Annotated in this window: 57 protein-coding genes, 2 rRNA genes, 2 pseudogenes and 1 riboswitch (1 of these 62 running past the window's edge); of the genes and pseudogenes, 50 read left to right on the plus strand and 11 right to left on the minus strand. The window is 54.3% G+C overall.

Annotation, left to right across the window (positions count from 1 at the left end; genetic code table 11):
- Nucleotides 1-112: 112 nt before the first annotated feature.
- From OCY70_RS26830 to wrbA, 6 genes are all read left to right on the plus strand, one after another.
- Nucleotides 113-3,166, plus strand: a 23S ribosomal RNA gene (locus OCY70_RS26830).
- A gap of 61 nt (nt 3,167-3,227) precedes the next feature.
- Nucleotides 3,228-3,344, plus strand: a 5S ribosomal RNA gene (gene rrf, locus OCY70_RS26835).
- A gap of 986 nt (nt 3,345-4,330) precedes the next feature.
- Nucleotides 4,331-4,855, plus strand: a complete 525-nt coding sequence (locus OCY70_RS35875) for a hypothetical protein (RefSeq protein WP_315973941.1) — start codon at nt 4,331-4,333, stop codon at nt 4,853-4,855.
- Nucleotides 4,856-4,897: 42 nt separating this feature from the next.
- Nucleotides 4,898-5,293 carry a hypothetical protein gene (locus tag OCY70_RS35880; RefSeq protein WP_306433947.1) on the plus strand — a complete coding sequence of 132 codons (396 nt, stop codon included), beginning with the start codon at nt 4,898-4,900 and terminating at the stop codon, nt 5,291-5,293.
- Between the two features lie 328 nt (nt 5,294-5,621).
- On the plus strand, nt 5,622-6,395 hold the full coding sequence (locus tag OCY70_RS26845; protein WP_213428931.1) for a pirin family protein: 774 nt from the start codon (nt 5,622-5,624) through the stop codon (nt 6,393-6,395).
- Nucleotides 6,396-6,460: 65 nt separating this feature from the next.
- Nucleotides 6,461-7,078, plus strand: a complete 618-nt coding sequence (gene wrbA, locus OCY70_RS26850; protein ID WP_213428932.1) for an NAD(P)H:quinone oxidoreductase — start codon at nt 6,461-6,463, stop codon at nt 7,076-7,078.
- Between the two features lie 81 nt (nt 7,079-7,159).
- Here the strand turns inward: wrbA and OCY70_RS26855 are convergent, their stop codons facing one another.
- From OCY70_RS26855 to OCY70_RS26865, 3 genes are all read right to left on the minus strand, one after another.
- Nucleotides 7,160-7,753 (minus strand): hypothetical protein, encoded by a 594-nt coding sequence (locus OCY70_RS26855; protein ID WP_213428933.1) that lies wholly within the window; start codon nt 7,751-7,753, stop codon nt 7,160-7,162.
- A gap of 138 nt (nt 7,754-7,891) precedes the next feature.
- Nucleotides 7,892-8,485, minus strand: coding sequence for an extracellular solute-binding protein (locus OCY70_RS26860; RefSeq protein ID WP_249725240.1), 594 nt, complete (start codon nt 8,483-8,485; stop codon nt 7,892-7,894).
- Between the two features lies 1 nt (nt 8,486).
- Nucleotides 8,487-8,912 carry an extracellular solute-binding protein gene (locus OCY70_RS26865; protein WP_373871470.1) on the minus strand — a complete coding sequence of 142 codons (426 nt, stop codon included), beginning with the start codon at nt 8,910-8,912 and terminating at the stop codon, nt 8,487-8,489.
- A 445-nt stretch (nt 8,913-9,357) separates the two neighbouring features.
- On the opposite strand from OCY70_RS26865, the gene OCY70_RS26870 reads away from it, so the two are divergent.
- From OCY70_RS26870 to purD, 16 genes are all read left to right on the plus strand, one after another.
- Nucleotides 9,358-10,302, plus strand: coding sequence for a transglycosylase domain-containing protein (locus OCY70_RS26870; protein ID WP_213428934.1), 945 nt, complete (start codon nt 9,358-9,360; stop codon nt 10,300-10,302).
- 520 nt (nt 10,303-10,822) lie between these two features.
- Nucleotides 10,823-11,101, plus strand: a complete 279-nt coding sequence (locus OCY70_RS26875) for a DUF1294 domain-containing protein (protein WP_213428935.1) — start codon at nt 10,823-10,825, stop codon at nt 11,099-11,101.
- 112 nt (nt 11,102-11,213) lie between these two features.
- A complete protein-coding gene (locus tag OCY70_RS26880; RefSeq protein ID WP_213428936.1) occupies nt 11,214-11,648 on the plus strand; it encodes a universal stress protein in 435 nt (144 codons plus the stop codon).
- Nucleotides 11,649-11,845: 197 nt separating this feature from the next.
- Nucleotides 11,846-11,946: riboswitch (purine riboswitch) on the plus strand.
- Nucleotides 11,919-12,062 (plus strand): hypothetical protein, encoded by a 144-nt coding sequence (locus tag OCY70_RS26885; protein WP_261945216.1) that lies wholly within the window; start codon nt 11,919-11,921, stop codon nt 12,060-12,062. It overlaps the preceding riboswitch by 28 nt.
- Before the next feature lie 81 nt (nt 12,063-12,143).
- Nucleotides 12,144-12,638, plus strand: a complete 495-nt coding sequence (gene purE, locus OCY70_RS26890; RefSeq protein WP_213428937.1) for a 5-(carboxyamino)imidazole ribonucleotide mutase — start codon at nt 12,144-12,146, stop codon at nt 12,636-12,638.
- The gene (purK, locus tag OCY70_RS26895) at nt 12,635-13,834 is read left to right on the plus strand and encodes a 5-(carboxyamino)imidazole ribonucleotide synthase (protein ID WP_213428938.1); all 1,200 of its coding nucleotides are present in this window, start codon (nt 12,635-12,637) and stop codon (nt 13,832-13,834) included. Before purE ends, purK begins: the two co-directional genes overlap by 4 nt.
- Nucleotides 13,831-15,132: an adenylosuccinate lyase gene (purB, locus tag OCY70_RS26900; protein WP_213428939.1), complete on the plus strand. Its 1,302-nt coding sequence runs from the start codon at nt 13,831-13,833 to the stop codon at nt 15,130-15,132. The genes purK and purB overlap by 4 nt, the downstream gene beginning before the upstream one ends.
- A 235-nt stretch (nt 15,133-15,367) precedes the next feature.
- On the plus strand, nt 15,368-16,312 hold the full coding sequence (locus OCY70_RS26905) for a phosphoribosylaminoimidazolesuccinocarboxamide synthase (RefSeq protein ID WP_213428940.1): 945 nt from the start codon (nt 15,368-15,370) through the stop codon (nt 16,310-16,312).
- Between the two features lie 15 nt (nt 16,313-16,327).
- Nucleotides 16,328-16,570, plus strand: coding sequence for a phosphoribosylformylglycinamidine synthase subunit PurS (gene purS, locus OCY70_RS26910; protein WP_087443057.1), 243 nt, complete (start codon nt 16,328-16,330; stop codon nt 16,568-16,570).
- A gap of 4 nt (nt 16,571-16,574) precedes the next feature.
- Entirely contained in the window at nt 16,575-17,258 is a 684-nt protein-coding gene (gene purQ, locus OCY70_RS26915) for a phosphoribosylformylglycinamidine synthase subunit PurQ (protein WP_213428941.1), read from the plus strand.
- Nucleotides 17,259-17,325: 67 nt separating this feature from the next.
- A complete protein-coding gene (gene purL / locus OCY70_RS26920) occupies nt 17,326-19,572 on the plus strand; it encodes a phosphoribosylformylglycinamidine synthase subunit PurL (RefSeq protein WP_261945253.1) in 2,247 nt (748 codons plus the stop codon).
- Nucleotides 19,557-21,035 carry an amidophosphoribosyltransferase gene (gene purF / locus OCY70_RS26925; protein ID WP_213428942.1) on the plus strand — a complete coding sequence of 493 codons (1,479 nt, stop codon included), beginning with the start codon at nt 19,557-19,559 and terminating at the stop codon, nt 21,033-21,035. Before purL ends, purF begins: the two co-directional genes overlap by 16 nt.
- 187 nt (nt 21,036-21,222) lie before the next feature.
- Nucleotides 21,223-22,263, plus strand: coding sequence for a phosphoribosylformylglycinamidine cyclo-ligase (gene purM / locus OCY70_RS26930; protein WP_213428943.1), 1,041 nt, complete (start codon nt 21,223-21,225; stop codon nt 22,261-22,263).
- Nucleotides 22,263-22,907 (plus strand): phosphoribosylglycinamide formyltransferase, encoded by a 645-nt coding sequence (purN, locus tag OCY70_RS26935; RefSeq protein ID WP_213428944.1) that lies wholly within the window; start codon nt 22,263-22,265, stop codon nt 22,905-22,907. The genes purM and purN overlap by 1 nt, the downstream gene beginning before the upstream one ends.
- A gap of 327 nt (nt 22,908-23,234) precedes the next feature.
- Nucleotides 23,235-24,782: a bifunctional phosphoribosylaminoimidazolecarboxamide formyltransferase/IMP cyclohydrolase gene (gene purH, locus OCY70_RS26940; RefSeq protein WP_213428945.1), complete on the plus strand. Its 1,548-nt coding sequence runs from the start codon at nt 23,235-23,237 to the stop codon at nt 24,780-24,782.
- A 69-nt stretch (nt 24,783-24,851) separates the two neighbouring features.
- A complete protein-coding gene (gene purD, locus OCY70_RS26945) occupies nt 24,852-26,150 on the plus strand; it encodes a phosphoribosylamine--glycine ligase (RefSeq protein ID WP_213428946.1) in 1,299 nt (432 codons plus the stop codon).
- A 977-nt stretch (nt 26,151-27,127) separates the two neighbouring features.
- Here purD and OCY70_RS36320 read toward each other — a convergent pair.
- Entirely contained in the window at nt 27,128-27,511 is a 384-nt protein-coding gene (locus tag OCY70_RS36320) for a helix-turn-helix domain-containing protein (RefSeq protein ID WP_373871471.1), read from the minus strand.
- Nucleotides 27,512-27,871: 360 nt separating this feature from the next.
- Nucleotides 27,872-28,159: a hypothetical protein gene (locus tag OCY70_RS26950; protein ID WP_213428948.1), complete on the minus strand. Its 288-nt coding sequence runs from the start codon at nt 28,157-28,159 to the stop codon at nt 27,872-27,874.
- 438 nt (nt 28,160-28,597) lie between these two features.
- Between OCY70_RS26950 and OCY70_RS26955 the strand changes: the two genes are divergently transcribed.
- From OCY70_RS26955 to OCY70_RS27000, 11 genes and pseudogenes are all read left to right on the plus strand, one after another.
- Nucleotides 28,598-29,794, plus strand: coding sequence for a hypothetical protein (locus tag OCY70_RS26955; protein WP_213428949.1), 1,197 nt, complete (start codon nt 28,598-28,600; stop codon nt 29,792-29,794).
- A pseudogene (locus OCY70_RS36325) lies at nt 29,695-30,665 on the plus strand (polysaccharide lyase family 8 super-sandwich domain-containing protein); the annotation flags it as partial. The gene OCY70_RS26955 and the pseudogene OCY70_RS36325, both read left to right, overlap by 100 nt.
- Before the next feature lie 12 nt (nt 30,666-30,677).
- Nucleotides 30,678-31,574 carry a CBM96 family carbohydrate-binding protein gene (locus tag OCY70_RS36330; protein WP_390905310.1) on the plus strand — a complete coding sequence of 299 codons (897 nt, stop codon included), beginning with the start codon at nt 30,678-30,680 and terminating at the stop codon, nt 31,572-31,574.
- Between the two features lie 21 nt (nt 31,575-31,595).
- A complete protein-coding gene (locus OCY70_RS26965; protein WP_213428951.1) occupies nt 31,596-32,531 on the plus strand; it encodes an ABC transporter ATP-binding protein in 936 nt (311 codons plus the stop codon).
- 2 nt (nt 32,532-32,533) lie between these two features.
- Complete coding sequence (locus OCY70_RS26970; protein ID WP_213428952.1) at nt 32,534-33,325, plus strand: ABC transporter permease; 792 nt, start codon at nt 32,534-32,536, stop codon at nt 33,323-33,325.
- 58 nt (nt 33,326-33,383) lie between these two features.
- Entirely contained in the window at nt 33,384-33,968 is a 585-nt protein-coding gene (locus OCY70_RS26975; RefSeq protein ID WP_261945218.1) for a TetR/AcrR family transcriptional regulator, read from the plus strand.
- A gap of 58 nt (nt 33,969-34,026) precedes the next feature.
- Nucleotides 34,027-34,260 carry a hypothetical protein gene (locus tag OCY70_RS26980; protein ID WP_213428954.1) on the plus strand — a complete coding sequence of 78 codons (234 nt, stop codon included), beginning with the start codon at nt 34,027-34,029 and terminating at the stop codon, nt 34,258-34,260.
- Between the two features lie 299 nt (nt 34,261-34,559).
- Entirely contained in the window at nt 34,560-35,390 is an 831-nt protein-coding gene (locus OCY70_RS26985) for an alpha/beta hydrolase (protein ID WP_213428955.1), read from the plus strand.
- A 39-nt stretch (nt 35,391-35,429) separates the two neighbouring features.
- On the plus strand, nt 35,430-35,783 hold the full coding sequence (locus OCY70_RS26990; protein ID WP_213428956.1) for a hypothetical protein: 354 nt from the start codon (nt 35,430-35,432) through the stop codon (nt 35,781-35,783).
- A gap of 253 nt (nt 35,784-36,036) precedes the next feature.
- Nucleotides 36,037-36,648 (plus strand): DUF47 domain-containing protein, encoded by a 612-nt coding sequence (locus OCY70_RS26995; RefSeq protein ID WP_261945219.1) that lies wholly within the window; start codon nt 36,037-36,039, stop codon nt 36,646-36,648.
- A gap of 97 nt (nt 36,649-36,745) precedes the next feature.
- The gene (locus OCY70_RS27000; protein ID WP_213428957.1) at nt 36,746-37,747 is read left to right on the plus strand and encodes an inorganic phosphate transporter; all 1,002 of its coding nucleotides are present in this window, start codon (nt 36,746-36,748) and stop codon (nt 37,745-37,747) included.
- A gap of 96 nt (nt 37,748-37,843) precedes the next feature.
- On the opposite strand, the gene OCY70_RS27005 is transcribed toward OCY70_RS27000, so the two are convergent.
- Nucleotides 37,844-38,488, minus strand: a complete 645-nt coding sequence (locus OCY70_RS27005; protein ID WP_213428958.1) for an oligopeptidase — start codon at nt 38,486-38,488, stop codon at nt 37,844-37,846.
- Between the two features lie 298 nt (nt 38,489-38,786).
- Between OCY70_RS27005 and OCY70_RS27010 the strand changes: the two genes are divergently transcribed.
- The 14 genes and pseudogenes from OCY70_RS27010 to OCY70_RS27070 all read left to right on the plus strand — a co-directional run bounded on the left by OCY70_RS27010 (nt 38,787) and on the right by OCY70_RS27070 (nt 52,950).
- Nucleotides 38,787-39,077: a YerC/YecD family TrpR-related protein gene (locus OCY70_RS27010; protein WP_006678246.1), complete on the plus strand. Its 291-nt coding sequence runs from the start codon at nt 38,787-38,789 to the stop codon at nt 39,075-39,077.
- Between the two features lie 3 nt (nt 39,078-39,080).
- Entirely contained in the window at nt 39,081-40,034 is a 954-nt protein-coding gene (locus OCY70_RS27015) for a sirohydrochlorin chelatase (RefSeq protein ID WP_213428959.1), read from the plus strand.
- A gap of 217 nt (nt 40,035-40,251) precedes the next feature.
- Entirely contained in the window at nt 40,252-41,166 is a 915-nt protein-coding gene (locus OCY70_RS27020) for a diacylglycerol kinase (RefSeq protein ID WP_213428960.1), read from the plus strand.
- Nucleotides 41,167-42,090: 924 nt separating this feature from the next.
- Nucleotides 42,091-43,653 carry a 23S rRNA (uracil(1939)-C(5))-methyltransferase RlmD gene (gene rlmD, locus OCY70_RS27025; RefSeq protein WP_213428962.1) on the plus strand — a complete coding sequence of 521 codons (1,563 nt, stop codon included), beginning with the start codon at nt 42,091-42,093 and terminating at the stop codon, nt 43,651-43,653.
- 303 nt (nt 43,654-43,956) lie between these two features.
- Nucleotides 43,957-44,721, plus strand: coding sequence for a hypothetical protein (locus tag OCY70_RS27030; RefSeq protein WP_213428963.1), 765 nt, complete (start codon nt 43,957-43,959; stop codon nt 44,719-44,721).
- 500 nt (nt 44,722-45,221) lie between these two features.
- A complete protein-coding gene (locus OCY70_RS27035) occupies nt 45,222-46,739 on the plus strand; it encodes an IS5 family transposase (RefSeq protein WP_261945221.1) in 1,518 nt (505 codons plus the stop codon).
- Between the two features lie 73 nt (nt 46,740-46,812).
- A complete protein-coding gene (gene mutT / locus OCY70_RS27040) occupies nt 46,813-47,205 on the plus strand; it encodes an 8-oxo-dGTP diphosphatase MutT (protein WP_261945222.1) in 393 nt (130 codons plus the stop codon).
- On the plus strand, nt 47,202-48,020 hold the full coding sequence (locus OCY70_RS27045; RefSeq protein WP_249725697.1) for an HNH endonuclease: 819 nt from the start codon (nt 47,202-47,204) through the stop codon (nt 48,018-48,020). Before mutT ends, OCY70_RS27045 begins: the two co-directional genes overlap by 4 nt.
- A 178-nt stretch (nt 48,021-48,198) precedes the next feature.
- Nucleotides 48,199-49,389 carry an IS4 family transposase gene (locus OCY70_RS27050; protein ID WP_261944552.1) on the plus strand — a complete coding sequence of 397 codons (1,191 nt, stop codon included), beginning with the start codon at nt 48,199-48,201 and terminating at the stop codon, nt 49,387-49,389.
- A 218-nt stretch (nt 49,390-49,607) separates the two neighbouring features.
- Nucleotides 49,608-50,123: a hypothetical protein gene (locus OCY70_RS27055; RefSeq protein WP_213430940.1), complete on the plus strand. Its 516-nt coding sequence runs from the start codon at nt 49,608-49,610 to the stop codon at nt 50,121-50,123.
- An 85-nt stretch (nt 50,124-50,208) separates the two neighbouring features.
- Nucleotides 50,209-50,469, plus strand: a complete 261-nt coding sequence (locus OCY70_RS36335) for a DNA/RNA helicase domain-containing protein (protein WP_373871533.1) — start codon at nt 50,209-50,211, stop codon at nt 50,467-50,469.
- Entirely contained in the window at nt 50,420-51,373 is a 954-nt protein-coding gene (locus OCY70_RS27060; protein ID WP_373871534.1) for a DNA/RNA helicase domain-containing protein, read from the plus strand. The genes OCY70_RS36335 and OCY70_RS27060 overlap by 50 nt, the downstream gene beginning before the upstream one ends.
- Nucleotides 51,370-52,240: pseudogene (locus OCY70_RS27065) on the plus strand (phosphorothioated DNA-binding restriction endonuclease). Before OCY70_RS27060 ends, OCY70_RS27065 begins: the two are co-directional and overlap by 4 nt.
- A gap of 35 nt (nt 52,241-52,275) precedes the next feature.
- Complete coding sequence (locus OCY70_RS27070; protein ID WP_213430943.1) at nt 52,276-52,950, plus strand: nuclease-related domain-containing protein; 675 nt, start codon at nt 52,276-52,278, stop codon at nt 52,948-52,950.
- Between the two features lie 480 nt (nt 52,951-53,430).
- On the opposite strand, the gene OCY70_RS27075 is transcribed toward OCY70_RS27070, so the two are convergent.
- The 4 genes from OCY70_RS27075 to OCY70_RS27090 form a co-directional block, all read right to left on the minus strand.
- On the minus strand, nt 53,431-54,120 hold the full coding sequence (locus OCY70_RS27075) for a site-specific integrase (RefSeq protein ID WP_249725604.1): 690 nt from the start codon (nt 54,118-54,120) through the stop codon (nt 53,431-53,433).
- Nucleotides 54,121-54,170: 50 nt separating this feature from the next.
- Nucleotides 54,171-54,605, minus strand: coding sequence for an N-terminal phage integrase SAM-like domain-containing protein (locus OCY70_RS27080; protein ID WP_249725605.1), 435 nt, complete (start codon nt 54,603-54,605; stop codon nt 54,171-54,173).
- A 15-nt stretch (nt 54,606-54,620) separates the two neighbouring features.
- On the minus strand, nt 54,621-54,872 hold the full coding sequence (locus OCY70_RS27085) for a helix-turn-helix domain-containing protein (protein ID WP_213430944.1): 252 nt from the start codon (nt 54,870-54,872) through the stop codon (nt 54,621-54,623).
- 413 nt (nt 54,873-55,285) lie between these two features.
- Nucleotides 55,286-55,654, minus strand: coding sequence for a helix-turn-helix domain-containing protein (locus OCY70_RS27090; protein WP_213430945.1), 369 nt, complete (start codon nt 55,652-55,654; stop codon nt 55,286-55,288).
- Nucleotides 55,655-55,802: 148 nt separating this feature from the next.
- Between OCY70_RS27090 and OCY70_RS27095 the strand changes: the two genes are divergently transcribed.
- The 3 genes from OCY70_RS27095 to OCY70_RS27105 all read left to right on the plus strand — a co-directional run bounded on the left by OCY70_RS27095 (nt 55,803) and on the right by OCY70_RS27105 (nt 56,927).
- A complete protein-coding gene (locus tag OCY70_RS27095; RefSeq protein ID WP_213430946.1) occupies nt 55,803-56,120 on the plus strand; it encodes a hypothetical protein in 318 nt (105 codons plus the stop codon).
- 101 nt (nt 56,121-56,221) lie between these two features.
- A complete protein-coding gene (locus OCY70_RS27100; protein ID WP_261945223.1) occupies nt 56,222-56,659 on the plus strand; it encodes a DUF6042 family protein in 438 nt (145 codons plus the stop codon).
- 76 nt (nt 56,660-56,735) lie between these two features.
- On the plus strand, nt 56,736-56,927 hold the full coding sequence (locus OCY70_RS27105; RefSeq protein ID WP_213430948.1) for a hypothetical protein: 192 nt from the start codon (nt 56,736-56,738) through the stop codon (nt 56,925-56,927).
- Between the two features lie 87 nt (nt 56,928-57,014).
- Here OCY70_RS27105 and OCY70_RS27110 read toward each other — a convergent pair whose 3' ends face one another.
- Nucleotides 57,015-57,671, minus strand: the 3' portion of a protein-coding gene (locus tag OCY70_RS27110) for a tyrosine-type recombinase/integrase (protein WP_213430949.1). It continues 261 nt past the right edge of the window; only the last 657 of its 918 coding nucleotides appear in the window; its start codon lies off the right edge, out of view; it ends in the stop codon at nt 57,015-57,017.

Raw genomic sequence — 57,671 nt, forward strand, 5'->3', positions numbered from 1 at the left:
TGTAGTCTTGACTACATGAGCACCGCATTTCGAAGCTGAAGGCAAGATTCGATGCCGAATCACATCTTGAGAGCCTTCGTGATCAAAAGAAAACTTTTTAACCACCTTAATAGGTTAAGCTAGTAAGAGCACACGGAGGATGCCTAGGCGCCAGGAGCCGACGAAGGACGTGGCGAACGACGATATTGCCTCGGGGAGCTGTAAGCAAGCATCGATCCGGGGATGTCCGAATGGGGAAACCCGGCTGCTGTAATAGGCAGTCACTCACACCTGAATCCATAGGGTGTGAAGAGGCATACGAGGGGAACTGAAACATCTAAGTACCCTCAGGAAGAGAAAACAATAGTGATTCCGTCAGTAGCGGCGAGCGAACGCGGAAGAGCCTAAACCGGAGAGCTTGCTCTCCGGGGTTGTGGGACGTCTCATATGGAGTCAGAAAGGCAGTTTATTAGACGAAGAGGTCTGGAAAGGCCCGCCGTAGAAGGTAATAGCCCTGTACTCGAAAGTAAATGCCCTCCGAGACGGATCCCGAGTACCGCGGGACACGTGAAACCCCGTGGGAATCCGGCAGGACCATCTGCTAAGGCTAAATACTCCCTGGCGACCGATAGTGAAGCAGTACCGTGAGGGAAAGGTGAAAAGCACCCCGGAAGGGGAGTGAAACAGAACCTGAAACCGTGTGCTTACAAGAAGTCAGAGCTCGTTATATGAGTGATGGCGTGCCTTTTGTAGAATGAACCGGCGAGTTACGTTTACGTGCAAGGTTAAGGTGAAAAGCCGCAGCCGCAGCGAAAGCGAGTCTGAATAGGGCGAATGAGTACGTAGGCGTAGACCCGAAACCGTGTGATCTACCCCTGTCCAGGGTGAAGGTGCGGTAACACGCACTGGAGGCCCGAACCCACGAATGTTGAAAAATTCGGGGATGAGGTGGGGGTAGCGGAGAAATTCCAATCGAACTCGGAGATAGCTGGTTCTCCCCGAAATAGCTTTAGGGCTAGCCTCGGAGGAAGAGTCGTGGAGGTAGAGCACTGATTGGGTGCGGGGCCCGCCAAGGGTTACCAAGCTCAGTCAAACTCCGAATGCCATGGACTTATTATCCGGGAGTCAGACAATGGGTGCTAAGGTCCGTTGTCAAGAGGGAAACAGCCCAGACCATCAGCTAAGGCCCCTAAGTGTACGTTAAGTGGGAAAGGATGTGGAGTTGCCCAGACAACCAGGATGTTGGCTTAGAAGCAGCCATCATTTAAAGAGTGCGTAATAGCTCACTGGTCGAGTGACTCTGCGCCGAAAATGTAACGGGGCTAAACGTACCGCCGAAGCTATGGATTGCATCGACTTCACTGCTTCTTCGAGGAGCGAGTGAAGACCCGCCTGACATTTTGTCGACATACGAAGTGATACCCCTTGTCGACCAAATGACCTCAGGGGCGAAACGACTACTTCGAAGCTGGAGTGAAGTCGATGCAGTGGTAGGGGAGCGTTGTGTACCGGGTTGAAGGCAGACCGGAAGGACTGCTGGACTGTACACAAGTGAGAATGCCGGTATGAGTAACGAAAAGACTGGTGAGAATCCAGTCCGCCGAAAGCCTAAGGGTTCCTGGGGAAGGCTCGTCCGCCCAGGGTAAGTCGGGACCTAAGGCGAGGCCGAAAGGCGTAGTCGAAGGACAACAGGTTGAAATTCCTGTACCACCGTAGCCGTTATGAGCAATGGGGGGACGCAGAAGGATAGGGACGCGAGCTGATGGATGCTCGTCCAAGCAGTGAGGCTGATCAGTAGGCAAATCCGCTGACCGTAAGGCTGGGCTGTGACGGGGAGGGAAAATGACAGTACCGAAGGTCTTGATTTCATGCTGCCAAGAAAAGCCTCTAGCCAGGTGAAGGTGCCCGTACCGCAAACCGACACAGGTAGGCGAGAAGAGAATTCTAAGGCGCGCGGAAGAACTCTCGTTAAGGAACTCGGCAAAATGACCCCGTAACTTTGGGAGAAGGGGTGCCCCGGTAGGGTGAATAGCCCGAGGGGGCCGCAGTGAATAGGCCCGAGCGACTGTTTAGCAAAAACACAGGTCTGTGCGAAGCCGTAAGGCGAAGTATACGGGCTGACGCCTGCCCGGTGCTGGAAGGTTAAGGGGAGTGGTTAGCCGGAAGGCGAAGCTATGAACCGAAGCCCCAGTAAACGGCGGCCGTAACTATAACGGTCCTAAGGTAGCGAAATTCCTTGTCAGGTAAATTCTGACCCGCACGAATGGCGTAACGACTTGGGCGCTGTCTCAACGAGAGATCCGGTGAAATTTTAATACCTGTGAAGATGCAGGTTACCCGCGACAAGACGGAAAGACCCCATGGAGCTTTACTGCAGCTTGATATTGGACTTTGGTACGGTCTGTACAGGATAGGTGGGAGCCTGGGAAGCCGGAGCGCCAGCTTCGGTGGAGGCGCCGTTGGGATACCACCCTGATCGTATCGGAGTTCTAACCTGGGACCGTGAAGCCGGTTCGGGGACAGTGTCAGGCGGGCAGTTTGACTGGGGCGGTCGCCTCCTAAAGAGTAACGGAGGCGCCCCAAGGTTCCCTCAGAATGGTTGGAAATCATTCGAAGAGTGCAAAGGCAGAAGGGAGCTTGACTGCGAGACCTACAAGTCGAGCAGGGACGAAAGTCGGGCTTAGTGATCCGGTGGTACCGCATGGAAGGGCCATCGCTCAACGGATAAAAGCTACCCTGGGGATAACAGGCTTATCTCCCCCAAGAGTCCACATCGACGGGGAGGTTTGGCACCTCGATGTCGGCTCATCGCATCCTGGGGCTGAAGTAGGTCCCAAGGGTTGGGCTGTTCGCCCATTAAAGCGGTACGCGAGCTGGGTTCAGAACGTCGTGAGACAGTTCGGTCCCTATCTGTCGCGGGCGTAGGAAATTTGAGAGGAGCTGTCCTTAGTACGAGAGGACCGGGATGGACGTACCGCTGGTGTACCAGTTGTCTCGCCAGAGGCATAGCTGGGTAGCCAAGTACGGAAGGGATAAGCGCTGAAAGCATCTAAGCGTGAAGCCCCCCTCAAGATGAGATTTCCCGCATTGGTAAGACCCCTTGAAGACGACGAGGTAGATAGGTTGGAGGTGGAAGTGCAGCAATGCATGGAGCTGACCAATACTAATCGGTCGAGGGCTTATCCTAACTAAGATGATTTGATGATTTTTACTTTCGCATTCAGTTTTTAAGGTACAAACCTTATCTGTTTGGTGGCGATGGCGGAGGGGTTCCACGCGTTCCCATCCCGAACACGGCCGTTAAGCCCTCCAGCGCCGATGGTACTTGGACCGCAGGGTCCTGGGAGAGTAGGACGCTGCCAAGCAGACAAAGACCACTGACTTCTGTCGGTGGTTTTTTTCTATATATTCGGAAGAGTCCAGGGAACGCGGTGAACCGGACATGTCATCAGAACCTGAGGCATTCTCACAGTCTGAGGCATCATCACGTGCTGAGGCATCATCGAATCCTGAGGAGTTACCGCTTCCAGGAGGGGCTGTTCCCTCCTGGGGCTGAGCGCGTGGAGGGGATTGCTTCGTTTTTACAGGAATTTCAGCCTAATGATCTAACATTTGGAGAAATTCCTGCAAATCTACATCATTTTACTTCCTCTTGCACCAAACCGAAGCGAATCGGGGGAGAATCCTGCAGTTTTGCAGGATTCTCCTTTTGGTGAAGTCGTGCATATCGAATTGCTGCATTTGCGCAGGATTTCGCTTACCGAATAGGCGTGTCTAGAGAGCCTATGGCTAATAATCAATCTGAATAGCGTCTTACCTAGTAAAAGCACCCATAATGGGTGCTTTTTTTGTATATTGTGACCCGGAACGAGTAAGGGCAAGCACCTGATTGTCTTATTGCTTTCTTAGAATTATTAAGGTTTTCTTAAAAAGGTTGTTTCGTGGAGTCAATTCCTTATCCTGGCTAATATTAGTAATGAGCAGACAAGCTTCATTATCAGCAGCAAGCAATCTGGCCATAAAAACGGCAGCGCGGAATAATGAACTGCGCCGGTTCAGCGTGATCCATTCGTTGCCGTGGAATAATGAACTGGCCAGATTATATAAGTTGCTTAATGTCCGGATGTCAAAGACGGGTGACACTCTCTCAAGATAGTAAAACCAATGGTCAAAAGTAACTGATATATCTTACTGGTTAGTATTAACGTTTTCTTAATTAATATTACTAGAATGTTTTGTGGTTTTTTCCAATTCCTTCGCTAGGATAATATGGGTGAGCAAGTATTCAAGTAATACATAGGAGGATTTACCATGAATTTGAAAAAAGCTATCGTAGCAGCACTGGTCGTGTATGCTGGCCGCATCGGCAGGTCCAATTCCTGCGGGCGCGGAGGCAGCGCAAGAGAAGCAGCAAGAGCAGCAGCAATCGAAGAGCAAAGAAGTGCAAATCGACAAGAAACTGGCTGCCGAGCTGCAGAAGGCCGTAAAACAATTTGCGGGGAAAGAGATTAAGTTGCAGGATGTCGGCGAGCTTGACGAAATGTTAGGGTGGGTGTGGGTTCATTCTGAAGATGAAACTTATAGTGTAGCCTATATACAAAAGACCAAAAAAATATGGAATATCAGAGGCAAGCAAACCATCGATAGAATCAGCAAAAAGGATCAGGATGAAATCCTGAAAGTGCTGAAAGGGATGCATGACAAGAAAAAATACACATTTGATAAAGAAGTTAACGTGTCCGAGTACTATGAAAACCCAAAGGAACCTTTTACCGAGTATTCTTTAAGCGGGAAGGGTTTTTCCGCCTTTCTGATGAAATATCTTCCAGGATCGCCAGAGAAAACTCGTATTGGGGCCGCGATCGAATTTAGCTAGAACGAGCTTGAACCGGAATTACTGAAAACGGCAGCGGAAGCAGTGAAAACGGCTTTAGATCGTGACTTGGACGTGACGAAAGCTGTGCTTGAAGGTGGCGTTGAGAATAAAATGTGGAAGCTTAAAGGCGGCAAGGTTACGCTTTCTCTGGATGCCAAGACGGGGAAGGTACACTACGTTCATGACGGCGGGCGAAAACAGGTGTTGAAGAAAGATATTACCGAAAAAGAAGCGAAAGAAGCGGTCGCCCCGATCGCGAAGAAATTGTTCAATATGGACCTCCAGGGACTTGAAGTGAAATGGGACAACTCAGCCAGAGATTTCAGCTTTGTCCAAAATAAGGAGACAAAGATGGTAGCGGCGCTGGATGCCGACAAAAACGTAGTTTTCTTGATGCACGGAGAAAGAGTCTATATTGAAGAATTGTATGAAGAATAAAGCATAGATAGGTAAAAAGGAAGATTGAAAAAGCAGATGCGCCCTGAAGCGCACACAAATAGCAGCCCGTTGGCACCCACCGACGGGCTGTATTTATTCAATCTCGCCTATGCTGTTCAAGGTGACATGCGTCTTGACGTTGAACTAAAGGCTCAAAATCCAGTTTCTTGTCTACGCCGGAAATATCTTGACATCGAGATAATTTCAGATTATGATGTTACCTGTAGGCGTTCAAGGAAGCGACCGCATTGTTATTGTTATATATCTCGAAATAAAGATAATTAGACTTGGATCGCCAGTACAAATTTATGGCAAAGGGAGGATGGATATGAAGATTCAGCAGTTTACGGCGAGCCAAATGGGAACAGGAGCATTCGACGGCGGCCGGATTACGGAGATTAAGCCGGTAGGCTTCCCGCAGGAGGGCGGGGCCGTCAATCGAGTCAGCACGTTGTTCTACTGGGCTTGGGCGAAGGCGAAGGAGGAGGGGTATATTCCGCCTCATCCGCATCAGGCGTTCGAGATTCTGTCCTATGTCATTCAGGGCGAGACGCACCACGGCGATTCGCTCGGAACGGACAGCGTCGTCGGCGCGGGAGGAGCGCAATTGATTCAGGCGGGGAGCGGCGTGGAGCACAGCGAACGCATCGTCGGTCCGGATGCCGATATGCTCCAGATCTGGTTCGAGCCGAATCTGCTGGAAGCGAGAAAGCGCCCGCCCCATTACGCGCAATTCGAGCACGAGGCGTTCCCGATTCATGAATCCGGCGGCGTCACCGTGAAGACGGTGCTCGGGGAAGGGTCGCCTTGCCGCATTGTAGCGGATGCGCGCATGTGGGACATTACGGTGCAAGCCGGCCATCGCTATGAGGCAGTCTTGCCGCCCGGCCGTACATGGACGGGGCTAATTATTAGCGGCAGGGGGAGCATCGGCTCCGCGGAAGCGGGAGAAGAGCACATCCAGTATGCCGGGGAACAATTCATCATCTCGACGGGCAACGAAGAGGATAAGGATGTGCTGCGCATCGAATCGGAGGACGCGACCCGGCTGATTGCCATTGAAGTGCCGACGGCCGTCTATTATCCATTGTACCGCAAATAACGCAGCAAAGAATCAATGACAGATTGACCATAGACACAGCAAATGAAAATAAAGGAGCAATTCAGATGGCAAATGTAAAAGTGGCAGTAATCTATTACAGCTCGACAGGCACGAACTATCAGTTGGCGCAGTGGGCCAAGGAAGGGGCGGAAGCGGCAGGAGCCGAGGTCAAGGTGCTCAAGGTGCCTGAGCTGGCGCCGCCGGCAGCGATCGAGAGCAATCCGGCCTGGAAAGCGCATGTGGACGCGACGCAGCATGTGCCGACGGTACAGCCTGCGGACCTGGAGTGGGCGGATGCGATCATTTTCAGCGTGCCGACCCGGTTCGGCAATATGCCATCCCAGATGAAGCAGTTCCTGGATACGACCGGAGGCCTGTGGGCGCAAGGCAAGCTGACGAACAAGGTGGTCAGCGCGATGTCCAGCGCCGGCAATTCGCATGGCGGACAGGAAGCGACGATCCTGAGCCTGTATACATCGATGTATCATTGGGGCGCCATCGTAGTCGCTCCCGGCTATACCGATCCCGCGGCGTATGCGGCAGGAGGCAACCCGTACGGTACCAGCGTAACCGTGGGCCAGGACGGCAAGATGGTTGAAAATGTGGAGGCCGCTGTCAAGCATCAAGCGAAGCGCACCGTCACGGCAGCCGGCTGGGTGAAAGCCGGAATGGCGCAAAATTAAGCAATTTCGCAAGAAAAGGGTGTCCGGGCCGACATGGTCCTGGGCACCCTTTAAGCATAGAAGGCGATAGGCGACAGATGCTTAATCGTCCAATTGGACTTTACGGATCGTTCCGACCGGATCGACAACCCATTCGATCTCGGTACCGATCTTGAAGCCTTGTCCGGTCTCGTCATCCACGATAATATTTGGAGGAATCTCGATCGTCTTCTCCCCGCCATGCTCCAATTGTACGGTTATTTCACTTCCGCTCACGGAGCTGATCGTGCCTTCATATTCGATTTTGCGGACCGTCGCATTCCCGTTCGGATCGGTAATAGTGACGCGCTTGCCGCCGTCCTTCAGCAGCTCTATCTTCTTATGGTAACCGTTCCCTGTATCGATGGATTGGATAACCCGCTCAACATCGGCCTCCTCCGCCGCGGATTGATCGTCTGGCTTGCCGCTCCGAACCGGCTCGTTCTCGTTCGAAGCTTCTTCTTGTCCGGATGGAGGGGGGACTGAGGGCGTCTCGTTCGCCGCCCCTCCCCCTTGCGGATTCGTCTGATCTTGTCCCGGCGACAGTGAGGCATCGGGGGCCGCTTTGTTGTCTGTGCATCCGTACATTAAGCCGCTGAATGCGATGAGTACCGCCGCGCAGCCAGTCAGCCATTGTATTCGCTGTTTGTTCATCATGTTACGTTCCCTCCTCTTGTCAGTATACCCATTCGAGAGAGAAAGAAAAAGCGGTCTGGTCTCATTCAACACGGGAAAGCGAATTCGGGCCAACGCGTGGCGCTCGCCCGAACCGCATTTCAGGAAGGTGGAACCGTTCTATTTCAATTCCTTCATTTCCTTGACGATAGCCGCATACTCCTCCTCCATCTCCCGCAAGAAAGTCGCCACATCCTTGTCGGGGGTCGTAACGAAGGTACGCGCCTTCTGATTGATATAATCATCGTAGAAGAACGTGACCAATGGCCCATAAGGGGAAAAAGCCGAAATGCTCGCCATTCGCTGCTCGAATATCGGTCGAATGTTATATTTTTTGTCGGTCGCTTCCATATCGGCCGCCGAATACTGCTCGAACGCCTCCGCGCTCTTAATCGTAGGCGGGCTGCCGACCCGGGACAGCACAAGCTGGCCTTCCTGCGACGCCAGATGGGCGATGACGGCCCAAGCCGCCTCTTTATGCTGGCTATGCTTGTTAATGCTGATGGAAATCGCCGGAACAGATGGTCCGACACCGGAATGATCCGGCCATTCCGGCACGGACACGATATCGAAGTCGAGTCCCTGGATGGCGTTATAGAGCGGAAGCGTAGGGAGAGAGACGATCGTCATCGCCACATTTTGATCATTGTTGAAGGGGTAAAAATAATCGCTTGTGTCCACCATGCCGGGAATGCTGCGGTATTTGTCCAGCATGTCAAAAAAATTGCTGAAACGCAGGTTCCTTCGTAAACAACACTTCTCCGGTCTCCGGATCGGTTCCATTCACGCCGAATTGGGTGAGCGGGATGGAATAATGGCCGAAGGACAACCCTTTGTACTTCACGCCATCCCGTTCAGCGGTCACCTGCTTCGCCAGATCCAGGATCTCATCCCAGGTCATGCCGTCACGCGGATAGTCGACGCCGAATTTATCGAGGATGGCTTTGTTGTAATACAGGGCTCTCTGCGTGCCTTCGATGGGCATGCCGTAGAGCAGGCCGGCGCCATCCGGATCGAGCGGCTCCAGCATATCCAGTTCCTTCAACATGTCGTATCCTTGATGCATAACATATAAATCAGGAATATCTCCACGCGCATTCAATTCCTGGAGTCCTGCCGGAGTGAGCGAGGCGTTCGCCAACTCCAGCGTGATGGGCGTACCGTCCTGCTTCTGATCTGCAGGTTGAGGGGGCGGTTCCGCCGCAGCCTGACACCAGCAGCATCATGATGAGAATGGCAATGGATAGCAGGGAAAGGTTTCTTTTCATGGTTAGCGAGCTCCCTTCTTTTCGAAAAAAATATGAACTTGTTCAGACCCGCCCGGTTCCGTCTCTTTCATGCGTACAGCGAAGACCTGAGCAGTTCCGAATCGTTCTCACGTCCATGAACGAAAATAGTAGCAAGTTCTCGCTGGTTCCTTTTCCACGATTAGATTGAAGTCGTATTCAAGAGGCCGAAGATGCCTTCCAATATCAGGGGAGAGGGATGACGTAGCTTTCGCACTTGTAAGCTTTCTGCAACCGAATTCGATGGGAAGAGCGGTCTCTATTTTGTACACTGAACCTATCGAAAGGAGGTCGATTCCGATGAAAATCATCAGATGGGAGCATCCGGCGAAGGGCTCGATAGCGCTGCGTTCGCCGATTCGAGCGATGCGCGCGCATCAAGGGGAATGGACGGGCTCTCCGGGCGGAGAACGCGCGTCGGCTTCGGAACAACGGCCTGTGAAGCAACAGCAAGTTCAAACAGATACGGAAGGAACATCAACGTCCATCGTCCGGAGCATCGCACATGTGTGGAAACGATGGGTCATATATGGGCTGATCGCGGCGATATTGGCGCCGATTATCGGATGGTTCATGATGGCCGGGCTCGCTCCGGCTTGGATGAACGAAGCGAAGCTGGCGGCGCTGCGGGAAGAGATACGCGAGGGGGTTGCGGCAGACGGGAGACATATCGTTCGCCTGAAGGACATGCCGGCCTATGTTACCGAGGCGCTGCTGGCGATCGAGGACCATCGTTACCGTTACCATCCAGGGATTGATCCGATCGGCCTCGCCCGTTCGCTATGGATTAACGTCACGAAGCAGCAAAAAGCGCAGGGCGGAAGCACGATTACGATGCAGCTGGCCCGCAATCTGTTCCTGACCCAGGATAAGCTCTATTCCCGCAAGCTGAAGGAAATGGCCATCGCCGCCAATCTGGAATGGAGATATACGAAGGACGAGATTTTGGAGATGTATTTCAATAAGGTCTATTTTGGGCACGGGAAATATGGGATTGAAGATGCCGCCCGCTTCTACTTCGGCAAGACCGCCGGGGCGTCCGATACGCTGGAGACGATTAATGAAGCGGAAGCGGCGATGCTGGCCGGCCTGTTGAAGGCGCCCGAACGGCTGTCTCCGCGGAAGCATCCCGCAGAGGCCGAACGCCGCCAGAACGTCGTGCTGCGCCGGATGGTCGAGCTGGGTTGGATGACCGAAGGGGAGCGCCAGCATCTGAAGAAGGCGGAAATCGTTCACGCTTCTTGATGGAGCGGAGGGGGTTGTCTCATCAGCCGTGTGCAGCTGCGGCGAGACAGCCCCCTGATTGTTGCAAGCCCGCCTTGCCGGGAAATGCAGGGAAGTGCGGGAAAACTGCAAAAATGCAGTATTCCCTTACGGCGTTTACTCCGTCACAGGAGTTCCTGCAAAACCGCATCAATTTCAGACTAGACCATAGAGTAAAAGCAAAATTCGGCGAAAATAATGCTCTTTTGCAGGAATTTAATAACATACGGGTGCAAATCTCGTAAATTCCTGCATTAACGCAGGATTCACTGCCTCGTTCATCTGCCTCGTCCATCTACCGCCGCTTTTCTCGCCGCCGTATTTCCCTCCTCTTTATTCGCGCTCTACACTCCTGTCTCTACACTCCTGTCACTGCATTCTCAGTTGTCTCGTCTTGCCCCGCGACTTATGCTCTGTCTAGGGGCAGCCTCTTTTTCTCCACAGTAGCCGCCTGCCGCATCAAGTTGTATAATATTTGTAGGGAAAGGGGGACTCTTCATCTATGGACGGGACGCTGCTTGTATTTGTATATTTGCTGGCCGTCAATATCGCAGGCTATCAGATGATGGCGGCGGACAAGCGCCGGGCAATCCGGCACCGCCGGCGCATTCCCGAGCGGAAGCTGTTCCTGGCCGCCTGGCTGGGAGGCGCCCTGGGCGTGCTGACCGGGATGTACAACCAGCGGCACAAGACGCAGCATGTCACGTTCACGGCGGGAATCCCATTCATTCTTATCGTGAATATTGTGGTGTTCGGTTATCTTTTTGTCAAAATCGGGTAATAGAGGAGTATCTGTTCCGCAGGCGCGCATCAAGGAACGCGATGTGGAGCGCTCCTGGCAGCGCGATACTCTTATTACATAGCGTTGACTATAAGAAAGCGTGGTGGAATGTATGGTATTCAATCGTATTCTTGTCGCTTATGACGGATCGGAGCCATCGAAGAAGGCTTTGCGCCATGCCATCAGCCTGGCGGAGAACAATGCCGAAGCGAAGCTTCGCGTAGTGCATGTATTCCAGTTCCCGCAATATTTTATCGGCACTGCGTATGCGACGGCGACCGTCGAGACGAATGAGGAGCTGTACCGGTATGCCGAGCAGACGCAGAATGATGCGGAGCAGCAGGTAGCGCTGCTTGGCGATCGGGCGGAGGTGAAGCTGCTGCAGGGTCCTCCGGGACAATCCATCGTCGCCGAAGCCGAGGAATTCGGCTGCGATCTGGTCGTGCTCGGCAGCCGCGGGCTGAGCGGATTTAAGGAATTCGTGCTCGGCAGCGTCAGCCACCATGTCGTGCAGCATGCGAAGGTGCCTGTCCTCGTCATGAAATAACTTGATACCTTGGAAGAACCGGAAGATGCGCAAGCAGAGGCCGGTTCTTTTTATTAGATAGGCATAATGAACTAAATCCGAACAATATGATATATTTTATGAATTATATTCGTATTTTAATCCTTGACATGGCTGTTTCCCCTTGTTACACTGAAGGTGCTTGAACCATTAACGAATAATTTTGAACTACTATCGATATAATTTCATCTTTCTGAACTCGTATAATTCCGGGAATATGGCCGGAAGTTTCTACCCAAGGACCGTAAATCTTTGGACTACGAGAATGACGACCAGACGGATGCGCCGCAGGTCTGTTTGCTGCTGCCTGTCATCGGGAGGCGGAAGGACGGACTTGGCTTTTTCGGCAGCCGTGGCTCCTCATTCTTGGGTTCGGAGATTGCGATCAGGGGGTAGCCATCCGCTGATTTTTTTATGCTCATGACAGGGATTATTCGGAAGCCGGGCAAAAAATAGGATGAAAGCAGGTGCACGACGATGGACAAGGACAACGTGCGGGTAGGCGTCATTATGGGAAGCACGTCCGACTGGGAGACGATGCGTCTCGCATGCGAGGTGCTGGAGGAATTCAATGTTCCGTTCGAGAGCAAGGTCGTATCGGCCCACCGGACGCCGGACGAGATGTTCCGCTATGCGGAGACGGCGGCGGAACGCGGGCTTCGCGTCATTATCGCGGGCGCGGGCGGGGCCGCCCATCTGCCGGGCATGGTCGCCGCGAAGACGGTGCTGCCGGTCATCGGCGTGCCGGTGCGGTCCTCGCAGTTGAACGGGATGGACTCGCTCCTGTCCATCGTGCAGATGCCGGCTGGCGTACCCGTGGCGACGGTGGCGATCGGACCGGCGGGCGCGACGAACGCCGGGCTCCTGGCCGTGCAGATGCTTGGCATGCACGATGAGAAGCTGCGCGCGCAGGTGGAAGCGCGCAGGGAAGCGGTGCGGCAGCAGGTGCAGGCCGCGGGGGACCTCGCATGAGGGCCCCTGCGGACGGCCGCATGCGGCCGCAGGCGAAGGCGCCGGTGCTGGCGCCTGGCGCGACGGTAGGCGTCCTCGGCGGCGGCCAGCTCGGCCGCATGCTGGCGCTGGACGGCGTCCGCCTCGGCTACCGCTTCGTCGCGCTTGACCCGGCGGCGGATGCGCCCTGCGCCGCGGTGGCCGATCTCATCTGCGCCGATTACGGCGATGAGGAGGGGCTGGCGGAGCTGGCGGCGCGCGCGGACGTCATCACGTACGAGTTCGAGAACGTGGACGCCGCCGCCGTCGAGCGGCTCGAGCGGGCCGCTCCGGTGCCGCAGGGCAGCCGCCTGCTTCGCCTGGCGCAGCACCGCCTGCGCGAGAAGGAAGCGCTGCAGGCCGGGGGCATTCCCGTCGCGCCGTTCGCGGCGGTCGCTTCGGCCGGCGAGGTGCGCCGCGCGCTGCAGGCGTTCGGCGGCTCCGGCGTGCTGAAGACGGCCACCGGCGGCTATGACGGCAAGGGCCAGCGCATGCTTCGCCAGGAGAGCGAAGCGGAGGCCGCCTATGCCGAGCTGTCGGCGCTGGCCCCGGAGCTGGTGCTCGAGGCGTTCGTGCCTTTCGAGCACGAGCTGTCCGTCATCGCCGCCCGCAGCCCGCGCGGCGAGATCGCCGTCTTCCCGGCGGCGGAGAATATTCACCGGGAGCATATCCTCCACCTGTCCATCGTCCCGGCGCGCATTCCGGCCGGCGTGCAGGCGGAAGCCGAGCAGTTGGCCCGCCGTATCGCGGAGGCGCTCGACGTCGTCGGTCTGATCGCGGTCGAGATGTTCCTGACCGCGGATGGCCAATTGCTCGTGAACGAGCTCGCGCCGCGCCCGCATAATTCCGGGCATTACACTATGGATGCATGCCGCACCTCCCAGTTCGAGCAGCATCTGCGGGCCATCTGCAACCTGCCGCTCGGACCGACCGAGCTCGTGTCGCCGATCGTCATGGCCAACCTGCTCGGCGAAGACGCGGCGGACATGGTACAATGGTTCCGTACGGACGACCCGGCTGCCGAGCGATTCGGCGTGACGCCGAAGCTGCATTGGTACGGGAAGTCGGAAGCGAAGCCGAAGCGGAAGATGGGGCATATCAATATCGTGGCCCCGGACACGGAAGCGGCCTTCGCCTGGATGAGAGAATCGAACATGTGGAGGAATACGAGACGATGATTGAACGTTATTCGCGCCCGGAGATGCGGGCCATATGGACGGAAGAGAACAAATTCAAGGCTTGGCTCGAAGTGGAGCTGTGCGCCTGCGAGGCATGGGCCGAGCTGGGCGTCATTCCGAAGGAGGATGTCGAGGCGCTGCGCGCCAAGGCGGGCTTCGATATCGAGCGGATCTACGAGATTGAAGCGGAGACGCGCCACGACGTGATCGCCTTCACGCGTGCCGTATCGGAGACGCTCGGACCCGAGCGCAAATGGGTCCATTACGGGCTCACCTCCACCGACGTCGTGGACACGGCTTTGGGCTACCTGATGAAGCAGGCCAACGAGATTTTGGAGCAGGATCTGCTCCGGTTCATTGATATATTGAAGGACAAGGCTGTGGAATACAAGGATACCCCGATGATGGGCCGCACCCATGGCGTCCATGCGGAGCCGACGACGTTCGGCTTGAAGATGGCGCTCTGGTACGCGGAAATGCAGCGGAACCTGGAGCGGTTCCGCGATGCGGCGGACGGCGTGCAGTACGGGAAAATCTCCGGCGCGGTCGGCACCTATGCCAACATCGACCCGTTCGTGGAGAAGTTCGTCTGCGAGAAGCTTGGAACGAAGCCGGCGCCGATCTCGACCCAGACGCTGCAGCGCGACCGCCACGCGGAATATATGGCGACGCTGGCCTTGATCGCGACGTCGCTCGACAAGTTCGCGACCGAGATTCGCGCGCTGCAGAAGAGCGAGTTCCGCGAGGTGGAGGAAGCCTTCGCCAAAGGGCAGAAGGGATCGTCCGCGATGCCGCACAAGCGCAACCCGATCGGCTGCGAGAACATTTCCGGCCTGTCGCGCGTCCTCCGCGGCTATATGCTGTCGGCCTACGAGAATGTGCCGCTCTGGCATGAGCGCGACATCTCGCACAGCTCGGTCGAGCGCATCATTTTGCCGGACGGCACGATGCTGCTGAACTATATGCTGAACCGCTTCATGAACATCGTGAAGAACCTGACGGTATTCCCGGAAAATATGAAGCGCAACATGCAGCGCACGTATGGCGTGCCGTTCTCCGGCCGCGTCATGACGAAGCTCATCGACCGGGGCTGGAGCCGCGAGCAGGCCTACGACACGGTGCAGCCGCGCGCGATGCAGGCGTGGGAAGAGCAGCGCAGCTTCCGCGACATCATCGAGAGCACGCCGGAGATTACGGCGGTGCTGAGCGCGGAGGACATCGACGACGCCTTCAATCCGTCCTGGCACTTGAAGCATGTCGATACGATTTTCCGCCAGCTTGGTTTGCTGGAAGGATAAATTCAACGTCAATCCAATTACATTCAAATATCATAAATTGCAAGTTCATGCTTGTTCGCCGTCCCCCTGTATACGGCGGATAAGCTGCTCGCGCAGGCCCCATCCCCAACGGGCCGAATGCGGCGGCCGGTTCCCTGCCCTCCTGTCTTCGGGATCCGTCCGCCGCAGCGGGAGCAATCAACGGGAGGGTAAGCAAGACCGCTTCAGCTTAGGAGAAACCGAGAGGAGCACAGGCATGTCTACCAACTCTATCGTATCAACGCTGGCGGATGCGATTCCATTCCCGCTGCTTCACCGCGGCAAGGTGAGGGAGCTGTATGAATGGGACGCCGATACGCTCTTGATTGTCGTATCGGACCGCATTTCGGCCTTTGACTGCGTCCTGGAGCCGGCCGTGCCGGACAAAGGGACGGTGCTGAACCGGCTGAGCCGCTACTGGTTCGACCGAACGAAGCATATTATCGGCAATCATGTCATTCCTTGTGACGAGGAATGCCTGCGGACCGCATTGTCCGCCCGGCTCGGCAACGAACCGGAACCTCATCAACGCATCTCATCTCTAGTATCCCTGTTATCTGAACGAATGACGCTCGCCAAGCGGGCGCAGCGCGTGGACTTCGAATGCGTCGTCCGCGGCTATGTCACCGGCGGAGGCTGGCGGCAGTATACAGCGACCGGCGAAGTAAACGGCATCAAGCTGCCGGAAGGCCTGCGCATGAACGAGCGCTTGCCTGAACCGATATTTACGCCGGCGCGCAAGCATGATGAAGGCCATGACGAGGATGTCTCCTATGAAGTGATGGAGTCGCAGCTCGGGCCGGATCTGGCCGGGCGGCTGCGGGACGCGAGTCTCCGGCTGTACCGGTTCGCGGCGGAGGACTGCGCGGGCAAAGGGCTTCTCCTCGCCGACTGCAAATTCGAATTCGGCCTGATTGACGGCGAGCTGGTGCTTATCGACGAATTGTTCACGCCGGACAGCTCCCGCTTCTGGGACGTCGGCAGCTATGCGCTCGATACGGATATCGACAGTCTCGACAAGGAGCCGGTCCGGCGTTATCTGGCCGCTTCCGGCTGGGATCGGAGCAGCGCGCCCCCGCCGCTGCCAGCGGAGGTCGTCGAGGCTACGCGAGGACGTTATATCGCTTTATTTGAACGAATAACCGCACAGAGATGGGCGTAACGGGAGGAATTCACAGTGAAGGTAAAAGTGATTGTAACGACAAAGGCGAACGTGCTTGACCCTCAAGGCGCCGCGGTGGAGCGGGCGATGCATTCGATGGGGTATGAAGGCGTGGAGCATATGCGCATCGGCAAGTATATGGAATTCGAGCTGGCGGCGGCCAATGAGGCCGAAGCGAAGGAACAGGTCGAGCGGATGTGCAAGGTGCTGCTATCCAATCCGGTCGTGGAAGATTACCGATACGAATTGGAGGCGTAGAGCGATGAAGGTGGCTGTGCTTGTTTTTCCGGGATCGAACTGTGATATGGATTGCGTGCATGCGGTCCAGGATACGATGGGAATCGAGGCGGACCGCGTCTGGCATACGGCGACCGATCTGGCCGGTTACGATTTGATCATCGTGCCGGGCGGCTTCTCCTACGGCGATTATTTGCGCTGCGGCGCCATCGCCCGCTTCGCGCCGGTGATGAAGGCGGTCGAGCAGGCCGCGCGGGAGGGCGTCTATGTGCTCGGCATTTGCAACGGCTTCCAGATTCTGACGGAGGCGGGGCTGCTGCCGGGCACGCTGCGGCGCAATGTCGGCCTCCAGTTCCGCTGCCATGCGGCTCCGGTTCGGGTCGCCCGCCGCGATACGCCGTTCACGGCGGAATACGGCGAGGGCGAAGTGGTCAACATCCCGATTGCTCATGGGGAAGGCAATTACTACTGTGACGAAGAGACCTTGCGCCGCTTGAAGGAGCGGGGGCAGATCGTGTTCACTTACGAAGATAATCCGAACGGCTCGGTCGCGGATATTGCGGGCATCTGCAATGAAGCGGGCAATGTGCTCGGCATGATGCCCCATCCGGAGCGGGCGGTCAGCGCCTGGCTCGGGTCCGAGGACGGCAGCCGGATGTTCACGTCGATTTTGAACGCTTGGAGGGAGAAGCATGCAGTCAACGCGTAACAATACGACCGCCGTCTCGGCGGAACGGGCAGAACAGGAAGCGCGCCGCAAGCGGCAGTCGATGGAGATGGCCCGCGACAATATGCGGCGGGAGCCGTCTCCGGATCAGATTGCGGCCGAGCGGCTGTATGCGGGCATGGGCGTCACGGATGACGAGTATGCGCTTATCTGCGGCCTGCTCGGGCGCCGTCCGAATTACACGGAGATCGGCGTGTTCAGCGTGATGTGGTCGGAGCACTGCGCGTACAAAAATTCGAAGCCGCTTCTGAAGCGGTTCCCGACGACGGGCGAGCGGGTGCTCGTCGGCCCGGGCGAAGGCGCGGGCATCGTCGATATCGGCGACGGCCAGGCGGTCGTGTTCAAAATCGAAAGCCACAACCATCCGTCCGCCATTGAGCCCTACCAAGGCGCGGCGACGGGCGTGGGCGGAATTATCCGCGACATTTTCTCGATGGGTGCCCGGCCGGTGGCCTTGCTCAATTCGCTGCGCTTCGGCAGCTTGAAGGAGGAGCGGGTTAAATATTTGTTCGAGCATGTCGTCGCGGGCATCGCCGGATACGGCAACTGCATCGGCATCCCGACGGTCGGCGGCGAGGTCGTGTTCGACGACAGCTATGCCGGCAATCCGCTCGTCAATGCGATGTGCGTCGGCTTGATCAATCATGAGGATATTCAGAAGGGCGTCGCCAGCGGCGTCGGCAATCCGGTCTATTATGTCGGTCCGCCGACGGGGCGCGACGGGATTCATGGCGCGACGTTCGCTTCGGAGGAGCTGACGGCCGAGTCGGAAGCGAAGCGCCCGGCGGTCCAGGTCGGCGATCCGTTCATGGAAAAGCTGGTGATGGAATGCTGTCTGGAGCTGATTCAGTCCGGCATCGTGATCGGGATTCAGGATATGGGCGCGGCGGGACTGACCTGCTCGAGCGCCGAGATGGCGAGCAAGGCGGGCAACGGGCTGGAGCTGGTGCTCGATGAGGTGCCGCAGCGGGAGACGGGCATGACTCCGTACGAGATGATGCTGTCCGAATCGCAGGAGCGGATGCTGTTTGTCATAGAGGAGCACAACGAGCCGATCGCGATGGAAATATTCGGGCGTTGGGGCGTTATCTGCCGCAAGGTCGGGCGCGTGACGGACGACGGCCGCCTGCGCCTGCTGTTCGACGGCGAAGTGGTCGCCGATATGCCGGTCCGGGGTCTCGTCGATGAATGCCCGTTCTATCACAAGCCGTCGCGGGAGCCGGCGAGCTATGCGGCCAACCAGGCGCTTGATACGGCCGGATATCCGGAGGTGACGGACGTCAATGCGGCGCTGCTGCAAGTGCTGGCCTCTCCGTCGGTCGCCAGCAAGGAATGGGTGTACCGCCAATATGACAGCATGGTGCGGGCCAGCACGGCGGTGACGCCGGGCTCGGACGCGGCGGTCGTGCTCGTGCGCGGAACGCGCAAGGCGCTCGCGATGACGACGGACTGCAACGGCCGTTACGTCATGCTCGATCCGCTCATGGGCGGGCGCATCGCGGTGTGCGAGGCGGCGCGCAATATCGTATGCTCGGGCGCCGAGCCGCTCGCCATTACCGATAACCTGAACTTCGGCAATCCGGAGAAGCCGGAGAACTTCTGGCAGATGGAGCAGGCGGTCGACGGCATGGCGGAAGCGTGCCGCGTGCTGAATACGCCGGTCATCGGCGGCAATGTCAGCCTTTATAACGAAAATGCGCATGGCTCGATCTACCCGACGCCGGTCGTCGGCATGGTCGGACTCGTGCATGACGCGGATCATATTACGACGCAAGGCTTCAAGCGCGAAGGCGATGCCGTGCTGCTGCTCGGCCGGACGAAGGCGGAGCTGGGCGGAAGCGAGTTCCAAGCGGTCGTCCATGGCGTGGCGGAAGGCCGTCCGCCGGAGGTCGATCTCGATACCGAGCTGCGCCTGCAGCGGACGGTGCTGGCGCTCATTCAGGACGGCCTCGTGCAATCGGCGCATGATGTATCGGATGGCGGGCTGGCTGCGGCGTTCGCGGAATGCTGCATCAGCGGCGGCATCGGCGCGATCCTGGAACTGGCCGCGGCCGGTCTGCGGGCCGACATCGCGCTGTTCAGCGAGAGCCAATCGCGGATTCTGCTCTCGGTCCAGCCGGAGCGGGCCGAAAAGGTGAGGGCGCGCTGCGCGGCAGCGGGGATCCCGGTCGAAGGGCTGGGCCGGGTCGGCGGCGGGCAGATCGCCATTCGGGTGAACGGCAGTCCGGCTATCGATCTCCCGGTCCGGGAAGCGGAGCGGGTATGGAAGGATGCGATCCCATGTCTTATGCGATAAGCGGGGCTTATTATAACGAGGGCAGCGGCCGGGATGGCCCGTTCGACAGGTTGAAAGAGGAATGCGGCATTTTCGGCGTATTCGGCTACAAGGACGCGTCGACCCTTACGTACTACGGGCTGCACACGCTGCAGCACCGGGGAGAGGAGAGTGCGGGCATCTGCGTCTCCGGCGGCGACTCGTTCCGCTATCACCGCGGGATGGGGCTGGTGAAGGAAGTGTTCGACGCCGAGCGGCTCGCGGAGCTGGAAGGCGATCGGGCGATCGGCCATGTCCGCTACTCGACGTCCGGTGACAGCCGGCTGGCGAACGCGCAGCCGCTCGTGTTCAAGACGCGGGACGGCGAGCTGGCGGTCGCGACGAACGGCAATATCGTCAACGCGCCGCAGATCCGCCACGGGCTGGAGCAGAAGGGCTCGATCTTCCAGACGACAAGCGATACCGAGGTCATCGCGCATCTGATCGCCCGCTCGGAGCATGACTTCGTGCAGGCCGCGAAGGAAGCGCTGAAGGAACTGGTCGGAGGCTTCGCCTTCCTGCTGATGACGAATGACCGGCTGCTGGCGGCATCCGATCCGCACGGGCTGCGTCCGATTGTGATGGGCCGCCTGGGCGCCGCTTATGTATTCGCCTCCGAGACATGCGCACTGGAGGCGGTCGGAGCGGAGCTGGTCCGCTCTCTGGAGCCGGGCGAGCTGGTCGTCGTCGATGCGTGGGGCCACCGCTCGGAACGGTTTGCGCCGGGGGCGAAGCGCTCGCTATGCGCGATGGAATTCATCTATTTCTCGCGTCCGGACAGCCAACTGCATGAGGTGAACTTGCATACCGCCCGCAAGCATATGGGGATGCGGCTGGCGGAGGAGGCGTTCGTCGAGGCGGATATCGTGACGGGCGTGCCCGATTCCAGCATATCGGCGGCGATCGGCTACGCGGAGAAGACGGGGATTCCGTATGAAATGGGACTTATCAAAAGCAAATATACCGGGAGAACGTTCATTCAACCGAGCCAGGAGCTGCGCGAGCAGGGCGTCAAAATGAAGCTGAGCGCCGTGCGGAGCGTCGTCGAAGGCCAGCGGGTCGTCCTCATTGACGACTCGATCGTGCGCGGCACGACGTCGCGCCGCATCGTCAACATGCTGCGCGAAGCCGGGGCGCGGGAGGTGCATCTGCGCATCGCCTCGCCGCCGTTCCGCCATCCTTGCTTCTATGGCATCGACACGCCGAAGAGCGAGGATCTGCTCGCTCATCTTCAAACGGAAGAGGAGATGCGGAAGCTGATCGGTGCCGATTCGCTCGCCTTCCTGTCGAAGGAAGGGATGATTGAGGCGATTGGCGGCAGCTATGCGAATAAGCCGGGCGGCGGCTTGTGCCTGGCCTGCTTCGATGATGATTATCCGACGGAGCTGTTCGGCGCGCGCGCCACGGCGGCGGCAGGATCGGAGGCGGCATCGGTCCGGCGGTAAGGCCTTGTGGCCCAAGCGGCTCAGCAAGCGGCTCATTATGCGACTAATAGAGGAATCTACAGAGACATCAACACCAAGGAAAAAAAAGGACGAAGTGCCGGCAGACAGAGGATTGGCCTGCGGAAATTGCAGGAGGAAGGCGTCCCGCCTGGAGCGGGGCGAACCGGAGAGGGGAGACGCATACGTTATGTCTGAAGCTTATAAGCAAGCCGGGGTCGACATCGCGGCAGGCAACGAAGCTGTGGAGCGGATGAAAAAGCATGTGCAGCGCACATTTCGGCCGGAGGTGCTGTCGGGTCTGGGAGGATTCGGGGCCCTGTTCGGATTGGATGCGAAAAAGTATGAGGAGCCAGTGCTCGTCTCGGGAACCGATGGCGTCGGGACGAAGCTGATGCTCGCCTTCGCGGCGGATCGGCATGATACGATCGGCATCGATGCGGTGGCCATGTGCGTCAATGACATCGTCGTGCAGGGGGCCGAGCCGCTGTTCTTCCTCGATTACTTGGCTTGCGGCCAGGTTGTGCCCGAGCGCATCGAAGCGATCGTCAGCGGCATCGCCGAAGGCTGCCGGATGGCGGGCTGCGCCCTCATCGGCGGCGAGACGGCGGAGATGCCGGGAATGTACGCCCCGGGCGAGTATGATATCGCCGGCTTCAGCGTCGGCGTCGTCGAGAAGCGCCGCCTCATCACGGGCGGGACGATCCGCCCGGGCGATGTGCTGCTCGGCCTCGCCTCCAGCGGCTTCCACAGCAATGGCTATTCGCTCGTGCGGAAGCTGTTCCTGGAGCAGGCCGGCTATACCCTGGATGCGCGGGTGACGTCGGACGGCCGCGCGCTGGCCGATGTGCTGCTCGATCCGACGCGCATCTATGTGCGCCCGCTGCTGGAGCTAATGAAGCGGGTTACGGTCAAGGGGGCGGCCCATATTACAGGCGGCGGCTTCCTCGAAAATATTCCGCGCATGCTGCCGGAAGGCACGGCGGCGCAGATTGATTACGGAACATGGCCGGTTCCGGAAATATTCCGCCTGAGCCGCGAGATCGGTAGCCTCACCTGGACGGAGCTGTTCACGACGTTCAATATGGGCATCGGCATGGTGATTGCGGTAAGCGCGGATGAAGCGGCTGCGGCGGAAGCCTGCCTGGCGGAGCAGGGCGAGGCGGTATACCGCATCGGCACGGTGACGGAAGGCCTGCGCCAGGTCCGGATTCCGGAGGTGGGCTGCTGATGCGCACAGGATATGAAGGGCAGGAAGCGGAGTCCGCCGGCACCTCCTCTCTGCCGCGCATTGCCGTGTTCGCCTCCGGCTCGGGCTCGAACTTCCAGGCGCTGGCGGAGGCGTCGCGGGCGGGGCAGCTCGGCGGGGAGGTCGCGCTGCTCGTCTGCGACAAGCCCGGAGCCCGCGTATTGGAGCGGGCGCGCGAAGCTGGCGTGCCGGCCGCGGTGTTCGAGCCGAAGCGCTATGAGAGCCGCGGCCATTATGAACGCGACGTCCTGCAGACGCTGGGCCGGCATGGCGTGCAATGGATCGCCCTGGCCGGATATATGCGGCTCGTCACGCCGGTGCTGTTGGAAGCGTATGAAGGCCGCATTCTCAATATCCATCCCTCCTTGCTCCCGGGCTTTCCGGGCCTGCACGCGGTACGCCAGGCGTTGGATTACGGCGTGAAGGTAACGGGAGTGACCGTGCATCTGGTCGATGCCGGGATGGATACGGGGCCGATCGTGGCGCAGGAGGCGGTGGCGATTGCCGAAGACGATACGCTCGAATCGCTGCTCGCCAAAATTCAGGCGGTGGAGCACCGCATCTACCCGCAGGTGGTCCGGCGTCTGCTGGCCGGAACTTATGGGGGCCAAGAGGACAAGGCATGATGCAATGGCATGCTGTACCGTTTCATTTGAGGCCAGATGCCTTGGGAAGTGACGGCTCCTGTTTTCCGGGGGAAAATGCTCTTGTGATGGGCAGGAGGTTGTTCCCAAGGGGGCAGGATGGGTTGCAGGGTCCGCATCTGGACGAGGGTTCTTTATCGCATTACAATGATAGCAGAGGAAAGTGTTTTTATAGATAGTAAAGAGAAATATCCTGGAAACAGCGGCCGCTCTGAGACAGACTCACTGTGATAACGCGCGGTAGTTGGTGACATCGGCGGAAGATAGGTATGGCTTGGCATCGCGATTTGAAGTAAGGGAGAGAGCATAATGACAATTCGTAGAGCGCTAATCAGCGTATCCGATAAGACGGGGATTGTGGAATTCGCCCGCGCCCTGGCGGAAGCCGGCGTGGAGCTGATATCGACGGGCGGCACCAAGTCGCTGCTGGAACGCGAGGGCGTTCCGGTTATCGGCATTTCCGAGGTGACCGGCTTTCCGGAAATTATGGACGGGCGCGTAAAGACGCTGCACCCGGCTGTGCACAGCGGGCTTTTGGCCGTGCGCGGCAATGCGGAGCACACCCGGCAGATGGAGGAGCTTGGATTGTCCTATATCGATCTGGTGGCGGTCAATCTGTATCCGTTCCAGGAGACGATTGCGAAATCAGGCGTAAGCTATGAGGAGGCCATCGAGAATATCGATATCGGCGGGCCGACCATGCTGCGTTCGGCCGCGAAGAACCATGCCGCTGTGACGGTGGTTGTCGATGCGGCGGATTATGCGGGGGTGCTGGACGAAATCCGCCAGCAAGGAGATACGACGCTGGCGATGCGGAAGCGTCTGGCGGCGAAGGTATTTCGCCATACGGCGGCGTATGACGCGCTGATTGCCGATTATTTGACGAAGCAGACCGGCGAGGCATGGCCGGAGCGGCTCACCGTCACCTATGAGCTGGCGCAACCGCTCCGCTATGGCGAGAACCCGCATCAGGCGGCGGCATTCTACCGCCAGCCGCTGGCAGGGGCGGGCAGCGTCGCGACAGCCGAGCAGCTTCACGGCAAGGAGCTCTCCTACAACAATATCAACGATGCCAATGCGGCGCTTTCGATTGTGGGCGAATTCGCGGAGCCGGCTGTCGTGGCGGTGAAGCATATGAATCCGTGCGGCGTCGGCATCGGCGCTACAGTGGCCGAGGCGTACCGGAAGGCGTATGAATCGGACCCGACTTCGATCTTCGGCGGCATCGTAGCGGCGAATCGGCCGATCGATCGCGAGACGGCGGAAATGCTGCATGAGATTTTCCTTGAGATTGTCATCGCTCCCGATTTCAGCCCGGAGGCGCTCGACATTCTCAAGCAGAAGAAAAATATCCGCCTGCTGCGCACCGGCACGGAGCCTGCGCCGTCGGAACGCACACCGGCCCGCCAATTGACTTCGGTAGAGGGCGGATTGCTGGCGCAGGATACCGATGTGCATACGCTCGACCCGTCTGCCTTGAGAACGGCAACGGAACGGGAACCGTCGGCGCAGGAAGTAGAGCAGCTTTTGTTCGGTTGGAACGTGGTCAAGCATGTGAAGTCGAATGCGATTGTGCTCGTCAAGGACGGCATGACGGTCGGCATCGGCGCCGGCCAGATGAACCGCGTCGGCGCGGCGCGCATCGCGATCGATCAGGCCGGAGAGAAGGCGCGCGGGGCGGTGCTGGCATCGGATGCGTTTTTCCCGATGGGCGATACGTTGGAGCTTGCCGCGGCGGCGGGCATTACGGCGGTCATTCAGCCGGGCGGCTCGGTGCGCGACGAAGAGTCCATTGAGGTGGCGAACCGGAACGGCATGGCGATGGTGATGACGGGCGTGCGTCATTTCAAGCATTAACAGGACAAGGCGACAGGACGGTAACGAACCGGCTGAAGCGGAGATAACAGGAACGGGGGACTTCATCACATGAAAGTATTGATCATCGGCTCAGGCGGGCGCGAGCATGCGCTGGCATGGGGGCTGAAGCAGAGCCCGAAGGTTAGCCAGGTGCTGGTGGCTCCGGGCAATGCAGGGATGGAGGATGTCGCGGAGAGGGTTCCATTTCTGGTGACCGATTATGAAGGCATTGCGAAATATGCGCGCCATCATGACATCGATCTTATCGTCGTCGGCCCGGATGATCCGCTGGCGGACGGCATCGTCGATGTGCTGCAGGAGAACGGGGTGCGGGTATTCGGGCCGGACCGGAAGGCGGCCGAGATCGAGGGCAGCAAGGTGTTCATGAAGGACCTGCTGCGAACCTATGGCATTCCGACCGCCGCGTATGCCGCATTCGAGGATGCGGAGGCGGCGAAGCAATATGTTCGCGGGCAGGCGATGCCGATTGTCATCAAGGCAGACGGCCTTGCCGCCGGCAAAGGCGTCACCATCGTGCAGACCGTCGAAGAAGCGGAACAGGTATTGAATGAGGTGATGATCGAAGGCAAGTTCGGCGCCTCCGGCAGCCGGGTCGTCATTGAGGAATTCATGCAGGGGCAGGAAATGTCAGTGTTGGCGTTCGTGGACGGCGAGACGGTGCTGCCATGCGTGCCCGCCCAGGATCATAAGCCCGCGTATGACGGGGACACCGGCCCGAATACCGGGGGAATGGGGACGTACAGCCCGCTGCCGCAGTTCCCGGAAGAGGTGTTCACGCGGGCGGTGGAGCAGGTGATCAAGCCGACGGTGCGGGCGATGGCGGCGGAAGGCCGCCCGTTCCGCGGCCTGCTCTTCGCCGGGTTGATGATAACGCCGGAAGGGGAGCCGAAGGTGGTAGAGTTCAACGCCCGCTTCGGCGACCCGGAGACGCAGGTGGTACTGCCCCGCCTGAAGACAAATCTGTTCGACGTGCTGTGGGCCTGCACCGAAGGCACGCTGGATCAGATCGAGCTCGAATGGCGAGACGAAGCTGCCGTGTGCGTCATCGTTGCCTCGGAAGGCTATCCGGGCAGCTACCGCAAAGGCGATGTCATTACCGGGCTGGAGGAAGCGTCGAAGCAGGCGCTGCTCTTTCACGCGGGGACGGTTCGCGACCATGACGGAACATGGCGGACGAACGGCGGGCGGGTGCTTGGCGTCGTCGGTCGCGGCCCGGATTTGGCCGTGGCGAAGGCCAATGCGTATGAGGCGGTGCGCCAGATTCACTTCGCCGGCATTCATTATCGGACCGACATCGCCGACAAGGCCAACCGCCACCTGGCGGCCGGTTCTGTCGGGAACCTGTAACCTGACGTTATACAGATTTAATAATGCTCCTGGCTGGAAAATTGCTTTTTATCCGGTCATTTGCAACAGAGAAAGCCGTGACTCCTTGGCCGCTTACCTGAGCCTGTGGAGTGACGGTTTTTTTATTTCCGAGAGTGCCATTTTTTCTTAGTTCCGCTTGCGTACAGGCAGGTGAATAGGTGTTTTAAGCTCTTATATGCAGTCTCCCCGTTACTCAGGATCTGAATTTCCCCAGTCCTTTTCACCTTGTAAGAATGAAATCTTTCCTCGCTGGTATTGAAGCTGAAACGCTGTCTTGAGGAACTGGTTTCTCGAAGAACTGGTTATAGATCCGGTAGAAATTTGGCCTGCTTTAAGCTCGTGGAGAAACACGTTTATTTCGAGTGCAGCAAAATCCCTTATCTTCCCTCGCGAACTGGACACAAATAGGTGCTTCAAGCTCTTATGGGCAATCTCCCCATTACTCAGGAACTTATTATTTCCAGTCATTTACACCTTGGAGGTGTGGAATCTTTCCCTGTTGGTATTTGGGTCAAATCGTTTCTTGAACAACTGGTTCTAGTTCCAGTGATATTGAAGCTGCTCGAAAAAAGGAGCGTGACAAATGGATATGTGAAGAGCGTGTTGGCGTCCCCGGCTGTACCTGACTAGCAGGGATACTGTTGCAGAGAGGATCGGAAGGGACAAACCTGCCGGGATGGGATACTGGAGCAAAGGGATTAGAAAGGAGGAACCTGCCCGGATGGGATACTATGGCAAAGGGCGAAGGCGGGAGTTGTCGTAGCCGGACGCAACCCGGTTCTGTTGGAGCGGCGAAGGCTAATGCACATGAGGCGGTTTATGCTTTACCGGGCCGACATTGAGGACAAGACGAACCGCGAGCAGGCAGCGGGCTCGGCTGGCAAGCTGTACTCAATTGTATTTTTTCCATTGTTGGTGGACGAATATCAATGTTTCCCTGCTCTGGGCCAAAATTGTTAGGTTAGCATGTAGCCGGCATTTCGAATACATATGATATGGTTTTCGTCATCAAGTTTTTTGCGAATTCGGCTTATGTAAACATATAATTCATGTTGGGTGACCGTGAATGACATTTTCCATGCGTAATTTTTCAATTCTTGAAAAGGAACCACTTGGCCCTGGTTTATAGCCAGCAAATACAATAAGCGAAATTCAACTCGCGAAAGCGAAATAATAACTCCACATTTCAAGAGAACCTCATGTTCAATGTCTAAGCACATCTTATCGTTAAGTTGAATGTGCATAATATTGCGCTTCATAAGTTCACCCCTATAGCGGATGATCCGGTTATTTGTTGATATTGAGCAATATGTCAGTATTGAGATGCAGGTCCTTTGCATTATATTAGACGTTCATTCATGAATTAGTCAATCGTTATGGCAGATATGTGTTAATTAGCTCCCCTTTTGAAATGTCTTCGTATATGCAAGTGAAGTCCCCCAATATACCCGGATGATGCAGGTACACTTGGAGGACTTCTACTCAATCAATATTGTTTTTTTTGAGGTTAAACTTTAGGACCAACCCGATAATGAATAACAAGGCGAATATTGAACCAAATGTCATATAGTAGTAGTCAATTTTATTTCTGGTTAGCAGGATAGTGAAAAATTTGGAGCCAAAGATACCAATCCCTGGGATCCCGGCATAAATGCAAATGGTTTTAACCGTTTTCAGAAGTTTGATTTTCATTTTTCTAATCAATCACATGCGCAATTGTCGCAAATTAATTTGGTAGCTACTGTACATACAAGACCTCCTACTCCTCCGAATGCTGCACCTGCAAGGGTACATGCTGCAATGGAAGCCCATTCGCACTCCTCTTGACTGCTGCTAGTACTAATACTTCCCAATTTTGTTAGTTCTTCAACTGTAGAGTTGATTATTGTCCCGCTATTTTTATGGATAACTTTAACGGATTTCTTTTTGTCAATATTCACCTGATAGGCATCAATTAATAAATCCCTATCGATATCGTAAATAGCCATTAAAAACCATCCATTTCCATTTAAATCGACAGATTCAAAGCCAACTGTATATACATTATAGCGTTCTTGAATTTTTCCTGAAAAAATGCTCCCTTAAAGTTTTCTCTTTTAATTTACAATATTATCCTAACATAATTTTTTTAGGTTGAATCTTTAAACTTGTTGATAAAATCGACAAAAGTCTACATGTATGTTTCCGGAGGTCAGTGCCGATCAGCCATACGGAAAAACTTCGGCAGTGCTAGCATAGGGGAAGGTAGCGCAGGAACTACCCAGCGGTCTTTTTCCATGAAAAACGGATTAAGCAGGGGCGAGTCTTGAAAATCGTCAATCGATAATGAAAACGGTAGATTGTCGGCTTGTTCGCTCATCTCCTATGCTGAGGGAGGGAAGGATTTCCACTCGCAGGAAGGGAATGATGATTGGATGAACAGGGGTTTGAAAAGATGGGCGAAGGTCCGGCGCGTGACGGCAGGCTGGCTTGCTCTGCTGCTTGTTGTCGGCTGTCTTCCGGCATGGCCGGAACAGGCGGCAGCGGGAACGGCAGATGCGGCGGAGTTCGACAAGCTGCGTGCGCGTTGGGTGGAGTTTTTGACCGGGGGGACGGCCTATGATCCGGCGGATCCGGATATTGCGCCCGCGATCGAAGCGCTAATCTCAAATGTATCCAATGCGGAGGGGAGCGGGCTGTGGGATCGGATGAATAAGGGAGCGGGCCGAGCCTATTTGTGGAGTGATCTGCAGGGCACCGCCTCGAATCAGATGTCAGCCGGATATGTCCGGCTGAAGCAGATGGCGCTCGCTTATTCGACGTACGGCTCGCCGCTGTACCGGAACGAGGAGCTGAAGCGGGATATCGTCGGCGGGCTGGACTGGATGTATGCCAACCGCTATAACGAGAATAAAAGCGAGACCGGGAATTGGTGGGATTGGGAGATCGGCATGCCGCAAAATCTGAATGACACCGTCGTTCTTATGTATGAGGCGTTAACGTCGCAGCAGATCGGGAATTACATGAAGGCGGTGGACCGCTTCGTGCCGGACCCGACGCGGCGGACGAATCTGCCCGGCCTTGTCGAGACCGGGGCGAACCGGCTTGATAAGGCGCTCGTCGTTATTATTCGGGGCGTGCTTGAGCAGCGGAGCGCGAAGATTGAGGAGGGCCGCGACGCCATCAGCCAGGTGTTCGATTATGTGACCCGGGGGGATGGTTTTTATAAGGACGGCTCGTTCATTCAGCATGTCAATATCGCGTATACGGGGAGCTATGCCGGCGTGCTGCTCAACGATATGGGGAAGCTGCTGACCGTGCTGGCCGATTCCCCGTGGGCGATTACCGACCCGAAGCTCGAGCATGCCTACAACTGGGTAACGGATTCCTATGAGCCCCTCGTCTATCGATTCTGTCCGATACGACGCGGACCCGGCCTTATGATGGGCTGGGGGTGGCGGACATTGTGCTGCTTCGCTTTGTCATCGAGAATCCGGATATTCCTCCGCATCCACAGCGACTTGGGCATACGACATTCGCCGGCATGGACCGGATATCGCATCTCCGGGAGGATTATGCCTTCGGCATTGAGATGTCTTCCTCGCGCATCGCCAATTATGAGAACAGCATTAGCGACAGCGTGACGAGTTGGCATCTCGGGGAAGGAATGACTTCCTGTACAATGCCGATGCGCTGCAGTTCAATGATGGATTCTGGCCGACGGTGAATCCGTTCCGGCTGCCGGGCACGGCCTCGGACGGCGCGCCGCGCCGGTCTCCGAAGACGGCATCGAAGTCTTGGGTCGGCGGCACGTCCATCGACGGGCTGTATGGAGCGGCCGGGATGGATCTGAATCCGGATAACAGCACGCTCGCCGGCAAAAAATCATGGTTCCTGCTCGACGATGAGATCGTCGCCCTGGGGGAGGGAATCCACAGCACAGATAACCGGAAGATCGAGACAATCGTAGAGAACCGCAAAATCAACGCCAATGGAGACAATGCGCTGACGATCAATGGACAGATCCAGCCGGCGCAGCTTGGCTGGGCCGATACGGTGGAGGGCGTGCGGTGGGCGCATCTGGAAGGCAATGTTCCGGGAGCCGGTGTCGGTTATTACTTCCCGGATCCGGCTGCTGTCACCGGACTGCGGGAATCCCGCACCGGAGCGTGGAGCAACATTAATCAGGGCGATTCCGGGGCACCGATCACCCGCAATTATGTCAGCCTGGCGCTGGAACATGGAACGCAGCCGTCGGACGCTGCCTACTCCTACGTGCTCCTTCCGAATAAGGATGCGGCCGGGACGGAAGCGTACAGCGTCCGGCCGGACATTGAGATTATCCGCAACTCGGCGGATATTCAGGCCGTGAAGGAGACGCGGCTTGGCTTGACTGCGGCGAATTTCTGGCAGGCGGGCACGGTCGATCTCGTGCGCAGCGAGCAGCCGGCGTCATTGATCGTGAAGGAGGAAGGCAACGAGTTGACGGTGTCCTTGTCGGATCCGACGAAAAACCAGGGCAGCCTGATGCTTGAGATCGGCAAGCCGGGATTCGAGGTGCTGTCGCAATCGGACACGGTGTCCGTCCTGCGCACGTCGCCAACGATTCAACTGAAGGTGAACGCCGCCGGGTCGCTGGGGACGGCGCATCAGGTGAAGCTGACGTATGAGGCGGAGGCGCCGGTTTCTTTTCCGCCCGTTCAGGAAGAGCAGTTCGCTCCCGTTGCCGATACCTTCGTATGGGATGGCGCCAAGGCCAATACGAACTTCGGCAGCTCGACCTACCTGGTGGCGCGGAACGGAGGCGGCGGCTTCAAGCGCCAGACCTTCTTCAAGTTCGATCTGGGCGGCTGCACGGGCGAGGTGAATGCCGCTAAATTGTGGGTGTACGGCAGTACGGATCAGCCGGGAGGCGTCAGTGCTTTTGCGGTAGCGGATGACAGTTGGACGGAATCGGAGGTGACCTGGAACCGGAAGCCTGCGCTCGGCCAGAAGCTGGATACGGCCTCCTTCGATACGGCAGCGGGGTGGAAGGCGCTCGATGTGACTTCCTTCGTTCAATCGGAGTTGTCCGGCAACGGGATCGTCAGCATCGGCATCGACACGGTCGATAACCGCTATGCGAGCATGAACAGCCGGGAAGCTGCCGAAGACCGGCCGTATTTGCAGGTGCTGTTCCCGGCGGCGGTGGAGGATGCATTAAGCGGGGTGACTGAAACCGCAGCAAGAAAAATAACAATTCGAAGGAAAAGCATGCAGATCTCCTCCCGAGGGGCTGCATGCTTTTCTCGTGCCTTGGGGAGAAGTAATGAGCTTGGAAGAGGAATAGAGAGATTGGATGTATACCTTTCATGTTTTTGGGGTATAAATCGGGTTTGTGAATTCTGGTTATCAGGGATATATTGTACTTATAATTTGATATGAGTATAAATGGAGCGTGATGAGATGGATGTCGTTCATTTCGCCGATTTGACGAAAAGATACGGGAAACAACGCGGGATTGAACAGCTTCATCTGACGGTGAAGCAGGGAGAGATGTTTGGGTTTATTGGACCGAATGGAGCCGGAAAGTCTACAACGCTGCGCACCTTGATGCAATTGATCCATCCGACCTCCGGCACGATCGAGCTGTTCGGGGAGCGTGTGGATCGGGAGCGGCCGGATCTGCGCCAACGGATTGGCTATTTGCCTTCGGAGGTGCATTTTCACGATGAACTGACGGGGCTGGAGGTGCTGGATTTCTCGGCGCGCGTGCATGGCAAGCGCCTGAAGGAGACGCCGGCGTTGGCTGATGCCGAACGGCTCGGGTTGGATGTACGCAAGCGGGTGAAGTCGTATTCGCTGGGCAACCGAAAAAAGCTGGGCATCGTGCAATGTCTGCTCCACCGGCCGGAGCTGATCGTCATGGATGAACCGACATCCGGTCTTGATCCGCTGATGCAGCATACATTTTTCGAGATGCTGCGGGAGTATAATGAGCGCGGGGCGACGGTACTCTTCTCGACGCATGTGCTGAGCGAGGTGGAGAAGCTGTGCTCCCGCGCCGCCTTTATCCGCGACGGCCGCATTCTGCGCGTGAGCGAGGTGGACCGGATTCCGGGGAAGGATCGGCGCATCGCCCATATCCGCTTCCGGCAGCCGGGCAATCAGATCGAAGCATATCATCTGACAGCGCTCGATCCCGGGGCCTCCTTCGACGGAACCGAGCACCGTCTTACGCTGCGGCGGCCGCTGCAGGCCGCTTTGCGGCAGCTGTCGGCTTACGATATCGATGATATCCGCATCGATCAGCCGACGCTGGAGCAGTTGTTCATGGCGGAATACGAAGGGCCGGACGCCGCAGAACGGAAGCGTGCGGCCGGCGGAGAGAAGGGGGAATAATCATGCGCGAGCTGTTCCGATATGAATGGCGCACGAACCGGAGAAGCTTCCTCATCTGGACGCTGATTATCGTGCTGTTCCAGACGATGTTCTCCGGGTTCGGCGATCTGTATATGAGCAATGAGGATATGCTGAAGCTGCTGGAGCAGTTCCCGCCGGCGCTGCTGGAAGGCTTCGGTCTCCATCCCGAATTGATGACCAGCTTCGAAGGCTGGATGGGAAGCGAGCCGCTGGTCTTCTATATGCTCCTGTTGGGCGCGTTCGCCGCGATCTGGGCCGCATCGGCCGGGGTGCGGGAACGCGATGCGGGCACGGCCGACTTCATGTACACGCTGCCGCTGTCGCGCGGCCGCATCTTTGTGGGCAAGGCGGCGGCTCATCTCTCGGGGGTGCTGATTATCGCGGCGCTCAGCTATGGTTCGACGCTCTTGTTCGGCAGTATGTTCAGCACGGTAAGGGACCCGGGCATCCTGTTCCTGTATACGGCGGCCAGCGTGCTGACGGCGTTAGCTTTTGCGGGCATCGGCTATGCCTTGTCGGTCGCCGTCTCTTCCGAACGGGCGGGGATGGCGGTCAGCATTGGCATTGTGATTTTGTCCTTTCTATTCCATCTGCTTGCCGGCATGCATGAATCGCTGTCCTGGCTGTCCCGGCTCAGCCTGTTCACCGCCTTCAGCGGCCAAGACCTGTTCCTGGACGGAAGCTTGCCATGGTCTGCGGTATTCATTACGATAGTGCTATACGCAGGGGGCTTGGCAGGCGGCCGATGGTGGCTGTCCCGGCGGGATCTGTAGCCGGACGCCCCCTCGAAGTCGAGTGTTGCAGGCGGCAGCGAAGGGGGAGACTTGGGCAATGGCGAAAGGGAAAGCAGATGCGATTCTGGTGGCCGGTCAGCGCTTGTTTTTTGAACGAGGCATTCAAGAGACGAGCATGGAACAGATCGCCGAAGCCGTACCGGTGGCGAAGATGACGATCTATAAATATTTTCAAAGCAAGGAAGGGCTGCTGGAGGCGATCATCGATCGCTTGATGGAGGAATCGTTCCAACTGATGCAGACGGTCATGTCCGAGGCCAAGGACATCCGCGATCTGTTCGAACGGCTGATGAATTACCGGGACTTTGATCAGATCTCGCCCTTGTTCATTTCCGATCTGGTGCAGTATTATCCGGCCATCTTCGCGAAATTGATGTCCTATCAGGAGAACCGGGTCATTCCCGCGTTCGAGGAAGCCTTGTTCCGCGCCCAGCAGGCGGGTCAGGTTCGTAAAGATCTCTCGCCCCATCTCATGGTGCTGTACATGATGTCGATGAAGGAGTTCATGTCCCAGCCCGGGCGGCTGGAGGGCGGCTTCGGCTTGCGTACGCTGGCGGAGCAATTGATGACGATGCTGTGCCATGGCATATTGACCGATCGGAACGTGAAGCCGGGAGAATAATTTATGTTCGGCTCCTTATACTAATGTCGTAATCTACGTACGTCAGGAGGAACGACTGGTGAAGGAGCCGTATCCGCTGGGTCATGCATTGACCCGGTTGTATTTGTCTCAGGAGCAGAGCAGGGGACAGGAGGAAGCCTCTGCCATGGAAGCGATGCATCGAACGGAGGAAGCCGATGCTTCATTCGAGGGCGATCCCGATGCCATCAGTGACCATCTGCATGCAGGCATGTCTGACGGTGCGTTGGAGACACATCAGATGGTCCAGCGTTCTTACGGGCTGTACGATTGATGAATAGGCTGCTCTGTCTCGGCAGGGCAGCCGGGCAAGGCCGCAGCACCGCGCAAGCGGAGGCTGCGGCCTTGTTGTGTTGGCGGACGGCTTGGCGGTCAACAATCTTAACCCTGCAGGGTTGACACCGGGGCGAAGCCGGAGTACACTATGTTCAATAACATAGTAAGTTAATCGGAATTGTGAGATATGCGCTGCGTTCGGGTTGGAGTTTAGGATGACTGGGGGATGACCGGGAGCCGAGCGGCGGGCAGATGCCGGGGAAAAAGATATTGCAGCAGGAAAGGTGAGGGGAAGCGATGGAACGACATGTCGATATCCGGTGGCGGGACGAACGGTTGGCCGCTACGATACATTATCCGGGAGAGCGTACGCCTTATGAGTTGGGCGAGGAGAAGCGCGTGCCGGTCACGATCATTTGTCACGGCTTCGTCGGGAGCCGAATCGGCGTCGACCGCTTGTTCGTCAATGCGGCGCGCCGGCTGGCGGAGAGCGGCCATATCGTCATGCGCTTCGATTTCGCCGGCTGCGGGGAGAGCACCGGGGAGTACGGCCGGCTCGGGCTGGATGATATGATCGAGCAGACCGGGACGGTGCTCGATTACGCGCTCGGGTGCGGCAATGTCGATCCGCAGCGGGTGACGATTATCGGGCATAGTCTCGGCGGGGCGGTCGCGTTGTTGACGGGGGTCCGCGACGTGCGGGTCAAGCGGCTCATTCTCTGGTCGCCCGTCGCTTATCCGTTCAACGATATTGTCCGCATCGTCGGCCGGGAACGGTATGATGAGGCGGTGACGCGCGGGCAGTCCGATTATTTGGGCTATACCTTCACCCAGACGTATTTCGATGCGCTCGGCAGGCATCAGCCGTTCCAGGAGGCCCCGAAGTTCAACGGCGATGTGCTGCTGGTTCACGGGACGGGCGACGATGTCATTCCGGCTGATTACAGCTTTCTCTATCAGAAAATATTTTGGATGCGGGGCGACGGACAGTGCGACAAGGAGATCGTCTTCCAGGCGGATCATACGTATTCAAGCGGAGAACACCGGGAGAAGCTGTTCGACTGCACGCTGCAGTGGCTGAAGCAGTGGGAGCAGGGGCAGGAGGAATGGGCGAACTGGAGCATTTAACGTTGTAGGGCACTTCAGGGCCGCAGCGTGGGCTGGCCAATGGAATTGATAACGGAGCAAGCGCGGATGCGCGGCTCCGTTTTTTTGTCGTGGAATGCTCTGCCTGGCCTATCGGCGGAGTCATTTTGCAGGGCAAAGCATAATCTATATACAAATCTCGGGAAGGTGACCGAAGCGGTCCCGGATCGCAGTGATGAGGATTGCGCGAAGGGGGAGGGTCGCCGCCCCGTCCGGCTCGTCAAGTACAGGGAGAAGCAGGAGCAGCAAGCCGGGGAAGCGGGAGCGGAGCAGCGGTTCTGTTCTGTGAGGAGGATAGAACGCGGATTGTTGCGCAAATGCATTCAGATCGGTATGACGATGAGGAAAAGAGCGGAAACTATACTCGATCGTTGAATGGGGAATGGAAAATAGCAGGAGCTAAAATTTTGAAATGAAAACGCTTCTTTCAATCAGTTTTCGAAAAGTTGTGAAACTTGTCAAAAAAGCATGATTTATAGGTCTGGCTTCGGCTACGAGATTCGACAAATGCTCACTTTCCAGTTACGTTTTCTTTACAAAACCACCGGGTCATGTGATAAGATATGTAAGGCTTGAAAAGTTTGCAGTACCACACATACGCAATATTGATTGCAAAGGAGATCGCGGAATGTTCAAGAAAAAGGACGTGTTTTTCGAAACGCTGCAAAATATGGCGGATACGCTCGTCCAGGCAGCGGAAACGTTCGCAAACGGGGTAGAAGATCTGCAGGATGTCTTATCGTTCACGAAGGAAATGAAGGAACTGGAAAGCAAATGCGACGTTTATACCCACACCATTTTGACGGAGCTCAATAAGGTGTTCATTACGCCGATCGAGCGGGAAGACATCATGGCGCTGACGACGGCGCTGGATGATGTTCTGGACGGCATGGAGGCCAGCGCTTCGCGTTTCGACATGTACCAATTGCTTGAACGGGACGAGATCGTCGTATTATTCGCCGATGTCATCAAGCGCAGCGCCTATGAGATTCAGAAGTCTATCCGCTTGCTCTCGGAAAAGAAACTTTTGGCTATTCGCGAGCACAATATTCGCGTCAACGAGCTGGAAAATGCGGCTGACGATATTTACCGCCGCGGCATCCGGGCTCTGTTCGCGGATGTGACCGATCCAATAGAATTGATCAAGCGCAAAGACATTTATGAGCGGTTGGAGCAGACGACCGACAGCTGCGAGGATGTGGCGAATCAGCTCGAATCGATCGTCATGCGGAATTCCTGATAACTGTCGTAGCATAGGCAAGCTAAGGTACGAAGGAGGTTGGGGATTGCGCGGACGCATCCGGCTGCCGGCTCTGTGCAATCGTGAATAAATGGGAATGGATGTTAATTTTTGGGTCATCGGGATCGTGATCTTCCTGGCCCTGGCGTTCGACTTCATCAATGGCTTCCACGACACGGCGAACGCGATCGCCACGTCGGTCTCGACGCGGGCCTTGCCCCCGCGCGTGGCCATTCTAATGGCTGCGGTGATGAACTTCGCCGGCGCGTTGACCTTCACCGGGGTCGCGAAGACGATCGGGGGAAGCATCGCCGATCCGGCGCAGCTCGACAACGGGCTAGAGATTGTTACCGCCACGCTTATCGCGGCGATTATTTGGAACTTGGTCACCTGGTGGTTCGGGATTCCGTCTTCGTCCTCGCACGCGCTCATCGGCGCGCTGGCCGGAGCGGTATTCGCGGGCGCCGGGGCCGACAAGCTCAATCTGAGCGGCTTCAACAGCATTGTTATCGGTCTTATCATCTCGCCGATTATCGCATTCATTGTCGGTTACATCGTCATGACGATATTGAAATGGATTTTCGGCAGGCGCAGTCCGCATACCGTGAATAAAGGGTTCCGCACCTGCCAGATCATTACGGCCGCGTTCCAATCGTTCACGCACGGCACGAACGATGCCCAGAAGGCGATGGGGATTATTACGTTCGCCCTGGTCGCCGCCGGCCTGCAGCAGGAGATGGAGGTTCAGACCTGGGTCAAGCTCGCGGCTGCCACCGCGATGGCTCTCGGCACCTCGATCGGGGGCTGGAAGATTATTAAAACGATGGGCACGAAGATATTCAAGATCGAGCCTATCAACGGCTTTGCCGCGGATTTGTCGGCTGCATCCGTCATCATGTCCGCTACGCTTACGCATCTGCCAATCAGCACTACGCATGCGATTACCTCCGCCATTCTGGGGGTAGGCTCTGCGAAGCGGTTCTCGGCGGTCAAGTGGGGCGTGGCCGGGCGCATCGTGGTGACCTGGTTCATTACGATTCCGATCTGCGCGGGATTATCGATGTTGGTCCTCAAAATGATTGACTTTTTGTTCTATTAAAAAGGGGAAAAAGCCGGCTCGGTGGAGTCGGCTTTTTGATGTGCCTGGGAGCTATGCTTCCTGTCTGTTTTGACGAGTGCCGTTCGCGGTGCGGGGCTACCTTTTACGTGAGGCGCTGCCTGTGCGGCGGGCCGTCGATCTTCGGCGGTTGCCGCTTCCCGATCGGGGGCTGCCGCCCGAATATCTCCGTCGTCTGCGCGGTGCGGCTTCGTAGTCACCGTCATCCGCGGTGCTCAGCTTTTTGCCACCTCCTTTGCCGGGCATAAGGGTCCCCATGAACATTTTGGCTACCGGCATAAGCTGCTGGACGCTGCTCATGATCTTCTGCACCTTGCCCATCGTTTCGACGATGCCGTCGATGCCTCCGAGCCGGTCGATCATCGATTTGAGATCGCCCATGGAGAAGTTGCCCAGCAGCTTCTTCTCCGGCTGAACGGCCGTCTCGATCGGCGTCTCGGCGACGGCATTGAACGGGACGATTGGCGCTTGCGCCGGGTAAGGCGCATACCCGGACAGCTCCGGGTATCCTTCCGGCACTCCGGAAGGCAGGCCGTTGTAGCTGCGGGTGTTCATGGTCCTGCCGGCGGGGCGGGTCCGGGCCCCGGCCTGAATCCGGGCAGCCCTCTCCCTGGCCAGGGGAGATGCGGAATGCGTCGCATGGGGTCCGCGCATGCGGGGCACCGACATCAGCTCCACCTGATCCGGCATGCCAGGCCGCCCATTGCGGTGAGGAACTTTCATCTCATCACGACCTTTTTCATAAAATCATCATGCGTGTTAAAAAGACGGCTGGAGATTGGATGTATGACTTTTTGCACGATCGTCATTTTTTGGATTGTAATTGGGGATAGGTTACTATACAGTATGTGGTAGGCGAACAACACGTGTGGACGATCGCCCGTGGGTGGACGCCCAATCCTTCATGTAAGCGCTGTTATGAATGCCTTTATTCATTAAAGCACGAACACGGTAACGCTTGAAAAGGCGATGTAAAGGCAGTACAATGAAATTACATGCGAAGAAGTAGGAGTGGATAAGGTTGCAATTGAAGAAATTGAATGATAAATCGATCGACCAGCTGTTTGAAGCGATTTTGACGCTGGAATCGCTGGAAGAGTGTTATATTTTCTTTGATGATCTGTGCACGGTGAATGAAATCCAATCCTTATCCCAGCGGCTGGAGGTCGCCCGGATGTTGGGCAAGGGCTGCACTTATAATCAGATTGAGGCGGAGACGGGCGCGAGCACGGCGACGATCTCCCGCGTGAAGCGTTGCTTGAATTACGGCAATGACGGTTATAAAATGACGCTGGAACGTCTGGGGCGCTAAGCGATGCGCTCGGGCCTGTTGGTGATTAGCCACGGTTCTCCCGACGGTTCTTGGGTTACACTGGTAGATGAAGCGATGGCGCAGGCGGCGTGGCCGGAAGGGGTGCCGATCGCTTCTTCTTTTTTGGAATGCGTGCCGGGGCGGACGATTCAGGACGGCATCGATGAGCTGGAGGCGCAAGGGGTGGATGCCATTGGCGTCATCCCTTTGTTCGTATCGGGCGGAAGCGCGCATGTCAATGAGATCGCCTATGCGCTCGGCGTCACTTCGGCGCCGCTCGCCGGCACGAAGCTGGCGCCGTTCCGTCTGCGCGCGCAGGTGCGCTACGGCCGCCCGCTGGACGGGGCGGCCTTGTTCGCCGCGCCTGGCGGCGGGGACGGGCCGGGCGATGCGGGCCCGGATGGCGAGGCCGAGGCGGGCTCGGTCCTCTTCCGCATGGTGGAGGACCGCTTGCACGGCCTCGGCGCCGGCGCGGGCGACGCGGCGCTGCTCGTGGCGCACGGCAGCCGGCACGAGCCGTTCGCGGGGCGCTGGCACGCGAGCCTGCGCCGCCTGGCGCGGCAGCTCGTGCAGCGCGGCGCCTGCGCGGCGGCGTCCCACGCGCTGCTCTGCTGCGAGGACATCGCCGAGGCGGCGCGCAAGCTGCAGCAGGCGCTGGCGGTGTTGCCCGCCGATGCGGGGCCCGGCCTGCTGGCGGGCGACCGCACGCTGGCGGCGCGCGCGGCGCTTGCCGAGGCCGCGGCCCGGGCGGGAATCGGCCGCCGGGAGCGCCGTGTGGCGGTGGTGCCGGTGTTCCTCAGCACCGGCTATTTCACGGCGCGCGTCATTCCCGAGCGGCTCGGCGATGTGGCGGCGCTCTATGACGGGCGGCCGCTGCTGCCGCATCCGGCCTTGGTGGAATGGCTCTCCCGCGAGGGGGAGCGGCTGCTGGCCGGGATGAGGGCGGAGGACGGCTGATAAGTGGAGGCCGGACGCTAGCGGCGGGGCTAGGGCAAGGTCAGGCGGCTCAGGCATGATCGGGAAGATGCTCGACGGCGCATTTCACAGTGATATGTTGGTTTTTCCATAGTATAATCAAGTAAGAAGTCAATCTGTGAAGGTGCCCGGGATCAGGGAGCTGCGGAACAGGCATGGCGCCGGAATGGGAATAGAATGCAAACGGGTGACTTAAGGAATGATAAAAAAAGCAAGGTTAATCTATAACCCGACTTCCGGGCGGGAGGAAGGGAAGAAGCGGCTGGCGGACATTCTGCATAGGCTGGATTCCGCCGGCATCGAGGCGACGGCGCATGCGACGGAAGGCGCGGGCGATGCGACGGCCAGCGCGGCAGATGCGATCGGCCGGGGCTATGACATGATCATCGCCGCCGGCGGGGACGGCACGCTGAACGAGGTCATCAACGGGATGGCCGGCAAGCCGTCACGGCCGCCGCTCGGCATTATTCCGCTCGGCACGACGAATGATTTCGCCCGTGCGCTGGGCATCCCCCGCCATTGGGAGGACGCCTGCTCGATTATTACCCGGCAGAAGACGCGAGTGATCGATCTGGGTCAGGCGAATGACACGTATTTCATCAATATTGCGGGCGGCGGGTCGCTGACCGAGCTGACTTATGAGGTGCCCAGCAAGCTGAAGACGATGATCGGGCAGTTGGCTTATTACATGAAGGGCCTGGAAAAGATGACGAGCCTGCGGCCGACGGAGCTGCGCGTCGAGGTGGACGGCCACGGCGTGTTCCATGAGGAGTTCATGCTGTTCCTGATTGCGAATACGAACTCGGTCGGCGGCTTCGAGAAGCTGGCGCCGGGGGCGCGCATCGATGACGGCCTGTTCGATGTCATCATGCTGAAGAAATGCAATCTGGCGGAGTTCATCCGCGTGGCGGGGATGGCGCTGCGGGGCGATCATATTCTCGATCCGCTCATTATCCACGTCCAGTCGAAGCGGGTGACGGTCACGTCGCCGGACACGGTGCAGCTCAATCTGGACGGCGAATACGGCGGGCTGCTGCCGGGGACGTTCCAGGTGCTTCCGTCGCATTTGCGCATATTTGCCGACGTTCCGGAAGAACTGCCTGCCCAAGGGTAAGAACGGCATCCCGCGCTTGTGTGCGCTTGCCCCAGGAGGGTGGGGGAAGCAGCCCGTGTCGCAAGCGCCGACGCGGCCCTTGCTGCGGCCATGCAGCGGTCCCGGCTGCGACGAAGGCTGTTGCGTTGCGGCCATTGTTGCGGCCTTGGCTGGCGTTGTTAGGCTATGGCGTTGTGCTCCCGGCTGCGGCATTGTGAACTGGCTGTAGCCGATTACGTTACGGCCTCTGGCATGGGCGCGGCTGCGGCGTATGGCGTTGCGGCCGTGTTATGGCCTCGGCCGGGGCGTGCGTATGCGTTGCGGAAGCTGGAGGGCTTGGCCTGCTGCCGGTGAGGCGGGGCCAGGTCTTTTTTTGATAAGATGGACATGCTGGGAAAGGTTGCGGCGATTGATGTCTGTTGCGATACGGCGGGCTGCTGCACTTGTTTGAAGGAAAGTACTCCGGTTAATTGTGGGAATCCTGCGAATATACAGTAATTTCATGCTTTTTCACGCCTATTTTGTAGAATTGCTGCCAGGATGCAGTTTTTTGATGGGAAAATCGAAATTGGGCCGTAATTGAGTTAGATTGATGTATATTTGCAGGATTCTTTTTTTTCAGTAGAGGGCTCGGCGGGAGAACTGTACTTTTGCAGGATTTTTGAAGCTATTCAAGGGAAATAGAAGGAAATTGGTGCATCGTATGCACGGGAGTTTCGACGGTAATTTCTGCTATGGCTCTCTAAGCAGGGTTCACGAAATTTGGGGAAGCCGTGTCTTGGAAAGTAGCTCCAAAACATGCTGGAGCCATAGAGAAATCAGGCTAGGTCTGTGAAAGGTTCATCATTCTTAGGCAAGCTAGCAAGATCGGGCTTGGTGGAAGGCAAAACGAGAGCATCTTTTTGACATAGAGGTAGAGAAAGCGAGAGAGCGGAGGATGTTGTAGTGACAGGAAAAAAGCTAGGCAACGGGACGGATCGCCGGAAACATCGGGGAACCGCAGCAGCGGCTAAGGCGAGACCGGTCGGGGCGCGAGCGGCGGAGGGGGCCGCGGCAAAGAAGCGCGGCCGGACGGGACAGCCATCCGCTTCGGCTCCGGTAAGCAAGAATGACGAGGTCGTGCTCGATATTATGGGGCTAACCCATGACGGCGAAGGCGTCGGCCGGGTGGACGGCTTCACGCTGTTCGTCAGCGGGGCGCTGCCGGGCGAGCAGGTTCGGGCGCTCGTGCTGAAGGTGAAGAAGCAGTACGGCTATGCCAAAGTATTGGAGCGGCTTATCGATAGTCCGCATCGGGTGGAACTGGAGCATCCGGCGAATGCGTACGGCGGCTGCCAGCTCCAGCATCTGGAATATGGCGAGCAGCTGCGCTGGAAGCGGCAGCATGTCGTCGATGTGCTGGAGCGGATCGGCAAGTTCCAGGTGGAGCATGGAGCCGAGACCGGAGGCGCAGACGGGCAGCCGCCGATTAAGGTGCTGCCGGTCATCGGGATGGAGCATCCTTGGCGCTACCGCAACAAAAGTCAGATGCCTATCGGGGCCGACCCGCGGACGGGCGAGCTGATTGGCGGGTATTTCGCCAAGGCGAGCCACCGGATTATCGATACGGATGTAAGCTTGCTTCAGCATGAGCGGAATGATGAGGCCATGCGCGCCGTGAAGCGGATTGCCCGCAAGTATGGCATTGCGCCGTACAACGAAGAGGCGCATACGGGCCTCCTTCGCCATGCGATTATGCGCGTCGGCTTCCTTACGGGCGAGCAGATGATTACGCTCGTGACGAACGGAGAGAAGCTCCCGCATGAAGCGGAGCTTGTGTCCGATCTGGTTGAAGCGCTGCCGCAGTTGACGAGCATCTGCCAGAACATCAACATGAAGCGCACAAACGTGATTGTGGGGGACAAGACTCGCGTCCTTTGGGGCTCGGAGTATATTACGGATTATATCGGGGACATCGCGTTCAAAATATCGGCGCGTTCGTTCTACCAGGTGAATCCGGTACAAACGGAAGTGCTGTACGAGAAGGCGGTGGAGTATGCCGGCCTCAGCGGGCAAGAGACCGTCATCGACGCCTACTGCGGCATCGGGACAATCTCGCTGTTCCTGGCGCAGCGCGCGAAGCGGGTGCTTGGCGTCGAGATTGTGGAGGAAGCGATCGCCGATGCGCGCCGCAACGCGGAGCTGAATGGGATTACGAACGCGGAATTCGCCGTCGGCGCCGCCGAAGAGGTCATCCCGCAGTGGAAGGAGCGCGGCCTGACGCCGGATGTCATCGTCGTCGATCCGCCGCGCAAAGGGTGCGACCCCGCGCTGCTGGATACGATGCTGGCGATGCGCCCTGACCGGATCGTGTACGTCTCCTGCAATCCGTCGACGTTGGCCAGGGATTTGCGGGTGCTTGCGGATGGCGGGTATACTGTCGCCGAGGTGCAGCCGGTGGATATGTTTCCGCAGACCGTGCACGTAGAATCGGTAGCTTTGTTAGTGAGAGATGGTACAGAGAGCTGAAAATGCAGTAGTGGAGCGGGTTGGAGAGTAGTACAGATGGGACGAAATTGCGAAACAGAAGCTTTGAAATAGTAGAGTTGACTGATTGTTGACGAAAATAATAGATTAATAGAAGATGCCTAATTCCTGAATTGGGCGTTTTTCAATTATTGCGACTGGGGCCGACTCCTTTCGGAAGAATTGAACCCATGTCCATACAATACCACGATAAAGGTGTTGGACAGGGGTTCAATACATTTTTCATCATTATTATGTCAGCAAGTTATTTTTGCTGAATGAATAAGTCATACATAAGGAGGAGCCATGAATAAAAACTATCTTGAATATTCCTTAACCCCGACTAACCTTCTTATGGTTTCAAGTATTGAGTTTGACCCTAATGATGAATGGATTGAAAAGATAAATATAAGTAGTATGAGGGGACATTTTCACCTTAACCTCAAATTTGAATTGAGGGATAATGCTACTATACATAGTCAGGCCCAACTTAAACAAAAATGCAATATGTTACTTGCTATTATTGAAGACGAGCTATCATTTTCGTACGGAATAAAACTACATCACCCGCATTTTTTGGGATTATATTTAAATGGAAATAGACAACCTGCTACACATCAGGGAATAATAATTGAACCAGTAACGTTAACAAAGCCCGACGAAGAATTATTACTCAACCAAATATGCGTAGCTGTTCAAAATCGAAATAGTAATGTATATAAGCGCTTATACCGAAATGTTCTTCAAATAGCTGATCCAATAGCCCGGTTTATGCTTCTATACAGTTTAATGCAACTTGCTTTAGAAGCTGATAATCAAAAACAAGTGGATGATTTTATTAGAATAACATCTTGGTATAATTCCACCTTAGACCGTATTACTACCAGAAAAGGAGCTAACTTCAAGGAAACTATTTATTCTTGGCTTAGAAATGCAGTTGGGCATACACAGGAGTCTTATATGATTGGAGGAAGGAGCTACAGTTTTGAAGAAATTCTTGAAGAGATTGATAGATTTGTTGATACACTCTCCTTGATTACCAGACAAGCAATTGAAACCAACAAAATTTAGCCAATCAGGTCTGTAATACGTATTCATAATTAGACGGATTCTCTTATGGCACCTCCACTATACACACAAACATCCTCTGCATAATCGGTGGCGAATTGTCGATTTGCCGAACCACGGTCCGCTTTTTTGAACCCCTGCCCAAACAAAACCGCAGGGGTTCGTCAGAGTGTTATCAGGAATGATAACAAATCTCTTGGTGGTATGATGGTTAAGTGTTACTTCTAACGGAATGATGGTTAGTGAAAGGTCCGATACGATTTTTATCGGACCTTCTGTATCGCCGGGGATACAACTTGGAATTATTCTTACGTCTACAACTTTCTCCTACCCCACGAGAGTCATCAATGGAGGTTTGTGTTTTTAATATAAAAAATTACATAGGGCTTGCTGAACAATCATTTTTCAAAGGTTTTACAAGGATTTCTGGACTCTAACTCGAAATAAAATGCAAGGAGAATGCGAATTTCTTGCAAAAAATCGTGCACGTGGAGTGAGCCGACATGTATCGTAGAACCGAAAGCCAGCTTCAGTTGTTCGAAGATTTCTACTTGCCGTTTGGCGGTAAATTAAATAAGGAGAACCGTTGGGTGCAACTGGCCGCTATCATCCCGTGGTGGCGGGCAGAAGAACTCTACGCGAAGTCGTTCAAGAAATCAATGCGCGGTCAGATCCCTTTGTCTGTTCGTATGGCTTTGGGAGCGCTGTACATTCAGGAACGTATGCAGCTCGATGATCGAGAGACGGTCCAGCAGATCGCCGAAAATCCGTACTACCAGTACTTCCTTGGGCTGCCGGCGTTCCAAGATAAGCCTCCGTTCCATCACTCGCTGTTGACCCATTTCCGCAAGCGATTGGGTGCGGATGTCATTGAACGAATCAACGATTGGATTTTGGAAGAGGACGCAGAGCGAAAGAAGCAGGAACAAAACAAGAGCGATCCTCAAGATCCTCCAGGCAGCGGCCATGGCTCTGATGGAACATCCGTTAATGAAGACGGCAAAAGCAAAGAGAAACCATGCAACAAAGGCACCTTGATGCTCGACGCGACCTGCGCACCGGCCGACATCTCGTATCCGACCGATTTGAAATTATTGAACGAGGCGCGGGAAAAACTCGAAGCGATCATCGATGTTCTGCACGAGCCTTTCGTCAGGAAGGCCAAGAAACCGAGAACGTATCGTCAAACCGCCCGCAAACGCTACCTCGAGATCGCCAAGAAACGGCGAACGGGTGCCAAAGCCATCCGGAAAGCGGTTGGCAAACAGCTTCGTTATGTTTCGCGTAATCTTGGCATCATCGAAATGCTGGCAGCGAAAAGCAGCTTGAATCAACTGGGTTCGCAGCAGTATCGGCAATTGCTCGTCATTTCCGAGCTGTATCGTCAACAGCAAGAGATGTACGACAAACGGACACACTCGGTGGAAGATCGAATCGTCAGTCTTTCCCAACCGCATGTACGGCCGATTGTCCGCGGGAAAGTGAATGCTCCCGTCGAGTTTGGAGCAAAGCTGGCGATCAGTCTGGTGGATGGTTACGCTCGGATGGAGAAGCTGTCCTGGGATAACTTCAACGAAAGCATGACACTGAAAGCTTCCGTGGAGTCGTTCGTCCAGCGATATGGGTGTTATCCGGAAGCCATTCTAGCCGACCAAATCTACCGAAACCGGGAGAACCTTCGCTATTGTAAGGAGCACGGCATTCGTCTGAGTGGTCCAAACTTAGGACGTCCGAAGAAAGAAGCGGAACCCGATCGGAACCAGGCCAGACAGGATGCTTCAACGCGTAACGCGATCGAAGGAAAATTCGGAGAAGGCAAACGCTCCTACGGACTGGGGCGTATTCGAGCACGCCTTCGAGAGACAAGCGAAACGGTCATTGCTCTGCAACTGCTTGTTATGAATCTCGAACGCAAGCTGCGCGTTCTCTTTTTGCCGATTTTCAGACTGCTGCTGAATCTGTGCCGTCAGCCTCTGTGGCCTAAAAGGCAATATGTTCAGCAAGCCCTACATAGACGTTGACGTTGGGGAGCAAGAACAATTCAAGATAATTTTAGATATAGCAGATACTGCCGAAAGCATAAGAGGTGATCGCTTGAAAACCATAAAAGTCTCCGCAGGCGTTATTATCGACAAGGACAAAGTACTAATCACAAGACGTGCTTCGAAAGAGAATTTTGCCGGTGGGTGGGAGTTCCCGGGTGGGAAACTAGAGTCTTGTGAAACGCCGCAAGAATGTGTTGCAAGGGAGTTGAAAGAAGAACTAAATATTGATGTAGCTGTCGGGGATTTTTGTACCGAAGTAACCCATAATTATGAGGCCTTTAGTGTTAACTTGATAGCATATTATTGCACAATGGTTAAAGGTGAAATCTCGTTGTCTGTGCTTGATGGATATAAATGGATTAAGATCAAAGATTTACTAGAATACGACCTATTACCAGCAGATGTCCCGATAGCTGAGAAGGTAGTGGAGGATTATAAATGAGTTATACTTGCAAGTTTGAAGTTGAACAAACGGTTACCCACGCGGATATTATCGCTGAATTTCAATGTGGAAATATGGGGGGAATGCGCCGTTCCAAGGCCACGAATTCTTTGATTATCATTTCGGACCATACCAAGGGTCTATACGACGATAAGTGGTATGGGGACATTCTCCATTATACTGGCATGGGGAAGAACGGGGACCAGGATCTATTTTTCATGCAGAACAAGACTCTATCTGAGTCTGATCGGAACGGGGTAACCGTCCATTTGTTCGAAGTATTGGTGCCTACGGAATACATCTATCGTGGTCTCGCGGACAAGCCTTATCAGGAAATTCAGAAAGGCGATGATGGGGTTCCTCGGAAGGTCTGGATGTTCCCTCTTCAATTACGTGTTAGGTCGCAGGCGATTCCTGAAGCGTCACTCATGAAATACATGAGGGATAAGGAGAAGGCAGCTGAAAGACTATCATTACTAGAACTGAAAAAACGGGCTGAGCAAAATGAAAGTGACAAAGTGAGCAGTCGAAAAACCACGACTAACGTGTTCATACAAGATGCCTTTGTAGCGGAATATGCTAAGCGAAGGGCGAATGGGATCTGTCAGTTATCCGAGCAGAAGGCTCCTTTTGTGAACAAAGAAGGTGTGCCGTATTTAGAATGTCATCATATTGATTGGATATCCAATGGTGGCAGCGATACGATCGAAAATACCGTGGCCCTGTGCCCTAACTGTCATAGGAGAATGCATATATTGAATCTACCGTCTGACATAGAGAAGTTACGTATCCAAGCAAAGAAGCAGGTGGAGTGATTGAATTGCGGCTATGCTGGCACTAGCGTTGCATCAATCTTTTTACGAAAATTTCTATCCCATAAGTCTCTATATTTGTAACTTATTGAACTATATTCATGGACAAAAATAAAGAAATCTCCTATTGTTGAGTTACCCTAACGTTATCCATAAAACGCCTCAACAAAGGAGATTTCTTATGGATAACGTACCGAATCATAACGTCATTTGTCAATGCCTAAAATGGTTACATGTCCATTCTACTCGACACGAGTCATTGGATTACCGGGCCCAAAAGCTGTTTGTCGGCTCTTCGACACTCTTATTTGTAGAGGCACAGCTTCAGCAACGAGACTCATACAAAGTCATGTCAGAGCATGTAGCGGCTAATCCTGAATTTCAAGATCTTCTGGGTCTCAAGAGCATAAGCGCTTCTCAACTATCGCGGAAGCTGAAACGGCTGCCTATGGAGTATCTTCAGACGCTCTTTTTCTCGCTCATTGATCGAATCAAGCAACTTACAAAAGGGAAACGCGGCATTACGCCTGGTATTGGGAAACTCAAGCTAATCGATTCATCGGGAATTACACTACCTCCCATTCTCGCGAAATGGTCCTATTGTTCCAAAAGTAGCCATGGCGTGAAGATGCACACCTCCTTGGTCGTTGCGGACTCCAAAACGATGTATCCAGACAAGATCGTCGCTTCAACCAAAGATGTAGCCGATCATGAAGTCGTGTTGGAATTTACAGTGGATAAAGATGCGACCTACGTGATGGACCGAGGATACCAGGTATACGACCATTTTCAGAAATGGGTAGAGGATAAGATTAAATTTGTTTGCCGCGTCAAGCAAAAGAGCCGGTTAACGATCATCAGAAAAAGAGACCTCCCCAAAAGGCAGAATGGGTTTATCCTTGATGCTGATGTGACGATGCCGGAGCTGCCAGCGGTTCTGCGTTTGATTGAGTTTAAGGATGACCAAGGGCGTACCTATCGAATTGTAACGAATCGATTTGACTTATCCGCACATCAAATTGCCGAGATTTATCGAAATCGCTGGCATATTGAGTTGTTTTTTAAATGGGTCAAGCAGCATATTCGATTGGTAAAACCCCACGGTTATACGGCCGAAGCGATTTGGAACCAAATGTATATTGCTTTAATCGCGTATGCTCTCTGTTTGCTGATTAAATTAACACTGGACTGTAAAAAGTCGACATGGGACCTCCTCCAGTTGATTCGCATCTATGCGGAAAAACCATGGGAAAATTTGATCGCTGCACTCAACCGCAAGCCGACTCGAACATCTAGAGGTCGACCAAAGCGAAATGGGAGACGTCCGAAAAAGGCAACAAAGTCGATGAAACCGAGACTGATTGTGACGTAATGACAAACGAAAACGATTTTTACATATAATGGATAACGCGTAGGGTCTGTTTCCAGCTCGACTTTTTTAGACTTAGCGCGGACATCGCAAATGTAAATATATATCATATATTGATGTTAATTGAAATTAGATTATGAACTAACCGCTCGATGCAACGCTAGTGCTATGCTGGACCGATTTCGCAACTATTAAGCATAACGAAGGCTGAGTGGCTTACCATGATGCAAGATAACTACATCGTTATGGTTGGTGATGCCCCAAGTAAGGAACAAATGGATGCGTGGGACGATTGCTATATCAAAAGCCTCCCATTCTTTAATGTGTGCTCCAAGTATGATTGCAATATTATTTTTGAGTATCAGCTGCCTAGAGAAGGTGGAAGAAGGCCTGACGTTCTCTTGCTTTCAGGCAACCGGTTGTTCGTACTAGAGTACAAAATGAAAAGTGGCATTACGCGAGCAGATGTAGACCAGGTATCCTCATATGCACGAGACTTGAAGAATTACCATAGTGCCTCTCATGAATTAGAGGTAATTCCCTATCTTGTGCCCACGAAGGCGAGTGGGAAACATCGCGAATTTGATGATGTTATTGCTTGTACGCCCGATAAACTCGCAGAGCTTATTGAACCTCATCTTGCTGTTCGTCAAGTAAATCAAATTAGAGGATTGGCTTGCTGGTCAATATCTACCTTTACCATCCTTAGTAAGTGCTGCCCAAGCCATATAGAATAATGAGGACTTACCATACATACGTAAAGCGAATAGTGCGGGGATCCCTGAAGCGGTAGCTGCCTTAATAGATATTAGTGAAGATGCAATGCGAACGGGAAAAAGGTTGCTGGCTTTAGTAACGGGTGTACCTGGAGCGGGAAAAACGCTGTTAGGCCTTGACTTCGTTCATAAAACTCACAATGGCATGGATCAAAGCTCTGTGTTTTTATCAGCAAACGGACCTTTGGTTGAAGTATTACAGCATGCTCTCCAAAATAAAACCTTCGTTAGTTCGCTCAGGAATTACGTTAAGGAGTATGGGATCCATAAACGTGGTGTACCCAGAGAGGCATATTACCGTATTTGATGAAGTGCAACGACTATGGGATAAAAATCAGGTTCTTGAGAAGCACAATGTAAATAAATCCGAGCCTGACCTGATTATCGAGATCGCTGAGAGGATACCGGATTGGTCTGTGATGCTTGGCCTTGTTGGAGAAGGCCAAGAGATACATAATGGCGAAGAAGCGGGTATCGCTCAGTGGAAGGATGCTATTAAAGCAGGAACTAAGGAATGGTTGGTCGTTTGCTCACCAAAGCTTGAACCTATTTTTAAGGATATTTGCGAAGTGAGAACTTTTGAAAAGCTGGACTTAAATGTATCGCTTCGTTCGCATTTGGCAGATGATGTTTCGAAATGGGTAGCTAGCCTGCTTGATCGAAACATTACGGAAGCAACCCAACTTAGTGAAAGGATACACAAGCAAGGCTTTAAGATGTACGTCACGAGAGACCTTGTTCGCGCGAAGAACTACTGTCGAAAAAGATATGAAGATAACAACATCAAACGATATGGTCTAGTCTGCTCGTCAAAATCGAGTATTCTCCCGCGGTTCGGGTTGGATAATTCGTATCAGACCACGAAGTCATTAAAAGTAGGGCCCTGGTACAATGAGCCTGTTGGAAGTAAGGATTCTTGCTGTCAGCTTGATACGGTGGTTACCGAGTTTTTCTGTCAGGGATTAGAGCTTGATATGCCGATCGTATGTTGGGGCGAGGATCTTATATGGGGTAACGGTGGTTGGAAGCGATTCGAGGGGAAATCCCGGTGCAAAGATCCACATCAGATACGATTGAACAGCTATAGAGTTCTTTTAACACGAGGGCGTGATGGGTTTATTGTGTATATTCCGGACGACAGAGCTTTAGATAAGAAGTATGAGTTGCTGCTACGCGCCGGCTTGGAAGAGCTATATCGAGGTGCCGAATGAACGCCGATGATTTGAAAGCAAGAATCTCAAATTTGAATATATGGAAGAAGAACGGCGAGCGAGCACCGCATAAACCCCTCTTGATCTTATATGCGCTGGGACAGTTCTACAATGGTAAGAAGCTAAGCATTTTACGAGGAGATACGCATCGAGTTGACGCAGCTTCTGAAGGAGTTGGGCCCGGTTCGGAAATCATACCACCCGGAGGAGCCGTTCGTCCGTCTGCAGCGGGATGGAATCTGGGAGATCGATCCGGTGGCAGATATGCCGTCGCCGAATGATAGGAGGTTGCTGCAGGCCGAGGTAACGGGGGGTTTTACCGATGAAGTGCTTAGACTGTTGCAAGCCGATCGAATGCTCGTTTTTGAATTGGCGACAATTTTGCTGGAAGGGCACTTTGCGGAGACTCTGCATGAGGATATCCTCCAACGTGTAGGTTTGGATTCAGTTGTATACAGGAAGAAGCCTAGGGACCCGCGTTTCCGTGAACGGATACTGATCGCATATGAATATTGCTGTGCAGTGTGTGGGTTCAATGTTCGACTGGGACATGAATTAGTGGCAGTGGAAGCAGCACATATCCAATGGCATCAATCGGGCGGCCCAGACCGGGAGGAGAACGGAATCGCGTTGTGTTCGTTACACCATAAGCTGTTTGACAGAAGGGTCTTTACGATTTCTCCGGAACGACAGCTATTGGTTGCGGAAACAGCGAATGGTACGCAGGGGTTTTACGATTGGTTAATGCGCTATCATGGAACGGTAATACGTTCCCCCATTCGTCCGGAGTATGTGGCCGGGGAGAACTTCTTGCATTGGCATATGCGTGAGGTATTTCGTGGGCCAGCCAGGTATGTTATTGGTTGAATATATGAGTCGTTGTCAAGGAGAGGGAGAGCCACATGTTTAAGAAGCTAGTCGGATTATTCAAGACGGAACCGAAGAAATCGTCGTCACCGTCGCCGAAACGACAACCCAGTAAGCCTAAAGTAGAATCAACACGCATTGGTGAGCTGGGTGAACATAAGATCAACATACAATTGGACCAGCTTCCCAAGGATTGCATGCACCTGGCGGATCTGATGATTCCCAACCCCAGGTCTCGAACGGGATACTCGCAAATTGATCATGTGGTTGTGACTCCATACGGGCTGTTCGTTATTGAAACGAAGAACTACAACGGGGAGATTAAGGGAGCCCGAACAGACAAGCAATGGACGGTAAGTAATCGGTTCAGAATGTATAACCCGCTCATGCAGAACTATGGACATATTAAAGCGCTGACGGCGATCTTGCTAGCATATCCTGACTTGAAATTCATCTCCCTGGTTTCCTTCACAATGCGTTGCCGCTTTAGTATTGATCCTGAGCTTAGGAAGATCCATTCTGACGAACTGGTCGTCTATGATGTGGAGTTATCTGAATTCATCGGGCGGAAGTTGACTAGGTTGAAAGCAGAATCAGCACCTACATTTAATGCCGAGGATGTTTCGTGTATTCACGAAACGATACGTCTTGCAAATATTGCGGATCCGGAGATCAGGAGGCAACATGTTGAGAAAATAAAGAGCAAGTAGCTCCCTTGGTGGCGATGGGATAAGGTATGACGTATTAGAACATAGCTATTACTCTTCGTAGACGACTTCAATTCTCTTGCGACTCGGGAATCGATAAAGTACAACTTAGTGCTAACCGGATAAGCCATAGGGATAAGTAATACACCAACATGACTGGCCTGCTATTGGTAAAAAAATATCATTTTAAAGCTGGGGATTCGGTTATAAGACGGTCAGTAGATTTTTGAACTTGGCGGCCAGCCGGGCGTTTCTAGGTTAGTTGTTGATGGAATGTGGTTGTTGTAAAATAGATGAAACGGGTGCCAGACCGTTTTAGATCTATCTTAGGGCTAACTGATCACGGAGAGATCACTAGGAAAAAGCGTGTCCATCGTAAGGCGGTCAACCTTTATGGCGATGGGTTGAACGCTTTTTTCCTTTTTAAGTCGGTAGTATGGCAAATATAAAGACCGTACTGGATGAACCCAGCACGGTCGCTATTTATCCATTCTTCTTTTCCTTCTTACGCGGGACGATGGAGTCAAGCTTGTTCGCAGCTTCTTTGTCGGCTTTTTGTAAAGCGTGGCCGTATACGTTCATGGTCGTGGAAATGCTGCTGTGGCCAAGGCGTTCCGAGATCAATTTCGCATGAACACCCATGTTTATTAATAGGGTCGCGCTTGTATGTCTAAGATCGTGGAAGCGAATGTACTTAAAGCCGTTCTTCTTTAGGAAATTGCGAAACCACAAGTACGGGGTTTCAGGGTAGTAAGCATTGCCTTCATCATTCGAAAAAACGAAAAAGTGGTCCCCGCCTTTCCAAGCATCCCCCAATGCCAGCCGTTTCTTTCTTTCCTCTAGGTAATACTCCTTTAGATGTTCGGTAACTGTGTCAGAAAGGCTCACTTTACGTTTGGACTTGTGTGTCTTAGGCTCAGTAATAATTCTGTGGCCATTCTTGGAATAAGAAATGGTTTGCTTTACTTCAATAACGCCATCCTTTATATCCACATTTTTCCACTCCGAACCAACTAGCTCGCCTCTTCTTAAAGCAGTTGTGATGGCAAGTAAAATCATTATGCGCCACTTCATGGGCTCATTTTCTAGGGCTTCGAATAGCCGAACAACTTCATCTTCATCGTAAACTTCAAGCTCTCTACGAGTTACTTTAGGATGTTTGACTCCGGTCATTGGGTTGTCGCGTACCAATCGCCAATCGACTGCCCTCGAGAAGATGTTCTTCAAAACACGGTGTGTGTACTGTACAGTACCGGGGGAAAGCTGGCCAGGCTTTCCATCTTGGCGTTGCCCGTCTTTCCCCAAATCTGGATGAAGTTTACGATATGGAAAGTTTGTATTTTATCCAAACGCATATGGCCAAAGACAGGAAGGATGCGGTTTTTAAGAAACCTTAAATAGATGTCTAGAGTTTTTTGCCTTAACTCATGAACGGCGTATTTCTCTTTCCACTCTTCTACAAAGTCAGCGAAAGTCATCTTTTCGGGAGCAATATATGCGCCGCTTTCCACTTCTGTCTGAAATTCCGCAAGAAGCTTTCGGGCCTCGCGAACGCCCTTAGCAGACACGGTCTTGGTCCTTCGCACCCTGTGGCCGTGCCCTCCAGCCTCAACGACTAGCAGCCAAGAATCATTGCCCCGCTTTTGCAAACTTGCCATATAAGACCCCTCCCCTTATTGATTTTCCGCTGAATTATAGTTAATACCCTGTTGCTCTTGAAACCAGGCAAGGAGCGTGTCACGTCTGAAGAGCAGTTTGGACCCTATGCGGATATGGGGCAAGCGACGTTGTCTACAGAGCGCATACAGCTTGTCTTTCGAAATGGTGCATTCAAAGACTTCTTCCCATGCTTCCTTTAAGGTTAGCGTGTTACGTTTTGCCGCTGGGATAAGATGAGTGTTTTGTTGAAGTGTAGTTTCTTGCATATGAAAACCTCCTTGATTAGAGAGTAAGACTTCTATGTTTGGTAAGCAATTTTCGAGATACCCTTTTTTAGGATGTGTTCGATCTGGTTTACAATCGTATCAACCTCCAATCATGTATTTACGTTCCCATATTCGAAAGCCGCCGATCGACTGATGGGGGAACCCGGCTATATGTTTTGTTCAGTGTCTGAAAAGGACGACGAAAAAAGCCCTCTTCAGTAGGAATAGAGCTTTCTACCTGAAAAGGGCTTTCGTCTTTTGGGCATGTTAAGCCAATTAAGTTTTAAAGCAGAAATTTAAAGAATCAGAATGATTCCCATCCGTGTGGCAGGAATAAAGTAAAAAGTGAAAACTAAATGGTATAAATTAATATTAAGAGACATTTGCCATGTTTATCAAGGCATCACTTTCGCTTAAACTTTTCTATCCGGTATTAGGCTGAAAATTTCTTTTGTTATTCTGTGTAAAGTTTCTACTTCGCGAATTGAGCGGCTTTTTAATAATTGATGATGCCTCCATAGAATGGTGCCGTCATTTTTTTCGTTACTTTTCAAGTTGTCTCGTGTTCCTTCATCGAGAGGAAGAATACTGTCTAGATCTACATCTAGGGCAGCTATGATTTTGGCAAGAGAGTCTAGGGTTATGTTTCTGGTGCCGCGCTCCACTGCGCCAATGTATTGGTACATAAGTTGAGCTTTATCGGCCAACTGCTGCTGCGTCAAGCCTTTCCTCTTGCGAATATCCCGTATTTTTTCTCCAATGGTGATTCTTAACGTGTCCATATGCCCCTCCTTAATAAATTGTTAGTGAGTCCAATAAGGTTCAAGTAATTCTGATGAAACTTATATGGACCTTGTAAGTCCGGTGTCTAATTTTATTATAGGGAGTAGGCTTAAAAGCTTCGAATTTTGGGATAGGGAGATTTTCGAAATGGACAAAAAAGAAATACAGACTGTTGTCTTAATTAGTGAGGAAGATGTAAGAACGATTTATCGCTTTCGCCAGCTTTCCACCAATGGGCCTGGTCAATTTCTGTTGGAGCTATGGAACGGGCAGGTTATTCGCCGCTTTGTTATTCGTCAGACGGATAATGGTTTAACAGAGTTAGTGGATGAGGTCGGTAATGTACAAAGGGTCGTTGGGGTATCTTACGGAATTCCAAATAACGACGACCAAAAGGTCGAGACTAGATTCGCAATAGCTGATTCATTTCATTCCGCACTTAACCTTTGGCAATTCGTTTTGTAACCAACAAGATAAGGGGGATAGGCATGTCTTAATTTGAAACTAAAGCTTTAAACTATATTACCGGCGGTCCCATTACTGTCAGGGATCTTTCAGATCTAGGAATGATTCCTCCCGGACAATCCGTGTTTCCGGCAAAATTTCATGAATTAGGCTGGGGAGCCTGGCTCCCTATGCCCTGCATTACGTTATTACCGTATTATAGCGATGCAGTAGCGAGAGGACTAGGCTTAGAGGAACTTTTGATATATCTAGATGGAAAGGTGAAAGCTGATACTTTCTTAATGCATGAAGAGAGCAATTTGGAAGTTATTCGGGATAAACACGAGAGGGCTATGCTTATTGCCAGGGAGGTTAAAGTTAGGGAGAGGTTGAAGATAAATGGTCATCAATATCCACGGAACGTCGGGGATGTTGTGCAGCTTTATTTGGATCTGGGACTTGCACTAGTATCTACAGACGAGACAAACGGGCAACTACGCTACGATTTAATCATTAGGCCATTAAGTCATGTTGATACGGTGCTTAAAAGTAATCTTTAACAAAAAAATGGAGAGGTACTTGGGAATATAGTTTGGTGATAATAGCTGAGCAGTGGACACAAGGGGGCAGATACGGGTGGAAAAAGAACTTGATGTGCTAATAAACTACTTCGAAGAGTATATAAGCGAGCTCCAAAAGGAGCTCGAGCAAGAGCCGAACAGCGAGTTCATCAAAGGTCAAATGAAGGGGATGAACCAGGCGTTAAGAATCACAAGAATGCTCAATAAGCCTGATCCAGAGCACTGTGTTGATATAATTATCGATTAAGTCACAATGAACCGGTTAGCGGTGATAGTAGAAGCGGGAGGGGGGGCTAATCGCCCCCCTCCCGCTTGCTTGAACAATAGATATTAATTAAGTGTGGGAGAAATTCTTCCCGGCATAAATATCTATGACGGTTGTTCTTTCATGTCCGATTTCTTTAGAGAGTAACTGTTTTAATTCGTCGTCGGATAAGCCTTCCTTTAGCAGCTGTCTTATCCTATCCTGGATATAGGAATAACGTAGCCCATGCCAAGTTAAGCTTTTAATAACAGTTTTCGGGCCTTTTTTGTATGTTCTCTTCGTAACCCCTTCTTTGCTCTCAATTTTCCCTCTTACTCTCGCTAGAAACGCTTCGAAGCCCTGAACAACGTTATGGGTACTTTGATTTTCGTTAATGAATAACTTATCCACCCGTTGAATAAAGGGAAGGCGTTGTAGAAGCATGCTCCTGGCCTCATCGGAAAGGGGAATCGTCCGTTCCTTTCCATTCTTAGCTTCAGACCCAACCTTATAATATCCTGTTCGAAGTGCATACTCGGCTTGTGACCGTTTAACGGCCACGGCTTCGGTGATGCGTAACCCCATATACCTGCACATTACGGCAGCATCTGCAATGTCTTGTCTTCCGGCTAGGACGGCAAGATTAAAGAAGTTGGCGTATTCTTCATTCGTCCACGCCCGGTTTCCTTGGGCTGTTGTTGGATCAATAACAATTTCATATTGTTCGAAGAGCTCCTCATTTTCCGA

The sequence above is a fragment of the Paenibacillus melissococcoides genome (assembly GCA_944800085.1).
GTDB classification, from domain to species: Bacteria; Bacillota; Bacilli; order Paenibacillales; family Paenibacillaceae; genus Paenibacillus_B; species Paenibacillus_B melissococcoides.

Coding starts and splice junctions, on each gene's coding strand:
- purB (WP_213428939.1), top strand. CDS start 13,831: ATGATTGAACGTTATTCGCGCCCGGAGATGCGGGCCATATGGACGGAA.
- purQ (WP_213428941.1), top strand. CDS start 16,575: ATGAAGGTGGCTGTGCTTGTTTTTCCGGGATCGAACTGTGATATGGAT.
- OCY70_RS27095 (WP_213430946.1), top strand. CDS start 55,803: ATGGACAAAAAAGAAATACAGACTGTTGTCTTAATTAGTGAGGAAGAT.
- OCY70_RS26875 (WP_213428935.1), top strand. CDS start 10,823: ATGGACGGGACGCTGCTTGTATTTGTATATTTGCTGGCCGTCAATATC.
- OCY70_RS27035 (WP_261945221.1), top strand. CDS start 45,222: ATGTATCGTAGAACCGAAAGCCAGCTTCAGTTGTTCGAAGATTTCTAC.
- OCY70_RS26855 (WP_213428933.1), bottom strand. CDS start 7,753: ATGATGAACAAACAGCGAATACAATGGCTGACTGGCTGCGCGGCGGTA.
- OCY70_RS27050 (WP_261944552.1), top strand. CDS start 48,199: ATGGATAACGTACCGAATCATAACGTCATTTGTCAATGCCTAAAATGG.
- OCY70_RS26995 (WP_261945219.1), top strand. CDS start 36,037: ATGTTCAAGAAAAAGGACGTGTTTTTCGAAACGCTGCAAAATATGGCG.
- OCY70_RS26880 (WP_213428936.1), top strand. CDS start 11,214: ATGGTATTCAATCGTATTCTTGTCGCTTATGACGGATCGGAGCCATCG.
- purD (WP_213428946.1), top strand. CDS start 24,852: ATGAAAGTATTGATCATCGGCTCAGGCGGGCGCGAGCATGCGCTGGCA.
- OCY70_RS27075 (WP_249725604.1), bottom strand. CDS start 54,120: ATGACCGGAGTCAAACATCCTAAAGTAACTCGTAGAGAGCTTGAAGTT.
- OCY70_RS27030 (WP_213428963.1), top strand. CDS start 43,957: ATGAATAAAAACTATCTTGAATATTCCTTAACCCCGACTAACCTTCTT.
- OCY70_RS27005 (WP_213428958.1), bottom strand. CDS start 38,488: ATGAAAGTTCCTCACCGCAATGGGCGGCCTGGCATGCCGGATCAGGTG.
- OCY70_RS27045 (WP_249725697.1), top strand. CDS start 47,202: ATGAGTTATACTTGCAAGTTTGAAGTTGAACAAACGGTTACCCACGCG.
- OCY70_RS26860 (WP_249725240.1), bottom strand. CDS start 8,485: ATGCTGGACAAATACCGCAGCATTCCCGGCATGGTGGACACAAGCGAT.
- OCY70_RS35875 (WP_315973941.1), top strand. CDS start 4,331: ATGCTGGCCGCATCGGCAGGTCCAATTCCTGCGGGCGCGGAGGCAGCG.
- purK (WP_213428938.1), top strand. CDS start 12,635: ATGAGGGCCCCTGCGGACGGCCGCATGCGGCCGCAGGCGAAGGCGCCG.
- OCY70_RS27000 (WP_213428957.1), top strand. CDS start 36,746: ATGGATGTTAATTTTTGGGTCATCGGGATCGTGATCTTCCTGGCCCTG.
- OCY70_RS27055 (WP_213430940.1), top strand. CDS start 49,608: ATGATGCAAGATAACTACATCGTTATGGTTGGTGATGCCCCAAGTAAG.
- wrbA (WP_213428932.1), top strand. CDS start 6,461: ATGGCAAATGTAAAAGTGGCAGTAATCTATTACAGCTCGACAGGCACG.
- OCY70_RS26990 (WP_213428956.1), top strand. CDS start 35,430: ATGGAATTGATAACGGAGCAAGCGCGGATGCGCGGCTCCGTTTTTTTG.
- OCY70_RS27015 (WP_213428959.1), top strand. CDS start 39,081: ATGCGCTCGGGCCTGTTGGTGATTAGCCACGGTTCTCCCGACGGTTCT.
- OCY70_RS26965 (WP_213428951.1), top strand. CDS start 31,596: ATGGATGTCGTTCATTTCGCCGATTTGACGAAAAGATACGGGAAACAA.
- purF (WP_213428942.1), top strand. CDS start 19,557: ATGTCTTATGCGATAAGCGGGGCTTATTATAACGAGGGCAGCGGCCGG.
- OCY70_RS26905 (WP_213428940.1), top strand. CDS start 15,368: ATGTCTACCAACTCTATCGTATCAACGCTGGCGGATGCGATTCCATTC.
- OCY70_RS26985 (WP_213428955.1), top strand. CDS start 34,560: ATGGAACGACATGTCGATATCCGGTGGCGGGACGAACGGTTGGCCGCT.
- OCY70_RS27070 (WP_213430943.1), top strand. CDS start 52,276: ATGTTTAAGAAGCTAGTCGGATTATTCAAGACGGAACCGAAGAAATCG.
- OCY70_RS36320 (WP_373871471.1), bottom strand. CDS start 27,511: ATGCAAAGGACCTGCATCTCAATACTGACATATTGCTCAATATCAACA.
- purM (WP_213428943.1), top strand. CDS start 21,223: ATGTCTGAAGCTTATAAGCAAGCCGGGGTCGACATCGCGGCAGGCAAC.
- OCY70_RS26970 (WP_213428952.1), top strand. CDS start 32,534: ATGCGCGAGCTGTTCCGATATGAATGGCGCACGAACCGGAGAAGCTTC.
- OCY70_RS26870 (WP_213428934.1), top strand. CDS start 9,358: ATGAAAATCATCAGATGGGAGCATCCGGCGAAGGGCTCGATAGCGCTG.
- purH (WP_213428945.1), top strand. CDS start 23,235: ATGACAATTCGTAGAGCGCTAATCAGCGTATCCGATAAGACGGGGATT.
- OCY70_RS36330 (WP_390905310.1), top strand. CDS start 30,678: ATGCTTGAGATCGGCAAGCCGGGATTCGAGGTGCTGTCGCAATCGGAC.
- purN (WP_213428944.1), top strand. CDS start 22,263: ATGCGCACAGGATATGAAGGGCAGGAAGCGGAGTCCGCCGGCACCTCC.
- OCY70_RS36335 (WP_373871533.1), top strand. CDS start 50,209: ATGCGAACGGGAAAAAGGTTGCTGGCTTTAGTAACGGGTGTACCTGGA.
- OCY70_RS27060 (WP_373871534.1), top strand. CDS start 50,420: ATGGGATCCATAAACGTGGTGTACCCAGAGAGGCATATTACCGTATTT.
- purL (WP_261945253.1), top strand. CDS start 17,326: ATGGCCCGCGACAATATGCGGCGGGAGCCGTCTCCGGATCAGATTGCG.
- OCY70_RS26950 (WP_213428948.1), bottom strand. CDS start 28,159: ATGGCTATTTACGATATCGATAGGGATTTATTAATTGATGCCTATCAG.
- OCY70_RS27100 (WP_261945223.1), top strand. CDS start 56,222: ATGATTCCTCCCGGACAATCCGTGTTTCCGGCAAAATTTCATGAATTA.
- OCY70_RS27080 (WP_249725605.1), bottom strand. CDS start 54,605: ATGGCAAGTTTGCAAAAGCGGGGCAATGATTCTTGGCTGCTAGTCGTT.
- OCY70_RS27085 (WP_213430944.1), bottom strand. CDS start 54,872: ATGCAAGAAACTACACTTCAACAAAACACTCATCTTATCCCAGCGGCA.
- OCY70_RS27090 (WP_213430945.1), bottom strand. CDS start 55,654: ATGGACACGTTAAGAATCACCATTGGAGAAAAAATACGGGATATTCGC.
- OCY70_RS26975 (WP_261945218.1), top strand. CDS start 33,384: ATGGCGAAAGGGAAAGCAGATGCGATTCTGGTGGCCGGTCAGCGCTTG.
- purE (WP_213428937.1), top strand. CDS start 12,144: ATGGACAAGGACAACGTGCGGGTAGGCGTCATTATGGGAAGCACGTCC.
- OCY70_RS26845 (WP_213428931.1), top strand. CDS start 5,622: ATGAAGATTCAGCAGTTTACGGCGAGCCAAATGGGAACAGGAGCATTC.
- OCY70_RS27020 (WP_213428960.1), top strand. CDS start 40,252: ATGATAAAAAAAGCAAGGTTAATCTATAACCCGACTTCCGGGCGGGAG.